The 56,522-nt window shown below is 43.3% G+C and carries 51 protein-coding genes and 6 tRNA genes; 29 read left to right on the forward strand and 28 right to left on the reverse strand.

Annotated features, from left to right (window positions below; genetic code table 11):
* Positions 1–1,036: alpha/beta fold hydrolase (locus L1271_RS22720; protein WP_235368862.1), on the forward strand; the 1,036-nt coding region annotated here is incomplete at its 5' end.
* Between the two features lie 652 nt (positions 1,037–1,688).
* On the opposite strand, the gene L1271_RS22725 is transcribed toward L1271_RS22720, so the two are convergent.
* From L1271_RS22725 to L1271_RS22750, 6 genes are all read right to left on the reverse strand, one after another.
* Positions 1,689–4,145 (reverse strand): ABC transporter permease, encoded by a 2,457-nt coding sequence (locus L1271_RS22725; RefSeq protein WP_235368863.1) that lies wholly within the window; start codon positions 4,143–4,145, stop codon positions 1,689–1,691.
* Positions 4,146–4,238: 93 nt separating this feature from the next.
* Positions 4,239–4,964 (reverse strand): ABC transporter ATP-binding protein, encoded by a 726-nt coding sequence (locus L1271_RS22730; protein ID WP_010607883.1) that lies wholly within the window; start codon positions 4,962–4,964, stop codon positions 4,239–4,241.
* Positions 4,965–4,983: 19 nt separating this feature from the next.
* Positions 4,984–6,237: an HlyD family secretion protein gene (locus tag L1271_RS22735; RefSeq protein ID WP_235368864.1), complete on the reverse strand. Its 1,254-nt coding sequence runs from the start codon at positions 6,235–6,237 to the stop codon at positions 4,984–4,986.
* A 348-nt stretch (positions 6,238–6,585) separates the two neighbouring features.
* Complete coding sequence (locus L1271_RS22740) at positions 6,586–7,881, reverse strand: sensor histidine kinase (protein ID WP_010607885.1); 1,296 nt, start codon at positions 7,879–7,881, stop codon at positions 6,586–6,588.
* Positions 7,868–9,229: a sigma-54-dependent transcriptional regulator gene (locus L1271_RS22745; RefSeq protein ID WP_102055873.1), complete on the reverse strand. Its 1,362-nt coding sequence runs from the start codon at positions 9,227–9,229 to the stop codon at positions 7,868–7,870. The genes L1271_RS22740 and L1271_RS22745 overlap by 14 nt, the downstream gene beginning before the upstream one ends.
* A gap of 45 nt (positions 9,230–9,274) precedes the next feature.
* A complete protein-coding gene (locus L1271_RS22750) occupies positions 9,275–11,719 on the reverse strand; it encodes an ABC transporter permease (protein ID WP_227387609.1) in 2,445 nt (814 codons plus the stop codon).
* A gap of 387 nt (positions 11,720–12,106) precedes the next feature.
* Between L1271_RS22750 and typA the strand changes: the two genes are divergently transcribed.
* A complete protein-coding gene (typA, locus tag L1271_RS22755) occupies positions 12,107–13,927 on the forward strand; it encodes a translational GTPase TypA (RefSeq protein WP_095728606.1) in 1,821 nt (606 codons plus the stop codon).
* 97 nt (positions 13,928–14,024) lie between these two features.
* On the opposite strand, the gene L1271_RS22760 is transcribed toward typA, so the two are convergent.
* The 5 genes from L1271_RS22760 to L1271_RS22780 form a co-directional block, all read right to left on the reverse strand.
* Positions 14,025–14,873, reverse strand: a complete 849-nt coding sequence (locus tag L1271_RS22760) for a CZB domain-containing protein (protein ID WP_010607888.1) — start codon at positions 14,871–14,873, stop codon at positions 14,025–14,027.
* Between the two features lie 41 nt (positions 14,874–14,914).
* Positions 14,915–16,012, reverse strand: coding sequence for an ABC transporter substrate-binding protein (locus tag L1271_RS22765; RefSeq protein WP_235368865.1), 1,098 nt, complete (start codon positions 16,010–16,012; stop codon positions 14,915–14,917).
* Complete coding sequence (locus L1271_RS22770) at positions 15,993–18,062, reverse strand: GNAT family N-acetyltransferase (RefSeq protein ID WP_235368866.1); 2,070 nt, start codon at positions 18,060–18,062, stop codon at positions 15,993–15,995. The genes L1271_RS22765 and L1271_RS22770 overlap by 20 nt, the downstream gene beginning before the upstream one ends.
* Entirely contained in the window at positions 18,040–20,205 is a 2,166-nt protein-coding gene (uvrD, locus tag L1271_RS22775; RefSeq protein WP_235368867.1) for a DNA helicase II, read from the reverse strand. Before uvrD ends, L1271_RS22770 begins: the two co-directional genes overlap by 23 nt.
* Before the next feature lie 145 nt (positions 20,206–20,350).
* On the reverse strand, positions 20,351–21,295 hold the full coding sequence (locus tag L1271_RS22780) for a chemotaxis protein CheV (protein WP_010607892.1): 945 nt from the start codon (positions 21,293–21,295) through the stop codon (positions 20,351–20,353).
* Positions 21,296–21,417: 122 nt separating this feature from the next.
* Here L1271_RS22780 and L1271_RS22785 point away from each other — a divergent pair, with 122 nt between their 5' ends.
* Together L1271_RS22785 and L1271_RS22790 are read left to right on the forward strand one after the other, a co-directional pair.
* Entirely contained in the window at positions 21,418–22,497 is a 1,080-nt protein-coding gene (locus L1271_RS22785) for a potassium channel family protein (protein WP_010607893.1), read from the forward strand.
* Positions 22,497–22,679 carry a hypothetical protein gene (locus L1271_RS22790; protein ID WP_010374482.1) on the forward strand — a complete coding sequence of 61 codons (183 nt, stop codon included), beginning with the start codon at positions 22,497–22,499 and terminating at the stop codon, positions 22,677–22,679. Before L1271_RS22785 ends, L1271_RS22790 begins: the two co-directional genes overlap by 1 nt.
* On the opposite strand, the gene L1271_RS22795 is transcribed toward L1271_RS22790, so the two are convergent.
* Positions 22,676–23,137, reverse strand: coding sequence for an EVE domain-containing protein (locus L1271_RS22795; RefSeq protein WP_102055875.1), 462 nt, complete (start codon positions 23,135–23,137; stop codon positions 22,676–22,678). The two genes, L1271_RS22790 and L1271_RS22795, sit on opposite strands and share 4 nt — an antisense overlap.
* Positions 23,138–23,290: 153 nt before the next feature.
* Between L1271_RS22795 and tesB the strand changes: the two genes are divergently transcribed.
* From tesB to L1271_RS22815, 4 genes are all read left to right on the forward strand, one after another.
* On the forward strand, positions 23,291–24,148 hold the full coding sequence (gene tesB, locus L1271_RS22800) for an acyl-CoA thioesterase II (protein ID WP_095728597.1): 858 nt from the start codon (positions 23,291–23,293) through the stop codon (positions 24,146–24,148).
* Between the two features lie 334 nt (positions 24,149–24,482).
* Entirely contained in the window at positions 24,483–25,151 is a 669-nt protein-coding gene (locus tag L1271_RS22805) for a CsgG/HfaB family protein (RefSeq protein ID WP_102055876.1), read from the forward strand.
* Between the two features lie 36 nt (positions 25,152–25,187).
* Entirely contained in the window at positions 25,188–25,532 is a 345-nt protein-coding gene (locus L1271_RS22810; protein WP_102055877.1) for a DUF4810 domain-containing protein, read from the forward strand.
* 1 nt (position 25,533) lies between these two features.
* Positions 25,534–26,190 carry a DUF799 domain-containing protein gene (locus L1271_RS22815; protein WP_235368868.1) on the forward strand — a complete coding sequence of 219 codons (657 nt, stop codon included), beginning with the start codon at positions 25,534–25,536 and terminating at the stop codon, positions 26,188–26,190.
* Between the two features lie 4 nt (positions 26,191–26,194).
* Here L1271_RS22815 and L1271_RS22820 read toward each other — a convergent pair whose 3' ends face one another.
* Positions 26,195–28,003, reverse strand: coding sequence for an Lnb N-terminal periplasmic domain-containing protein (locus L1271_RS22820; RefSeq protein WP_102055879.1), 1,809 nt, complete (start codon positions 28,001–28,003; stop codon positions 26,195–26,197).
* A 45-nt stretch (positions 28,004–28,048) separates the two neighbouring features.
* Positions 28,049–28,519: a DUF3015 family protein gene (locus L1271_RS22825; protein WP_069023445.1), complete on the reverse strand. Its 471-nt coding sequence runs from the start codon at positions 28,517–28,519 to the stop codon at positions 28,049–28,051.
* 180 nt (positions 28,520–28,699) lie between these two features.
* Between L1271_RS22825 and L1271_RS22830 the strand changes: the two genes are divergently transcribed.
* Entirely contained in the window at positions 28,700–29,500 is an 801-nt protein-coding gene (locus L1271_RS22830) for a VOC family protein (RefSeq protein ID WP_010607902.1), read from the forward strand.
* Here L1271_RS22830 and L1271_RS22835 read toward each other — a convergent pair.
* Positions 29,497–29,892, reverse strand: a complete 396-nt coding sequence (locus tag L1271_RS22835; protein WP_235368869.1) for a transporter substrate-binding domain-containing protein — start codon at positions 29,890–29,892, stop codon at positions 29,497–29,499. The two genes, L1271_RS22830 and L1271_RS22835, sit on opposite strands and share 4 nt — an antisense overlap.
* Entirely contained in the window at positions 29,865–30,224 is a 360-nt protein-coding gene (locus L1271_RS22840) for a hypothetical protein (protein ID WP_235368870.1), read from the reverse strand. The genes L1271_RS22835 and L1271_RS22840 overlap by 28 nt, the downstream gene beginning before the upstream one ends.
* Before the next feature lie 157 nt (positions 30,225–30,381).
* On the opposite strand from L1271_RS22840, the gene L1271_RS22845 reads away from it, so the two are divergent.
* The 3 genes from L1271_RS22845 (at position 30,382) to L1271_RS22855 (ending at position 33,840) form a co-directional block, all read left to right on the forward strand.
* Positions 30,382–31,047 (forward strand): SDR family oxidoreductase, encoded by a 666-nt coding sequence (locus tag L1271_RS22845; protein WP_102055880.1) that lies wholly within the window; start codon positions 30,382–30,384, stop codon positions 31,045–31,047.
* A gap of 87 nt (positions 31,048–31,134) precedes the next feature.
* A complete protein-coding gene (locus L1271_RS22850) occupies positions 31,135–31,506 on the forward strand; it encodes a hypothetical protein (protein ID WP_010374501.1) in 372 nt (123 codons plus the stop codon).
* Positions 31,507–33,840, forward strand: coding sequence for a fatty acid cis/trans isomerase (locus L1271_RS22855; RefSeq protein ID WP_235368871.1), 2,334 nt, complete (start codon positions 31,507–31,509; stop codon positions 33,838–33,840).
* A 39-nt stretch (positions 33,841–33,879) separates the two neighbouring features.
* Here L1271_RS22855 and L1271_RS22860 read toward each other — a convergent pair whose 3' ends face one another.
* A complete protein-coding gene (locus tag L1271_RS22860) occupies positions 33,880–34,506 on the reverse strand; it encodes a peroxiredoxin-like family protein (protein WP_235368872.1) in 627 nt (208 codons plus the stop codon).
* 114 nt (positions 34,507–34,620) lie between these two features.
* Between L1271_RS22860 and L1271_RS22865 the strand changes: the two genes are divergently transcribed.
* Positions 34,621–35,241, forward strand: a complete 621-nt coding sequence (locus tag L1271_RS22865) for a dUTP diphosphatase (RefSeq protein WP_017219351.1) — start codon at positions 34,621–34,623, stop codon at positions 35,239–35,241.
* Here the strand turns inward: L1271_RS22865 and yrfG are convergent.
* Positions 35,238–35,897: a GMP/IMP nucleotidase gene (gene yrfG, locus L1271_RS22870; protein WP_010607908.1), complete on the reverse strand. Its 660-nt coding sequence runs from the start codon at positions 35,895–35,897 to the stop codon at positions 35,238–35,240. The two genes, L1271_RS22865 and yrfG, sit on opposite strands and share 4 nt — an antisense overlap.
* Positions 35,898–35,958: 61 nt before the next feature.
* Here yrfG and nudE point away from each other — a divergent pair, with 61 nt between their 5' ends.
* The 5 genes from nudE (at position 35,959) to L1271_RS22895 (ending at position 40,690) form a co-directional block, all read left to right on the forward strand.
* Entirely contained in the window at positions 35,959–36,522 is a 564-nt protein-coding gene (gene nudE / locus L1271_RS22875) for an ADP compounds hydrolase NudE (protein WP_095728586.1), read from the forward strand.
* 1 nt (position 36,523) lies between these two features.
* Entirely contained in the window at positions 36,524–37,327 is an 804-nt protein-coding gene (gene cysQ, locus L1271_RS22880) for a 3'(2'),5'-bisphosphate nucleotidase CysQ (protein ID WP_095728585.1), read from the forward strand.
* A gap of 241 nt (positions 37,328–37,568) precedes the next feature.
* A tRNA-Met gene (locus L1271_RS22885) sits at positions 37,569–37,645 on the forward strand.
* 165 nt (positions 37,646–37,810) lie between these two features.
* Positions 37,811–37,887, forward strand: a tRNA-Met gene (locus tag L1271_RS22890).
* 1,213 nt (positions 37,888–39,100) lie between these two features.
* Entirely contained in the window at positions 39,101–40,690 is a 1,590-nt protein-coding gene (locus L1271_RS22895) for a methyl-accepting chemotaxis protein (protein WP_102055883.1), read from the forward strand.
* 68 nt (positions 40,691–40,758) lie between these two features.
* Here L1271_RS22895 and L1271_RS22900 read toward each other — a convergent pair whose 3' ends face one another.
* From L1271_RS22900 to L1271_RS22925, 6 genes are all read right to left on the reverse strand, one after another.
* On the reverse strand, positions 40,759–41,943 hold the full coding sequence (locus tag L1271_RS22900; protein ID WP_102055884.1) for a dipeptidase: 1,185 nt from the start codon (positions 41,941–41,943) through the stop codon (positions 40,759–40,761).
* A gap of 105 nt (positions 41,944–42,048) precedes the next feature.
* Positions 42,049–42,294, reverse strand: a complete 246-nt coding sequence (locus L1271_RS22905) for a YheU family protein (protein ID WP_010607914.1) — start codon at positions 42,292–42,294, stop codon at positions 42,049–42,051.
* A gap of 1 nt (position 42,295) precedes the next feature.
* Complete coding sequence (locus L1271_RS22910) at positions 42,296–43,303, reverse strand: hydrolase (protein ID WP_235368873.1); 1,008 nt, start codon at positions 43,301–43,303, stop codon at positions 42,296–42,298.
* A 248-nt stretch (positions 43,304–43,551) separates the two neighbouring features.
* Entirely contained in the window at positions 43,552–43,698 is a 147-nt protein-coding gene (locus tag L1271_RS22915; RefSeq protein ID WP_010374526.1) for a hypothetical protein, read from the reverse strand.
* A 173-nt stretch (positions 43,699–43,871) separates the two neighbouring features.
* Entirely contained in the window at positions 43,872–44,321 is a 450-nt protein-coding gene (locus L1271_RS22920; RefSeq protein WP_235368874.1) for a TIGR02444 family protein, read from the reverse strand.
* Positions 44,315–46,243 (reverse strand): ATP-binding cassette domain-containing protein, encoded by a 1,929-nt coding sequence (locus tag L1271_RS22925; protein ID WP_235368875.1) that lies wholly within the window; start codon positions 46,241–46,243, stop codon positions 44,315–44,317. The genes L1271_RS22920 and L1271_RS22925 overlap by 7 nt, the downstream gene beginning before the upstream one ends.
* A 130-nt stretch (positions 46,244–46,373) precedes the next feature.
* On the opposite strand from L1271_RS22925, the gene L1271_RS22930 reads away from it, so the two are divergent.
* Positions 46,374–46,574, forward strand: coding sequence for a YheV family putative zinc ribbon protein (locus L1271_RS22930; protein ID WP_010374531.1), 201 nt, complete (start codon positions 46,374–46,376; stop codon positions 46,572–46,574).
* Between the two features lie 28 nt (positions 46,575–46,602).
* On the opposite strand, the gene L1271_RS22935 is transcribed toward L1271_RS22930, so the two are convergent.
* On the reverse strand, positions 46,603–46,815 hold the full coding sequence (locus L1271_RS22935) for a SlyX family protein (RefSeq protein WP_010374533.1): 213 nt from the start codon (positions 46,813–46,815) through the stop codon (positions 46,603–46,605).
* Complete coding sequence (locus L1271_RS22940) at positions 46,812–47,825, reverse strand: WD40 repeat domain-containing protein (RefSeq protein WP_010607919.1); 1,014 nt, start codon at positions 47,823–47,825, stop codon at positions 46,812–46,814. The genes L1271_RS22935 and L1271_RS22940 overlap by 4 nt, the downstream gene beginning before the upstream one ends.
* Before the next feature lie 268 nt (positions 47,826–48,093).
* Here L1271_RS22940 and fkpA point away from each other — a divergent pair, with 268 nt between their 5' ends.
* Positions 48,094–48,846 (forward strand): FKBP-type peptidyl-prolyl cis-trans isomerase, encoded by a 753-nt coding sequence (fkpA, locus tag L1271_RS22945; RefSeq protein WP_026001096.1) that lies wholly within the window; start codon positions 48,094–48,096, stop codon positions 48,844–48,846.
* 76 nt (positions 48,847–48,922) lie between these two features.
* Here the strand turns inward: fkpA and L1271_RS22950 are convergent, their stop codons facing one another.
* Positions 48,923–49,393, reverse strand: a complete 471-nt coding sequence (locus tag L1271_RS22950; protein WP_010607921.1) for an Rsd/AlgQ family anti-sigma factor — start codon at positions 49,391–49,393, stop codon at positions 48,923–48,925.
* Positions 49,394–49,859: 466 nt separating this feature from the next.
* On the opposite strand from L1271_RS22950, the gene hemE reads away from it, so the two are divergent.
* Positions 49,860–50,924: a uroporphyrinogen decarboxylase gene (hemE, locus tag L1271_RS22955; protein ID WP_010374544.1), complete on the forward strand. Its 1,065-nt coding sequence runs from the start codon at positions 49,860–49,862 to the stop codon at positions 50,922–50,924.
* Between the two features lie 77 nt (positions 50,925–51,001).
* Here the strand turns inward: hemE and L1271_RS22960 are convergent, their stop codons facing one another.
* Positions 51,002–52,846: a M1 family metallopeptidase gene (locus L1271_RS22960; protein WP_235368878.1), complete on the reverse strand. Its 1,845-nt coding sequence runs from the start codon at positions 52,844–52,846 to the stop codon at positions 51,002–51,004.
* A gap of 183 nt (positions 52,847–53,029) precedes the next feature.
* On the opposite strand from L1271_RS22960, the gene murB reads away from it, so the two are divergent.
* From murB to L1271_RS23000, 8 genes are all read left to right on the forward strand, one after another.
* Positions 53,030–54,049, forward strand: a complete 1,020-nt coding sequence (murB, locus tag L1271_RS22965) for a UDP-N-acetylmuramate dehydrogenase (protein ID WP_235368876.1) — start codon at positions 53,030–53,032, stop codon at positions 54,047–54,049.
* Positions 54,036–55,028 (forward strand): bifunctional biotin--[acetyl-CoA-carboxylase] ligase/biotin operon repressor BirA, encoded by a 993-nt coding sequence (gene birA / locus L1271_RS22970; RefSeq protein ID WP_235368877.1) that lies wholly within the window; start codon positions 54,036–54,038, stop codon positions 55,026–55,028. The genes murB and birA overlap by 14 nt, the downstream gene beginning before the upstream one ends.
* On the forward strand, positions 55,025–55,717 hold the full coding sequence (locus L1271_RS22975) for a type III pantothenate kinase (RefSeq protein ID WP_102055890.1): 693 nt from the start codon (positions 55,025–55,027) through the stop codon (positions 55,715–55,717). Before birA ends, L1271_RS22975 begins: the two co-directional genes overlap by 4 nt.
* Before the next feature lie 124 nt (positions 55,718–55,841).
* Positions 55,842–55,917 (forward strand) — tRNA-Thr (locus tag L1271_RS22980).
* Positions 55,918–55,965: 48 nt separating this feature from the next.
* A tRNA-Tyr gene (locus tag L1271_RS22985) sits at positions 55,966–56,050 on the forward strand.
* Positions 56,051–56,094: 44 nt separating this feature from the next.
* Positions 56,095–56,169, forward strand: a tRNA-Gly gene (locus L1271_RS22990).
* A gap of 13 nt (positions 56,170–56,182) precedes the next feature.
* A tRNA-Thr gene (locus tag L1271_RS22995) sits at positions 56,183–56,258 on the forward strand.
* Positions 56,259–56,395: 137 nt separating this feature from the next.
* On the forward strand, positions 56,396–56,522 hold a 127-nt coding region (locus L1271_RS23000), incomplete at its 3' end, for a GTP-binding protein (RefSeq protein WP_033023824.1).

Consider the following 56,522-nt stretch of genomic DNA (forward strand, 5'->3'; position numbering starts at 1 on the left):
ATTGACGGCAAATGGCAAGGTGGATAGACGGGCATTGCCAAGTGCAGATGTGGGTTGTTTGCAAGGGGAATATGTAAGCCCTGAAGGTGATATTGAGCAACAGTTAGCCGGTATTTGGGCACAGCTTTTGGGTATAAAAGCTGCTGATATCAGTGCAACGGCGAACTTCTTTACTCTGGGTGGGCATTCGTTGTTATTGGTAAAACTTTGCAATCAGATCCAAGCTCAGTTAGCTGTTTCTGTGTCTTTTCCAGATTTGTATACTGCACTCTCACTGAGAGAGCAAGCCAACGCAATTCAGAGTAAAAACATAGCAGATAGTAATCACAATTCGCCTTTAGTATTTTTAAACAAAAGTGCAAGTGAAGATAAGTCTGAGTTTTTGGTTGTTGCGATTCCTGGGGTGTTGTCAACACCGAATGATTTTAGGTCTTTCGCTCAGACTCTTGATACACACGGAGTACCATGTATCAGTATTCACCATCCCGGTGTATTCGATGATTGTGAGTCAGTTACTACGATCAAATCACATGGACAGTATATCTTTGACAGCATTAGGCCACAGTTTAAGAATAAACAGATCGTTTTAGTTGGGCATTCTTATGGTGGAGCTCTGGCCCAAGAGGTTGCAGAGTGTATGAGCAGTATTGAGAATCAAATATCGCTTGTTTTGCTGGATAGTTATTTTGCGCAGAGTTCATACAGGATGGATATGGACTCTAGATTAGAAAATATAGCAACGTGGACACAATCACTTAAAGATACAGAGCTTGTTAATAAGTTGAATGGGTTGGCTAAGTGGCAGTCGGAAGCGTTTTTCTCGTATAGCCCTGATCAGATCTGGGACAAAGAGGTGCTAATGATGTTCGCGGAGGGCTCATCGATCGAGTCATGCAATTATATTGAACTATCAAAGCAGTGGTTTAGTGGTCCTGTAACAGTTGAAATGGTACCGGGAGGTCATAAATCCATGCTGGAAAGTCCTAACGTTGAGCAAGTCAGTCATGGCTTGTTACGTTATCTAGGTATTCAATAACTACTAGACGTAGATGAATCAGTTGTAGAAATGAGCTGGGCTCCATACTGTTATGGGGCCCATTTTTATTTATCGGTCTAACATCAATCACGCTAATTCTCCAACTAATTGGAACGAAAATACGATATCTCCACGCTTAAAAAAGTTCATTTATTTAACCTCGGGGTAAGAAGTAAGTTAATCCACTAAATCACTAAGTTCAAAAGCGTAATATCACTCTAGCCAGAAGTTATTTCTTAAATGCAAGGCAAATTTGTGCGTCAAAAGCTGGCCTATTGCAAGAAAATTTAACGCAGTAGTAAGGGATAACAGCTGCTAGAGAACAAGTTGTTATCCCAAGCTCAGGTTATTTAATGTAATCAACACTTGTACAAGCTAAAACTGGCACAGCATAATTATTCGATGTAGGCCTAACAGCAAGGTAAAGATACTAATCAATGGCATTGATGCGAGAGGCCATCACACTGCGCTTAATTCATCAATTTTCGTATAAGTTGCTTGACTGCAAATTCTGCGTTCTGGCTAAAATTCACTTAGGTGGATTACATCTCGTAGCGTGTTAATTAATAGCTTTTTTAGAATGTTTATTGAGGGAAAGCAGAACTCGGAATAATAGTTTCTCAATCCGAGTTCTGGGTGCTTAGATGGGCAGTTATTGATCTCGTAGGGAATAAATTGCCGGTCTTCTGATAATCCCCCAAACAGCAAGTGTGGATGTAAACGCAGTTACTGCAATAATAGTAACTATTGGTAATATTAATCCTGTTGTTGAAAGAGCGAATGTGAAACGGGTTGAAGTTATCCACACTGCAACGCCTGAAACTATGATTGCAGCTCCAATTAGCGCGAGTATGATGACCTTAAAGTTCTCTAAGATCACACCTTTCACAATAGTAAGTGGTGACGCTCCAATAGCCATACGAACCCCGAGTTCAAATTTTCTCATGCTAATTCCATAACTTAATACGCCATATATACCAATCACGGCGATTGAAAGTGTCACTATTGCCAAAGCTAGAGATGCCCAACTAGCGATGTAATGAAGCGCAAGAGAATTTGCTAATTGTGATTCAAGTGGTTGAATATCCGAGACTCGCCACGTGGGTGTGGTCTTCGCGATAATACTATTTATAAATTGGGGAGTAAGCTGCTGGTTTGAATCTACTTTTATGATAAAAGAAGGAGCGTAACGCTCGATATTATCTACAGCCCACATTTTGGCTGAGTTATTTTGTTCCGGTAGGTTTAGATCTTCGGTGACGGCAATAATTTCATATTGAATTGTACGGCGTCCATTTAACCAGTAATAACGCTCACCAACTACATCGCCACCCGGCTTTAACTTATTGGCAAACTCTTTATTTACAATGAGGTAAGGAGAGCGATTATACACGTCTTCTCGAGTAAAATTGCGACCTTGGAGAATGTCTAACTGTAACGTTGGTATATACGCTTCATCAATTAAGTTGCCAGAGACAGAATACTGATTCTCAAACCCAGAGTCTGGGCTTAAGAAAGTACTAATACCAAACTCGACAGGCGTACCTGTAGTTAAGCTTGCAGATACAACTCTAGGGTTGGCTCTTATCTCGCTTACAATATCAAGTAGTTGTTGTCTTCTCGTACTATAATATGAATCTCTTTCAGCGCGACTTGGCCTTGGTTCGAAAAGCTGATTCAATTCCACTTGGTAACGATCTTTACTTACGAAATTGGGAGCCTGGCTTAGCAATGACCATGAGTTTATAAAGATTTGAAAGCAAGAAATCAGTAATAAACTAGCAAGAAAGATCTGACTGAAAATTAGTGCTGAACGGGTACTCGATTTCACTTGGATGCTGGTACCTTTACCACTACTTTGTATTTGAGAGTTTAGTTTACTGAAGTTAATTTTGGCACTGATAAGCCAAGCACCTAGCCAAGCTAATAATGCTGAAAGAGTTAAACAAAATATGACTGACGGCACATTAGTTGTTAGGCGTGCAACACTAGGTAAGCTGTCTGTTGCAATTAATTTTAATAGGTAATAGCACAGCTCCGATACACCCAATGCTAAAATTGCTGATAAGAGAGTTAATGTCGCAAGCTCAATGAAAATGCCTCGAACGATCTGTTTTCGTTGAGCGCCTAAAGCCGCTTTTATGGACATAGTCCGCTGCTGATTTACTGCTCTTGCGAGCACTAAATTGGCGATATTGGCACAAGCGATTAGCGTCAAACAAAATGCACCAACTAATAACCAAATTGTTCTTGATGCACTGTCGCCATGGATTTTTTCTTTTAATGGTTTTAGCTCAAAAGTGATAGTCATATCATTAAAAAATGAACGACCTGCAGTTTCTGCTTTAAAACGCCCGTTATATTTATTTGTCAGTTGGTGATTCAGCTTCGCGATATCTTCATCCGCTAAAATTTTAGTTAAAATGTGTCTGTTTGGGCCTGTCAATCCCCATTGCTGAGCATCTCGTCGATAGGATGGAAGGTAATCCCATGGAAGCCAAATACTTGTTAGTCTGCCTGGAGTATATAGCTCTGGCTCAGGTGTATTCTCTGAAAGTACGCCAATAATTCTGAAGTTAACTTGATCTATCTGGAACGTTTTTCCCAAAACCTGTGGATCTGCGCCAAAGTACGTTTGCCAAGAGTGGTAAGAAAGCACCGCTACAGGTGATATACTATCGATACCTTCTTCATCAGAAAAACCACGACCAAGCTCGTAATTGAAACCCAAAAGGGGCATAAACTCTGGAGTGGTGTAAGCAACATTCACCCGAGGGGTATCGGCACGGCTTCGTATTACTTCTTCACCATAGGCAAAAAGTGCAGTTTGAATGTGATCTGATTTTTCGTTTTTATACGCCTCGACCAAAATTGGCATTGGGGTGTAGTCTTCAAATTCAATTTTATCTTTTATGTAGTGGTTTGTCTTAGAGACATATAATTTCTCACTATCATGGTATGGCAGGGGGGCTGCGAGAATCTGGAAGTTTAAGTTGAACATGGCAATAAGCGTGCCCAAAGTAATTCCAAGAGTTATAATTATAGTAAGGGTAAATATTTTTGCTTTGCTAAGAGAGTATAAGCATGATTGGATCTCTTGTTTCAACATGTTGAGCTCCTCACCGGCTGTGTGACGAGCAAAATTGGCAATTCGAAGTGCGGTTCGTACATTTTAAGCTTCCTTGTGTATTCTTATGGTTATTTAGCTAGCCAACGGCTCCGAATGCTTTTCAGTGCTCTGTTCTTGAGGAGTTAAAATCTTGCCATCTAATAGGTGCAGCTTTCGTGTTGCCATATCTGCATACCTAGGATCATGTGTAACCATGCACAATGTGGTGCCTTCTAAATTTAGCGCTTTGAGCATATCCATCACGGCATCACCGTTCTTTGAGTCAAGGTTACCAGTCGGCTCATCTACAAGCAGTAACGCAGGGTTGCCAACCAAAGCGCGGGCTATAGCAATACGTTGTTGCTGTCCGCCTGAAAGTTGATTAGGGCGGTGGCTAGCTCTATGGCCCATGTCTACTTTTGTAAGGCAGCTGGTAACCGCTTGTGTGATCTCAACCTCGGTCATTGGCTCTTTGCGATAACGCAATGGAAGTGCAATATTTTCAAATACGGTCAGTTCATCTATCAGATTAAATGATTGAAATATAAAGCCAACCTTTTGGTTCCGTATATGTGCAGCTTCACTCAAGCTTAATTTACTTACTTCTATTCCCTCAACCTGATAACTTCCATCTGTAGGCGTATCTAGTAACCCCAATATGGAAAGGAGAGTTGATTTACCACAACCTGATGGACCGCATATTGAGACGAAATCACCCTTATATATTTCGAGGTCTATTCCTCTCAGCGCGTGCGTTTCCATTTCCTCTGTGCTAAACACCTTAGTGATGCCTGACATTTTCAATATTGCTTCTTTCATAGTTTGTTATCCTATTAAATTACTGAATTATTCTTATTTTCTGCGCTGTTTTGAAAGAGGTGGTATCGGAGAGAATAACTTGTTGGTCTAAGCCAATACCTTCCTCTATTTGAATATAGTTGCCAGCGTCAATACCGAATGAAACAGATGTTGAGTTGGCATACTCTCCTGCACTATCTAAAACGAAAATAGATTGTTGGCTGTGGGGGTGAGTATTACTAGGGCGCTCGACGTATAACACGTCCTGTAATGAATGTGTCATGATTGTTGCGTCCACGTTGAGTTCTGGTCTTGCAGATTCTGGTACGGCATCGTTGAAGGTGAGCTCGACTTCGATTGTCCCTTCCTGTACTTGAGGGCTGATCCTAGTAACAGTTGCTTGCACTTTCTCACGTCTAGTGTTTACAACCGCAGGTTGACCCACTCGTATTTGCTCGGCTTTAGATTGTGAAACACGAACAAGTGCTTGAAGATCTGCGCTACTACCTACTTGCGCTAGCTCTTGGCCAGCCACAACACTTTGCCCTAGTTCTACAGCCAATCGTTGTAAAACACCTTCAGTTCCAGCGCGAACGGTGAGCTTAGCTTCTCTTTCTATAAGTCGTGCGAGAATGGAATTAGCTTGATTTATTAATTCCTGTGAAATAGTTAAGTCTTCTTTATGCAGTAACTTTAACTGCTCTATACGCTGATGTTGTAACTTTACACGTTCAGCAAGCTGCCTTTCTTCAAGTTCTGCGGTTTTTACCTCAATTGCAGGTACAACTCCCTGATCTCTGAGCTCCTGCTGTGCTTCGCGGCGCATAGCTAGAGACTGATGCTCACTTTTTAATTCCGCTAACGTCGCAGCTTCCATGAGAAGCTCTCGTTGGTTTGCGAGTTTTTGTCGGCGGAAGTTGGCTTTTTGTCTGTTTAATTCCATTTCTGCGCTGGCTAGCTGCTGCGTCAGGTCTGGATCCTGCATCTTTAAAATAATGGTGTCAGGTAGTACTTCACCGCCGGGGCGCACTAATATTTCATTTACTGTTGCGGGGTCTTGTGCGGTAATTAGTTTTTGCTTATTTGAGCGAAGTACACCATAGCCTGTCACTTCAACGTCAAGGTTACCGCGCTGTACATTGCCAATGATAATTGAATGCCTTTCAAGCTTAGTACTGGTCTGATCTGAAAGTTTCCCCATCATGAACCAAATAGATACAAGTACCACAGGAATGCTTATGAGTATAAACAGTTTACGTAATGGCTTAGCTTGTTTCTTTTTTATTACATCCACCTTTAGTTGCCTTTTTTATCGGATTGATAACTTGATGTAAGCAAACAGTGTGCCATTTGTATCTTGTTGTTTTGTTTGTTGTTTTATTTTTATTTGGATAAGTAAAGTCCGGTTCTGGACTATGCGGATGAGTAAATCGGACCAGCAATTTGTGGAACAAGAATGGCGCTATTTATTATGAAATGAGGCATGGCATAACTGTTTTTCTGCCTTGACCTCCATACTGCGTTATCGCTTATTTATGGGGAACAACCACACTACATAGGCTCAGTCTTGCCTAAATACCACACAGGCTGCTGCAAATTTAACCTTGAAAGGCCAACAGACCCTAATTTTCCGATGTTTAGATTAACTAAGTGGTACTGGAATGAGCACTTGGCAAAGAGCTCCAGGCCTATCAGAGCGGTTGGTTAAGCTGATGGATCCGGACATATGCTCAACGAAGTAACGACTGATATAGAGCCCGATACCTTCGCCCTTTTGTTTTGTAGAATAAAATGGAACAAAAAGGTTATCGCTATTAGCTACACCGCTTCCTTCATCTAAAACTTCAAAAACAGCGGTATTGTTGGTGGTATACAACCGAAGTGTTATTTTTGAGTCTCTCGGGCTAGCTTCTATGGCATTTTTAACAATATTAATAATCACTTGTTTAAACAGGGTTGGATCAACGTGAAAGTAAACGGGAGAAAGCTCTACTTGCCACTGTTGGTCTGGAAACATACCTTGTACCATTTTTATGAGATCAGTGCCCGATAGGCGCTGGATCGTCACTGTTATTGGTTGGTTTAATTGTGTGTACTTTTGAATAAAGTCCTGTAAGTGAAAACAGCGCTCTAAGACAATATCGAAAGCTTGGCTATCTCTAGGATCGTTGATGCGTGTTTGCAACCTTTCTAATAAGGCAGTTACTGGTGTAAGTGAGTTACGTATTTCATGGCTAATGACACGAATCAAGCGTTGCCAAGCCTGTAGCTCTTGATTTCGCAATGCATGTTGTATATCTATACAAATAACGAGATGATAAGTGTGTTCTTGGTTTGTAAATGTACTGTGTCTAACTTGCCAGCGCTTGTTGAGTCCAAGGTCAACAAAGTGCCACTGTGGCGTATTACTTAGCCCAAGCGATTCAGGGCGACTATAGCGTAAAGTTTGCCATGGTTTTTGGAATAATTGGTAGCACTCTTCATTGCCAAAACAAAGTTGCATGCGTTGATCAAAGATCAGTATGGGGGTATTCAACACACTGATAAGCTCAGCGACCAAAAACGATTGGACATCTTCATCCGTTTTTTCACTTTGCAACATGTCAGAGAGCGCATTCAGTTGGTTGTGCAATTGCGCGACAACACCCGAAGAAAATGTGGGCTTAGCTCTTAGGCTAAAATCACGTTTTAACCATGCTTCGACTTGATAACCGCAGCGTTCAAAAGACAATTTACAACGATTGTAGAGCTGTCTTACCAGCAAGCCTTGACACAGAATAAAAATGACAATTATTAGTAGTGAATATAAAGTTATGGATGCCGAAATGTGCACGTCTAAGTGCCAACTCAAAACGCAAATGCCTACAATTTCAAGTACTACCAGCAGTAAAAACTTTACTACAAAATACCGAGCTAACGGTTCTTTAGTTAAGCTCATATTTCTCAAGGCGTCGGTAGAGTGCTTGTTTAGTAATACCCAGTAATTCAGCCGCTTGTTGTTTATTTCCTGCCGTATTATTCAAAGCCTGTGTGATTAATTGTTGTTCCGCTTGTTCTAATGTGATCAGAGGTAATGCTTCTGAATGATTTTGTGTAAGCTGCGATGGTGTGCTCATATGTAATTGCTCCGGCCCTATTTCATCTGTTTGAGCTAATAGAACTGCTCGCTCTAGTAAGTGCCCCAGCTCTCTAGTATTTCCTGGCCAGTCATAAAGTTTTAATTGATTGAGTGCTGCGGGAGTGAGGCTACATTCATTTTTCCCGTATCGGTTACCGTGGGTTTTTATAAAATGCTCTGCCAATAATTCAATATCCTCAGGCCGCGTTCTCAATGGAGGAATTTCTATGGTAAAAGTATTGATTCTATAGAAGAGATCTTGGCGAAACTCAGCTTGTGATATTAGCTGTTCAAGCTTTGCATTGGTGGCACTAATTAGCCTTACATTAGCCACTTCAGTAGTGCTTGAGCCGACAGGTTCATATTCTCTGGATTCTAATACCCGAAGTAACTTGCTTTGTTGCGCTAGAGGCAGGGTACCAATCTCATCTAAAAACAAAGTACCAAGATTCGCGAGTTTAAATCGTCCTGCACGGTCTGATTTAGCATCCGTAAATGCACCTTTTGTATGTCCAAAAAGCTCGCTCTCAAAGAGTTGCTCTGGGATTGTCGCCATATTGACAGAAATAAACGGATGCGTTGAACGGTGTGAGTGCTGATGGATCCACTGGGCTATAAGGCTCTTACCTACACCATTTTCCCCAGTCAGTAGAATATTAGCATCAGTAGGGGCCATCACTTCAAGCTGCTCCATGAGCTGCTTCATTGTTTTACTACGCCAAAGTACGGGTTTAGCATCTCCAGCTAGCGCGTGCTGAAGCCCTTGATTTTTATTAGTTAAATCACTGAGCTGTAGCTGATACCGGATTACTTGTTCGAAACGTTGATTTTTCCATGGCTTTTCTAAGAAATCAGCAGCGCCTAATTGCATAGCTTGCACAACAAGCTCTGTATGTGACCAGGCTGTCATTGCTACAATAGGTGTCGTATTGCCAAGCTGCTGCTGCTGTCTTAAAAACTTTAAACCCTCCTGCCCCGATGTTGAATCTAGTTCAAAGTTCATATCGAGCAAGATTAACTTAGGCTTATTCTGTGCTAGAAAAGTTAGTGCTTGTACTGGATTTTCAACTTCCTCGACAGCTAAGCCTAAATCTTCTAATACAAATCGTGCGGCCAACCTAACTTCTCTATTATCTTCTACTAGCAATATTAGTGGTTTAACGCTCACAGCAAGCTTCCTTGATTTATTATTATCATACCATCAACAGCCGCATTACTCTCCGCGAAGCGAGTGTAATGCTGGGCGGGTAATAATACTTTTTAAGGATAGTAGCGCAACACCAACGACTAGAATAACGACTAAAGTGAAAGAAACTAACCAATGGATAGCGCTATTTATTGTAACAGGTACAAGCGTATCCTGAAGCATCGAAATACTCAATAATACCAAGATTGAGGTGCATACGGCAGCTAGAATAGGTCGTAAATTATCCTTTAACACGAGTGAAAATATGGCAATAGGTGTTGCGCCTAATGACATTCTGACACCTAGCTCAAAGCGTCGTAATGCCATATTGTATTTACATACACCATAGATACCAAGCGCAGCGAGTGCAAGTGCAATCACAGAAAGTGTTAAGGTGAAGATACTGATTACACGTTCTTGCTGTAAATGTGCCGCTAGAAGCTCAGTTGTAGATTGGAAGTTGTAAACGCGCATCTGAGGGTGAATACGTGTTAATACTTGATTGATTTCCGCTCTGCTAATTGTAGAGTGAGGCTTGGTTTGAATTAAAATGAATGGGTAACCTGTCGGTATTGCTGGTGTAAAAACTCTCGCGATGTGCAGCTGTTTAGGAAGATAGATATCATCAACGACACCCACCACTTCTAAACTTTCATGACTATTACGTGGGTATAATTTTGCACCTAGTACTTGTCCCTGTTCTTTCAGTCGTTTAGCGAGTGTTTGATTTACAATAACGACAGGATCACTATTAATGGCTTCTTTCATGGTAAAGGATCTCCCACTGGTAAGTTTAGCACCAAAGGTGTCGAAGTAAGTTGACGTACCAGTCGTGCGTTGATACTCAAAAGCATTCTTTTCTATTCCCGGTTCAAGTTGCATCTGGCGGTCAGAAAAACCAGGCAACCAGTAGGAAATTGGCGGGTAACCCCCAATACCAGCTGTTGCGACGTGGGGTAGCTTCGCCAATGAGTCAACGGCAGATAGGAGTAATTGTTGACGCTCTTCCCGACTCATTTGTTCTAATAGAGTGCCTAAGTTAAGCGCGACTTGATAGGTATTTTGTTCCCTAATCCCTGTATCACGTTGTAAGTTTTGCCAGCTTGTTTGGAATATCCCAATGCAAATAGTGAGGAGTGAAAGACAGATAAATAACTGAAACGAGATTAGTAAAGTGCGAGTCGTTGCGGAGATTTGAACGCTGGTTCCTTTACCACTACTTTGCAGTTGCTGAACAATATGGCGGTAGTTAAGTTGCCGGCTTACTATCCAAGAAAGGAGTAAGCACACCGTAATACTGACTAAGAAGGCAAATGCAATAGTATGCATCTCTAGATTAAGTTCTTGTAGGCGTGCTAATGGGCCAGCTACTCCTGACTTTAGCAGCTCGATGATCCCTTCGGCAATGAACAGCGACAATGCTGCGGCTGTTATAAACAGCAGTCCTAGCTCTATTGCAATATGCAAAAATAGGTGATTTGGTTTTGCACCCAAAGCGGCCTGAATAGCAAAGCTCTTTTGTTGCTCTGCTGCACGTGATAGCACTAAACTACAAATATTACTCAATGCTATTAACAGCAATACAAGGCTCCCTAACAACATCATAATACTCACTTGCGATGCTTCACCGATAATACGATGTTTAACGGGGATAAATTTGAGATGTACTTTACTGTTGGCAAATGCTTGTTCACCAGCAGTTTGTTGTTGTAGTTGTTCGTTGAGCCAGTTTTCAAGAGACAGCTTTGCGCGACGTGCATGTTGCACATCATGTAACTTTAGCAATTGATATGTCTGGATATTATTCCTTTGCCATGTCGGAGCTGGTGAATCATTGTAGTCATAGCTAATCCATACATCAGTATACCAGTTGGGTGTTGATAATACGGGTTCAATAAATTGCTTATCAGTAACACCTACTATTTTAAAACTAACGCCTTTGAATACGAGCGTTTTATCTAAAATATCAGGGTTACCACCGAAGTAACGCTTCCATACTTGGTATGAAACGATTGCAACGGGTTGCTGACTACCGACCCCTTCATCAGCACTAAAGTAGCGCCCCAATGCCAGTGGCGCATTGAGTAATGGCATAAACTCAGGGGTAATAGCACCGATGTTAAATGTAGGACTGCTCGGTAAACTTTGTTCAACATCAATACTAATATTCTGAATGGCCATGATTTCGATATCAGAGAATTGTGTTTGTTTGTTATATGCCTCTAAACTCCCCGCATGAGGAATAAAGTTGCTCTGTTTCACCTCATTATGGTCATCAACTAATTCACCACGCATTAGCATTAGGCGTTCAGAATCAGGATAGGGAAGCGGAGCTGCGAGAAGTTGATAATTTAGATTATACATTGATACCAATGCGCCTAGCGTCATTGCTAGAGTGAGCGTGATTGTTAACGCATAACTAATGTGGCATTGAAGTCTTTGCCAGGCCATTTTAATAGAATGTATTACCATTTTTACCCCAAATCCGCTCACGATATCCGTCTGTATTCTGTAACAGACATGTCACTCAAATAGAACAAGGTCAGCAACGCGTATGCCAGAATTTATCTTTTTGATAAATATAGAATTTACATTTTTATTGCAATCATTTAGTCCATTATCGGACGATAAAAGACCATAAATGGACTGTGACTGCGCTTAGACTGTGGTGATCCGATACTCTGCCATTGATTTATGAGTTTCTGATGAGGATTATTGAAAAAAATGTTGGATAAACTTTCATCTGTCACATTAATAGTAGATAATACGCGACCTTTAATTCTCAATCGGGCAATCTCAACGCGCATTTTTGCGTAGATCGACTAGGATCACTGAGGGCCAACTTCACTGAGTAATAATATGAGCATCGAAAAGTTAAGAAATATCGCGATTATCGCGCACGTAGACCACGGTAAAACAACGCTTGTAGACAAGCTACTTGAGCAATCAGGTACACTACAGCAGCGCGGTGGTAATGAAGAGCGAGTGATGGACTCAAACGATCTTGAAAGAGAGCGTGGTATCACCATCCTTGCAAAAAATACCGCAATCAAGTGGAACGACTACCGTATCAATATCGTAGATACTCCAGGACACGCCGACTTCGGTGGTGAAGTAGAACGTGTTCTTTCGATGGCTGACTCAGTATTACTACTAGTTGACGCGCAAGAAGGTCCGATGCCACAAACGCGTTTCGTAACGCAAAAGGCGTTTGCTCAGGGTCTTAAGCCAATTGTTGTAATCAACAAAATTGACAAGCCGGGCGCTCGTCCTGATTGGGTAATGGACCAAGTTTTCGACCTATTTGATAATTTAGGTGCAACTGACGAACAGCTAGACTTTAAAGTGATCTACGCATCAGCAATCAACGGTTGGGCAACACTTGATCTTGATGAACCGTCTGACAACATGGAACCAATGTTCCAAGCTATCGTAGACGAAGTTGAAGCGCCTAACGCGGATCCTGAAGGTCCGTTCCAGATGCAAATTTCTCAGCTTGATTACAACTCATATGTTGGTGTTATCGGTGTTGGTCGTATCAAGCGTGGTTCAGTTAAACCTAACCAACAAGTGACTATTGTCGGTGCTGATGGTAAGACACGTAATGGTAAAGTTGGCCAGGTACTTGGTTATTTAGGCCTTGACCGTCACGAAGTTGAGCAAGCAACGGCTGGTGATATTATCGCAATTACAGGTCTTGGTGAGCTGAAAATCTCTGACACTATCTGTTGTCAGAATAATGTCGAAGCACTACCACCATTGTCTGTTGATGAACCGACAGTAACAATGACTTTCTCTGTGAACACGTCTCCATTCTCAGGCCAAGAAGGTAAATACGTAACCTCACGTAACATTCTTGAGCGTCTAGAAGCTGAGCTTGTGCACAACGTTGCACTACGTGTTGAAGAAACAGATAACCCAGATAGCTTCCGTGTATCTGGTCGTGGTGAACTTCACTTAGGTATTCTTATCGAGAACATGCGTCGTGAAGGCTACGAGATTGCAGTATCTCGTCCAGAAGTAATCTTGCGCCATGTTGATGGTCAGCTGGAAGAACCGTACGAAACAGTGACTATTGACTGTCAAGAAGAACACCAAGGCTCTATCATGGAACAGCTTGGTCTGCGTAAAGCGGAAATGACTGACATGTCTCCTGACGGCAAAGGTCGTGTACGCATGGACTTCATGATGCCTGCGCGTGGTCTAATCGGATTCCAAACTGAATTTATGACGTTAACATCTGGCTCTGGTTTGATGTACCACACGTTCTCACATTACGGCCCACACAAAGGCGGTAACATCGGTCAGCGTAAAAATGGTGTACTAATCGCTAACGCAGCAGGTAAAGCGCTAACAAACGCACTATTCAACCTACAAGAGCGTGGTCGCCTATTTATTGGTCACGGTGTTGAAGTGTACGAAGGTATGGTTATTGGTATTCACAGCCGTGATAACGACCTAACGGTAAACGCGCTTAAAGGTAAGCAGTTAACAAACGTACGTGCATCTGGTACTGATGAAGCACAAAACCTTGTGCCACCTGTTGTTATGTCTTTAGAGCAAGCGCTTGAGTTCATCGATGACGACGAGCTAGTAGAAGTAACGCCTGAAAGCATCCGTATTCGTAAGAAATTACTGACTGAAAGCGAGCGTAAACGCGCTAGCCGCCAAGCTAAGTAACCTGAGCTTGGGATAACAAGTTATCTCGAAGCAGGCTACTTAGAATACAAAAAACGCCGCAATTTTGCGGCGTTTTTTTGTGCTCCATTTGCTGAATCTAAAACAAGCCGTACTCTTCTGTTTCTTCTGGCTCATAATTTTGTAAATGTTCTGGGCGGAAAATGGCGCTAGGGTCAATCAATACGCTGTGACGTTTTCCCATCTTGACCAAACCCTTCATCAACTTTTTGGTTTGCGCATCGATTTCAAAACCAATACTGGTCATTTCCTGTAGTGATTTAATATCGCTTTCGTCACAGTGAACGTTATCTTCTACCTTATCGACAAGCAAACCGATATGCGGACTTTGGCCATCTTGAGTGGTAAAGACGATGATAGGTTTATGGTCAAGCATGATCTGATCACGGGCTGATTCAAACAATCGTATGAGTTTATTAAAAGTGGTGCTCTTTTCACGAGCGAGAGTATCTATGGCTTCTTGTTTATGTCCCTGTGCGCACATCACTAATAGTTTATCCGCTAATGAATGTAGTTTTGCATGTGGTTCTTCGAAGCGACTCAGTAGTGCTTTAAGATCGTCATTTTCAGTTTTGAAGCCGTAATACCACTGTCCAAAAGCACATTGCTTTGGATCTTTGGCTTTAGTGAAGGGGACATCGTTAAAAATGCTTGCTTCGAGTGCGACAAGCCATTCTTTATGATCTTGCTCTCGCTGCTGTAGCATGCTGACCAATTCTTGATTGGTCTCATAGGAAGAGCGTTTGTTCAATATGATCCCTAAATCAAAAATAGGGGTCGGTACGCCCATGTAATCTTTGACGCCCAAGAAGCTGGGGTTGTCATTGGGTAAATCCGTTAAATTTTCTTCGTAGCGTTCAGTTAATAGAATATCGAGGATTTGCAGTGATATTGTTTTTTTCCCGACGCGAAAGTTAATTAAATCCATGTCAGCCTCGCATATGGTCAGTATCAACTAAGCATAGAACATTATTGGAAAAAGGAACGGTAAACTGGCAATTTCTTTTGCGCTGGCTGGAGCATAAATACCTCTTTAATAACGGTGTTATGCTCCAACTCGTGTTGTAATGCGTTTAGTAGGCAATTGCTGTCAATAGGCAGATCACATTGCTGGATAGCAGTCGTCAACAAGTAGGCATTGAGATAGCCTTCGAATACCTGTTCGTTTTGGGAAAGCGTGCTATTGCGGACTGCTTCGCGAAAAGTGTCACAAAGCTTACCCTTACAAATCGCTGGGTCAGGCACAACTTCGGTGACTAATACTTTGGGCTTGCCTCTGAGTCTAGCGAATAGCTCATTGGAGGAGGCAAATGAAACCGTGGCGTATTGTGTTTCTAGGCCAACTTCCATGGCACGATTGATAAACTTAGACAGTGGCGTGTAGGTGCCGACCATAGCCAAGCCTTCAATTTTATGGCGCTGTGCTTGCTCAAGTGCTCGCTCAATATCATCAGTATTTCGTCTAAAACGGGTTATCACAACGGGTTTTAATCCATGTTCCGCAAGCGCTTTGGTAAGGCTTTTTTCTACGGTGAGACCAAATTCATCGGCTTGTATGAGTAGAGCGACTCGCTTGAGTTTTTGTTCATCGACGAAGTAGCGGATGATATCTTGAGCCTCTTTATTATAGCTAGTCCGGAGGTTAAACACATTAAAAGTAATAGGATCTTGGAGAAACTCAGCGCCAGTATATGGCATAAGAAAGGGAACTTTAGAGTGTTCTAAAATTGGTTTTATAGCGTAAGAGGTTGGGGTGCCCATAACGCCAAATAATGCATCGACCTTATTTTCATAAACGAGCTTACGAGCATTGGTTACAGTTTTGTGTGGCTCATAGCCATCATCTAGCACCTGCAACTCAATCTTAGCTGCGCCATCCGTTTTATGCTGGTTATAAAAGTTAAAATGTAGCTCAGCACCAGCCCTTAGTTGTTGACCAATCTCTTTTGCAGGACCTGAGAGTGCGGTGGACATACCAATTTTCACCACAGGTTGAGCGGAAGCTGCAAAGCTCAGTACAGCAGAAGCAAAAGTGAATAGTAAAAATTTAACACCGAAAATACTCATATACTTGCCGTACTGTCTCTCTTAGCGTTGTGGTGAGGGCTTTTTTACCAGATAACCCAAGCAAATTAATTACGACGTGGGTCGAATGTTGCTGTAATATTAGACGAATCACTAGTGCTTTGGAAACTTTAGTTAAGTTTTTAAGCAATCGAGGATCGGTTGTGACCAACTGCCATAAAAAAGGACATACTTGTTGCTCAACCGGGTTGCTTTTACGTAAATAGCGCAAATAATCCAGCTGCTCATTAGCTATATGTTCAAAGGGTAAGGTCGCCAATAGCGCGCTCACCACCTCAGTATCGAGTTGTTGATAGTGCGAGCGCAACTGATAGAAAAAAGCTTGTTTGAATACTCGAGTATAGGCGTTGTCTAAGTCGCCTCGGATTTTTTTGAACATCAAAACTGCATACTCGCCACTGGCCTTATCTTGCTTAAATCCCAGTTTCATCGGCTGATAGTGACGTTGTGACCAAAATGAAAGCAATGGCGCTGTAAGGCCAAAACTGGTTCCTATGTAACTGATATCTTCTGGTAATGTGGTTTCAAAACATTCAAGTAATTGACTGCCAATTCCTTGCTGTTGTACATCCGGGTGCACGGCTATTCTAACAACTCTTGCGCTTTTTTCGGTGACAAAACGGCTATCACCCAAGCTTGTCGTTAGCTGCTGCGCCAAGAGATGGCCTGTGGGTCTTCGTTTTCCTACTAGAATATCTTCTGCGAGATCTGAAGCGAGTCCGCCTTCGATGACAGCAAGGCAAATGCCTACTAGCTTGTTATTGCAAAATGCACCTCGTAAATGCAGATCGGGTGCATCTAATAATTGCCGTAAATCATCCACGCTGGTTTGATAATGCGCTAAAACGAGCAGTGAAAATACTTGCTCAAGTAACTGGCTATTTTCTACCAATTCACTCTGGGAAATAGCGCGCATTGTGGTTGATGAAGTGAGTATGGGTGATGTCGCCTTACACTCGAGTACAAATAAATCTCTGATCTGCTGCTCCAGTGGATCATCTGACGCATAACGAATAGGAGTCGACAAGGTGAAATCAAGATAACTTGGGTAATGTGATTCTAAGTAGCGTTTAAACCGTAACGTGTAGCCTCTACCATTACCCTCATAACCAACTAAGGTGCTGGAAAAAATGCAGCGAAAACCAAGTTGAGTGATTTGTATTAAAAATGGAACTGGCAGGGCAGCTGCCTCATCTACCAAAATAATCGTATTGCTATCAAGCGTAGAGGCTTGTTGTAGTAACGCATCTGGTGCCATATAGCTGAGATTAGCCAGCTTCTTCGTTTTTACATCAACCTCGGTATTGAGTGTTTGAGCAAGCATGCTAAAGCAACTATGCAGAGCATGAAAATGGCGGCTACAAATAACAAATTGTTGTGTAGGATGCTTTGATGCCAAGAGACCTAATAACGCGCTCTTCCCTCGACCTCTATCTGCACTCAGTAATACAGGTGTTTGCTGGCTTTCCAATATTGCGGAGAGTTGCGCAAGTACAATTTGTTGCTCTGCAATACCACTAACCACTGAACTTGTAGCAAGATACGCTGAGGGCAATTGAGCTCCAAAGTGTTCACTGATATGCCAAACTGTTCGTTGCTGCCAGAGCTGCTGCCACCTTTTTAAAAAGTGGCTGTGTTTGGGCGTTTGCCCCTCTGAGCACCAGCGGGTAATTGCAGGGTCTAGCCAGTGGTCGAGTTCATCTAACTCGGGAAGTAACAACAGCAGTAAGCCGCCTGCTTTTACCGTGCCCGCTGCCGCTGCGATTTTGTTAGGCACAATACCGCTAAAGCCGTCGTAGACTAGGTTGCTAAATTCTTGTCCGAGTATTTGGTGTAAATGCTCAGGCCAAACGGCATTTTCTAATGTCTTATTGCTACTTAGGATAAGATTATCGTTTGAGTTTGCTAGTAGCTGCTGACACTGCCCGTAACACCAAGCTTGGCTGCCGGTGATAAGCAAGAGTTGCCGATGGCGGGCATCGGCAAGCTGAGAACGTAATTGTGAAAGACTAGAGTGCTTGAAGTCTTGCATAGGCGGTTACTAACCACTTACTACCAACATCATCAAAGCTAACCTGGATGCGTGATTGAGCACCTGCACCTTCATAGTTAAGCACTGTACCTGCACCAAATTTGGCATGGAGGACGCGCTGGCCTAAATTAAAGCCGCTATCTTCAAAGGTCGCGTGACTGATTGATGGGCTGAATCGACCCGAGTTAGCCGGACGAGAAATTTGCGTTTTGATCCGGATTTCTTCCATGCAGTCTTCAGGAATTTCACGTAAGAACCTTGAAGGGCTGTGATGTTTTTCTTGACCATACAAGCGGCGACTTTCTGCGTGGCTAATGTAAAGCTTATCCATGGCACGCGTCATACCGACGTAGCACAAGCGGCGCTCTTCTTCCAAGCGGCCTGACTCTTCATTACTTTGTTGCGATGGGAACATGCCTTCTTCCACCCCAACCATAAAGACCAATGGGAACTCGAGCCCTTTGGCCGAGTGCAGTGTCATCATTTGTACCGCATCTTCGTGCTCGTCAGCCTGGCCTTCGCCTGCCTCCAAAGAGGTATAGGCTAAAAAGCCTTGTAATGGTGAAGTAAAATCTTCATCGATAGGAAGTTCATACTGACCACAAGCACTGATCAATTCTTCCAAGTTTTCCACTCGAGCGCGGCCTTTTTCGCCTTTTTCGGCCTGATACATTGCCATGAGACCTGACTGCTCAATGGTTGTCTGTGCTTGTTGTGCCAGTTCAAGCTCGGCAATTTTATCGTCTAGCTGCTCGACTAATTCAATAAATTTTGTCACCGCCGTAGCTGCTCTTCCCGCCAAATGCTTTTGCGCAAGTACGGCTTTGGCTGCATCCCAAAGCGAGAGTGATTCGTGACGTGCACAATCGCGAATATGGCTTAATGTTTTATCACCAATACCACGGGTAGGGGTGTTTATCACACGCTCAAATGCCGCGTCGTCATTACGATTACTGATTATACGAAGGTAAGACAGGGCATCTTTAATCTCTTGGCGTTCGAAGAAACGCATACCGCCATAAATACGGTATTTTAGCCCTTCTTGAAGTAAGGCTTCTTCTAACACTCGGGACTGTGCGTTGTTTCTGTAGAGTACCGCGCTGTCGCTGAGCGCATTGCCAGCCTGTAACCAAGATTTAATTTTGCCAACCACAAAGCGTGCTTCATCAAGTTCATTAAAAGCGGCGTAAATTGAAATTGGCTCGCCTTGATTACCGTCAGTCCAGAGACTTTTACCCATTCGTTCGGCGTTGTTTTCAATGAGCGCATTGGATGCTTTTAGAATGGTTGCAGTAGATCGATAATTTTGTTCAAGTCGGATCGTTTCGGCGTTAAAGTCGTCCAGAAAACGTTTGATGTTTTCTATTTTTGCACCACGCCAGCCGTAAATACTCTGATCGTCATCCCCTACGATCATGATATTGTTGTCACTACCTGCAAGCAGGCGTAGCCACAAATATTGAATGCTGTTGGTATCTTGGAACTCGTCCACTAGCATATGGCGGAAGCGTTGTTGATAGTGACGTAGCAAGGTAGGTTGTTGCTGTAATAGCTCGTAGCAGCGCAATAGGATCTCGGCAAAATCAACAAGACCGGCTCGATCACAGGCATCTTGGTAAGCACTATATACATTTAACATCAGCTGTTCATTGACATCGTATGCTTGAATATCTTTGGGTCTTAATCCTTCGTCTTTACGCGCGCTGATGTACCAGCTTAACTGCTTAGGTGGCCACTTTTTCTCATCGATATTCATGGCTTTGAGCAAACGGCGGATCATTCGTTGCTGATCATCGCTATCTAGAATTTGAAATGACTCTGGTAATTTAGCTTCACGGTGATGGGCGCGTAACATGCGGTGGGCAAGGCCGTGGAAAGTGCCTATCCACATACCACCAACAGGGCCATTGAGCGTCGCTTCAACACGAGCACGCATTTCTTTGGCTGCCTTATTGGTAAAGGTTACCGCGAAAATACTAAATGCAGAGGCGTGCTCAACTTGCATAAGCCAAGCTATACGATGAACGAGTACTCGTGTTTTACCTGACCCCGCACCTGCGAGCACTAACATGTTTTGCAGAGGTGCGGCGACTGCATCGCGCTGTTTGTCGTTGAGGCCGTCGAGTAATTCTGATACGTCCATTGCTTTGCCTATTTGCTCAAATGATGGCAAGTATACCGAGTCGTTGCCGTAAATCCCAGCATATCGCAAAGCAAACCTAACCGAGTAAAGGTAACGTTATGATTTATAAAGAAACATAAACTGGTTTTTTATACAGTGTTTATATTTATTTTTGCAAAACGTCCTTCAACCGATTTTGTACCTCTGTAACCAATAAATCGGGCTGGAATTTTGATAGAAACGCATTACAACCCACTTTTTCGACCATGGCATGATTAAAGCTGCCACTGAGTGAGGTATTGAGAATGACATAAAGGTCTTTCAGGCGACTGTCATTGCGAATTTCATAGGTGAGTCGATAACCATCCATAACCGGCATTTCTGCATCGGTGATCACCGCAAGTAACTCTTTTTGTACGTCGATACCTTCGTCGGCCCAGTGCTTTAACACATTGAGCGCCTCTTGGCCGTCAGTCGCTGGGATGATTTCTATGCCCAATTGTGCCAAGGTATCGGCAACTTGACGACGAGCAGTCGGCGAGTCATCGGCATGTAGAATTTTACGGCCATGAAACTCGTTGATGATATCTTTATCTAGAATGTCTTGCGGGATCTCAACTTTGTATTCGACGATTTCGGCAAGTACCTTTTCTACATCGATAATTTCAACGATGTGTTCAACGCCGTCACGTTTGATTTTGGTCAGTGCGGTGAGATAGTGATTGCGGCCAACAGACTTAGGGGTTGGCATAATATCGGACCACGTAGTATTGACGATTTGGTCAACTTTACCAACTAAGAAAGCCTGCACTGAGCGGTTGTACTCTGTGATCACTAAGTTGCAGTCTTTGTCTCGGTCGCATGGCGGCATGCATATCGCTTGTCGTAAATCGATAACCGGAATAGACTCACCACGGATGTTGGTTACGCCACACACTTTAGGGTGTGCATTGGGCATTTTGTTAAGATGAGGGAGCTTAACAACTTCTTTTACCTTGAAGACGTTGAGCGCAAAAAAGTGGCGGCTATGAAGATGAAACAATAGCAACTCTAGGCGGTTTTCACCCACCAGTTGTGTGCGTTGATTTACTGAGGCCAATACGCCAGCCATGTTAACCCCTCATTACTTCTTGTAACCTTTTCTAAGACTATATCAAAGAAGTCGATATGTCGTGTTGTTTTTTGGCTAAAATCTGCAGTAAGGTAGCAGTATGTATTTGATAGGGAAGCAATATGCCTATAATTTTTAAGCGCTTAGTTGTTTTGATGCGGGCTCATGTGGATAAGGCCAGCTGGCAACTGTTATTTATGGCAACGCTCATTCATATGTCGGTGACCTGGGGGTTATTATGGCTCAGCAATGAATCGGCGTTATTACCACTGAGCACGTTCTTTTATTACTACGTGGTGACGACTTCAACAGTTGGCTACGGAGACTTTAGTGCAACAACGGATTTTGGCCGTTTAGTCGTTGCCATAATACAGATCCCATTTGGCCTTGCGCTATTTGGTGTGTTATTGGGAAAAGCTGGACAATTTGTGACGTATTGGGTGAGAAGAGGCATGACAGGGGAAAAAGACTTTGCACATTTGCAAAACCACATTGTAATTTTTGGTTGGCATGATGTCAGAACAAAAAAAATGGTGGATTACATTTTAGGTGACAATAAACGCGAAGATAGAAAAATCGTATTAGCCGTCACCGAGGCCATGGAGCATCCGCTGTTGAGTTATCCGGAAGTCGCATTTGCGCGTTTAACCAGCTTTACTGATGACGAACAGCTAAGTCGGATTAACATTGAGCGGGCTGACAAAATCATCATTGATGGCGATGATGATAACCAGACATTTACCACCGCGCTAAAGCTTAGTCGGGTAGTAAAACCCGAAGCACATATTAGCGCGCACTTCTTGGACGATAGCAAAGCACTACTTTTAAGAGAGCATTGTAAAAATGTTGAATGCTCAGCATCTATGTCTGCGGAAATCTTAGTGCGAGCCATGCAAGACCCAGGCTCAAGCCGAGTACAAGAGGAATTGCTGTCGACGCTACACGGCGATACGCAATTTAGCTTAGCCTTACCTGCAGAGGTAAGCTGTTTAACCTTTGGTGATATTTTTGGTTATTTTAAACAGCATCATGATGCGACGCTGCTCGGTGTTGCGCACGATATAAATGCGCTAAATATGGATCTAAACCCACCTCTGGATTACAACATCACAGGGGGAGATATTTTGCACTATATTGCACCACAGCGAGTGCTTGCATCAGAGGTTGACTGGTCATCACTATGTTCGAAGAACTCTTTTTGATGATTGCTGTTGTGTGCGCTTACTTACTTCCTGTCGCTTTGGTTGCAGGAAGCAAGCGCAGCAAAGGGCATGAAAAAAACGGCTGGCTGATAGGAACGCTACTGTTTTCTTGGGTCGCTTTGCTGCTATATATCAGCATAGTGCCTAAGCACGGGCGACAAAAAGGCAAAGCAAAACGTTAGCTTTGCCCCGACATCTCTAAAATAACCTGCCACTCAGGTTCGATGATGGGCATGATGGATAACCTCCCCCCTTTTTTTAGAGCCAGCTCGGTGAGCGCAGTGTTGGCTTTTATCGCTTGCAGGGTCACCGGGCGTAGGTGCCGCTCATATGCTAGAGTGACACCTACCCAGCGAGGGTTATCAGTGCTTGATTTAGCATCATAATAATCACTGCTTAAGTCAAATTGATGTGGATCTGGCTCTGCTGCTTTCACCACTTTGGCAATACCGACAACCGCAGGGACTTTACAGCTTGAGTGGTAAATAAACACTGAGTCACCCACCTTAACCTCGTCACGCAGGAAGTTTCTTGCCTGATAATTACGAATTCCCTCCCAAAAAGTTTGCTGCTCAGGCGCGTTTTTTAAGTCATCAATGGAAAATGCATCGGGTTCTGTTTTAAACAGCCAATAAGCCATATGGGTTAGTCCAATAGTTTGAGTTATGATGTATTATACTCATTTGAGCAATGTACTTGGTTTGCTACCAGTCCGAGTCTTACTTGGATTTGGTAAAAGTATTATCTCATTATAACGACTATCGCCAGTTCTACTAGACGTTCGGAGTGCAACATGAGTCAAGTGTTACAAAATCTGTTGGATTTGCTCAGCCTTGAAGAAATTGAGCAAGGGATATATCGAGGTCAAAGCCAAGACCTTGGTTTTCCTCAAGTGTTTGGAGGTCAGGTGATGGGGCAGGCGTTGTCCGCAGCAAAATACACCTTACCAGAAGGGCGCTTTGTTAACTCGCTGCACTCTTACTTTTTGCGTCCTGGTGATGCAAGCAAGCCCATCGTCTACGATGTCGAAAACATTCGTGATGGTCGCAGTTTTAGCACTCGTAGGATCAGTGCCATTCAATATGGTAAGCCGATATTTTACATGACTGCCTCTTTCCAAGGGGATGAACCCGGCGTTTCTCATCAATCTTTGATGCCGGATGTGCCAGAGCCTGAAACATTGAAGTCATCACTTCACTTTTATCAAGAACATGCGGACCTCATTCCAGAATCACTTCGAGCGAAATTTACGCAAGAAATGCCGCTGGATATGCGCCCTGTAAACTTTCAAAATCCATTCAAACCTAAAAAACAGGACCCGGTGAGAAATGTTTGGTTTAAAGCCAATGGTGACATGCCGGACGACAGAAGGATCCACAACTATTTGCTGGCTTATGCCTCTGATTTTGAATTTCTACCAACTGCACTACAACCACATGGTTTGTCGTTTATGCAGCCAAATATGCAAGTCGCGACAATAGACCATGCGATGTGGTTCCATCGTCCGTTTAGAATGGATGAATGGATTTTATATAGCGTTGATAGTCCGAGCGCGTCTAATGGCCGAGGCCTAGTACGTGGTCAATTTTTCAACCGCCAAGGTGAGTTAGTTGCGTCGACTATTCAAGAAGGCGTGATGCGCCAACGCTAATTTGTTGGAAAGTGTATGGCGCTTTTTAACAGTAATCTTGCTTGGTGCTTTGTGCAGTACTAAGCAAATCACAAACTTACAAATCCATAACTATTTGTTATAAAAATGAATTTAGGTTTGTTGATGGCCGCTTCTTAAGTCGTCTGCACTACTTTTTCCGGTGCTGTACTCGGTTTTATTTTGCACTATCTTTAAAATCCCATCTAGATGTAGCGTTATTGCATTTTTCCCAAACAAAAATTAACACTAAAGTCAGCTAAATTTATCTACATTGTTATTAACAAAACGAATCGCTGCGTCACAGACTGGCGCATATGACTTTAGGAGAATGATAATGAATAAACCGCTTGCCACAGTAATTGCATTGACGTTTGTCGGATTAACCGCGGGTTGCGCAACGGAAGCATCAAGAACGGTAGAAGCACCTAAAGTGGCCTCATATAATCAGACATATAATGGACCAAAAAGTCAGTTAGCGGTTGGTAAATTGCAAAACCGTTCAGCTTTTCACAATGGTGTGTTTAGTTCAGGACCGGATCGCTTGGGTTCTCAGGCTAAAACTATTCTGACCACCCATTTACAGCAGAGTAATCGCTTTATTGTTTTAGATAGAGAAAACATGACAGAGATTGCCCAAGAAGCTGGATTTGCGGGCGCAAAACAAAGTATTAAAGGCGCTAACTTTGTGATCACGGGAGATGTTTCCGAGTTTGGTAGAAAAGAAGTAGGTGATAAACAATTGTTCGGCATCCTAGGTAAAGGAAAATCGCAAATTGCTTACGCTAAGGTAAATCTGAATATCGTTGATGTGACTAGTTCAGAAGTTGTCTACTCAGTGCAAGGTGCTGGAGAATACAGCTTATCTAATCGAGAAGTGGTTGGTTTTGGTGGCACTGCGGGGTATGACTCAACGCTAAACGGCAAGGTATTGGATTTAGCTATTCGTGAAGCCGTTAATAACTTGGTGAGTGGTATCGAGAAAGGCGATTGGAAGCCTTTATAGACAATCCCCACAGCTAATCTAAACCTCAGGTAAATTATGAAGCAAATGATATTTGTGGCGACTTTACTATTGATATTGTCTGGTTGTCAGAGTACGACACCACAATATTATTACGGTTCTTACGAACGTAACCTCTATGAGTTTTTTCGAGGTGATGGGCAGTCGCTTGAGCAGCAGATCAGTCAGTTAGAGTCAAGCATAGCGCGCGCAGAAGTAAAGCAGATCAGTCCAGCACCAGGTATGTATGCGCATCTCGGTTACTTATATTTGATGCAAGGGGATAACGGCAAAGGGTTTGCGTATTTTGAACAGGAAAAACAACTGTATCCTGAGTCCAGGCAATATATCGACTTTTTACTAAAAAATGCACAGGGAGAATAAGATGAAATGGATTAAAGCGAGCTTGGTGCTTTTGACTTTTGCCTTATTGAATGGCTGTGCGACAGCACCTAAGCAGGATTACAGCGCTTTTATTCAAAGCGATCCTAAGTCGATACTGGTGTTACCGCCTATCAATAATTCCAATGAGGTGGTTGCGCCTTTTGGGGTCATGGCGACAGTGGTGAAGCCACTTGCAGACTCTGGCTATTATGTTTTTCCAGTATCTTTGGTCAATGAGACTTTTAAAAATAACGGCTTAACTGTGGCTCATGATGTTCACAATGTTGCGATAGACAAGCTCTATGAAATCTTTGCTGCGGACGCCGCCTTATACATAGAGATTCAAGATTATGGTACGTCATACGTTGTATTAGATAGTGACACTACCGTAGCGCTATCGGCAAGGTTGGTTGATTTAAAAACTGGCCAAGTAATTTGGCGTGGTAAGTCAAAAGCGTCAAGTAGTGAAGACAGAGATGACCGTGATAGCAGTTTGGCTGGCGCATTGATTGGCGCGGTACTAAATCAGGTGATTGAAAGCACTTCAGATAAAGGATTTGAAGTTTCACAGAAAGCATCACAGAGATTATTATCAGCGGACTCAAGCAGTGGTTTGCTTTATGGCGTGCGCTCACCTAAGTATGGGCAGCCGAAGTGAGCCACTAATCCCAATAATAATTGAACTGCAATGAAAGTCGGGATGTTTCTGCATAGTCCCAACCAATCCTTACATCGGATTGAGGCGAAAGCTGGTTTGCGAGCTCAAGTTTGATATGTGCTGCGTGATGAGTGTTTTTCGAGATAGAGGTTCTGAATGCAAAAGAATTATTTAGCCTTGAAAGTAAGCCAACTTCAATACCTGGGCTGAGATAGTAATTGTTATTTATAGAAAAAGTTTCTATTGTTGCGAGAGCAAATGTGATGCTGCTAGCATTTAGCAGATGGGCGTAGCCTGCAGCAGTATTTAATCCAACAAAAGCGCAATCATTACAATAAGCCTGCTGCTTTTCATAGCCTAAGCGTAGGCGCCAAGCCCAGTTTTGGTTATCAAACCCTTTTGCATAGCTTGGATTAAAGGACTCTAAATCCAGCACGTCAAACTTGTAAATATCTATGTCGTTATCAGCTAGCGCAAGTTCTACATCCAGCATTTCTAAGTTTGAAAATTTAACTCTAGCAGTGTCTGGAGAAAGCGAATCAAAATATGTCAATCTAAAGCCAAACCTCGCAGTATACTCTGAATCGGGCTGTGACTGAATGGCTAGGCTTACTTTCGACGGTTTTGTTGCCAAGTGTGGTGCTTTGTCACTTGGTGTTATAGCCGAGAGGGATTTCGCCTTACTGATGCCTGCTGGAAGCTTTATTCGTTCTTTTAGCAATACACGTTTAAACTCGCTGTTGCGTTTCTCGTCTCTTTCTAAGGTAAGTTGCAGCTGTACAAAGCTCATCAATACTTCAAGTAATATTACTTTTTGCTCAGTTGGAAGCTGTTGATACTTTTCATTATTGAAGTCTTTTTGATGGTGATAAAGATGGATTGCCAACGATCTGAGCTCAGGACTTAATTTTTCATATAGGTTGTAGAACTCACTGCTTGTTGAAGGAATATAATGAATCGCTGACACTAAAGAATTATCTTGGTGCTTAGCTTGATTCAATCTATCAAAAATAGTGACAGGGATCACCCAAGGCGGTAGGTCAGCCGTTAATGGCTTATCAAGCACAAGTTCAATAAGTTGTGCGATATGAAATGCGCAATTTTCGTCAGCAAAGTAATAATCAAATTGAGCGTTTAGTAATTCCCAAAGGTGTTTTGTAATAAATTCGACTTCATCTGGTGTTAAATTTAATTTGTACTCCCAAAGGTCACGCAGCTCGTCCGCACTGTAGTTATGGTGATGATGAAAAAATCGCTGATCTGAAAAGCCAGCCTGATAGCCGCCAAATAACCCTCTAGCTATATAAACTAACCCATTTTCGTCCTCTGGAACGATTGCTCCATAATTGACACTCCGGTCTAACAGGATATTGTGAGCTGATTGAGAGCCGATTTTAAGTAACATATGCCCATACAGCGAGGCCGGGTTGCTCATGTATCCGGAGGCAAACACTAAGCTGATAGAATTCCAGTCACCTTCATTTTTCCATTCATCAAAAGCCACGCAAGCTGGCGCTTTTGGTAACGGAACGCCTTGGGATCTTAGCCACTTGGCTCGAGCCGGAAATTGGCACTGTGAACTAGGCTCACGTTGAAAAGCTGCAATAGTTGCATTAAGTTCGTTCGCTGGTGAAAATTGGGTGTGATCAGATAGAAAAAAAGAAGCTGATTTTATTAAACTGTGGCCATCTTTCTTTAGATGGAGAAGTTTTTGCCACGTTGTGTTTTGGGCCAGCTCGTTGGTATCAAAGCTTAATGTGGCTGTACTATAAAACAGTAAGCTGTAAGCTGAATATTTGAGAACGGTCTTCATCAAAAAAGTGAGCACAGCGCTATTAGGTGTGCTCACCTATACTATTTAGCTTGCGTTACACTGAGCTGAATAGCTAGTCGAAACGCGAGTTTCTACGATGTTGTATAGTGCTTCAGCGTTATTTGCAGGCTGCGCTGCGTAGTCATTTCTGATAGCGGTTACAATGTCAGCTGTTGCTGCTGCGTCACAGCCACGTACTGCTAACATCGCAGACACGTATTCACCTTGACCTTCTGCAATTTCTTGCTCCAGTGTAGGGAATGTTTGCTGAATAAACATTGCAGTTTTTACTTCACGACCAGCACAAGATTCTACAGATGAAATCTTTGTAGAAACAGCAGTCGTACCAAGGTCCCAAATGATATTCGAAATTGCAGCAGCTGCACCATTATCTGGGAAGATGATTGCACCGATACCACATTCTTGCCAAGGGTTTACAGAATCAGAAGCGTGTGCAGCTAGAGGGGCAGTCATTGCGCCAACGACGATTGCTGCAGCTAGAGTAGTTTTAAACATTTTACATCCTATAGTTGTTTTTATTTCGCCTAGTCTTCAAAGGCGGAACGGGATTCTATAGGTTAATTTTTAATTCCACAACAATAAACCTCCCACACTTGTAAATTTGTGTAAATGCCTCAGGCGGCTTTAGGCTACTGCTGCTATATTCAATACACTTGAATGAGTTTGGTGCTTATCATGGCAATAATTAGTGAATTTAGACCCGGTTATTTTTGTTGGATTGAATTGTGTTCAAGCGACTGGCAGTCAGCAAAACCTTTCTATAGCCAACTATTTGATTGGCAAATTCTTGACCAGCCCATTGGTGAAGATTGTTATTACACCATGTTGCAAAAAGAAGTCGATGATGTCGCAGCGATGTATCAGATGACCGCTGAGCAACAACAAGGAGGCATGCCTAGTCACTGGCTTGCTTATGTGGCGGTAGACAATGTTGATGAATGTCTAAACAAAGCCAACGAGCTCGGTGCTGAAGTGCTTGCAGGCCCTCATGATGTCCCAGGGGCAGGGCGGATGGTGATGCTAAAGGAGCCAGGTGGCGCGGTGTTTGCGTTATGGCAAGAGGGTGGTCATATTGGGACGCAACGTCATCTTGAAGCGAATACCCCTTATTGGTTTGAGCTAGTGAGTAAAAACAGCGCCAAAAGTCGTGACTTTTATTCCGCATTATTTGGGTGGCAAATCGAAGTCAAAGACATGGGAAATATGGACTACACCTTGTTCAAAGTAAATGAGCAACCCGTCGCTGGCATGTTAGAAATGACGGCTGAATGGGGTGAAGACATTCCTCCGCACTGGATGGTTTACATTGCGGTATTGGACTGCGATAGTAAAGCTGAATATGCCCAAAAGCTTGGCGGAGAAATTTGTGTACCGCCGACAGATATACCAGATGTAGGTCGCTTCAGCGTGATAACGGATCCTCAAGGGGCGGTATTCTCTATCATAGAATCTGCCATGGATGATATTTCAACTTAATGCATTTCTAATTCAATCACTTTGCCATGGCAAGTGGCGAAGCTCTCAGAGAGCCGGTTTAGAATAGTATCGCGCTCTCCACTACTATTTAGCTGCTTGATAGACGCTGTTAATTTCGGCAGTAGGTCTTGGTGTTTACGATTGATATAGTGATAAATAGGATAACTCGCATCTCGTAGCCTACGCACATAAACTGTGGCGAGTCCTGACTGACATAGCGCACCAAGCGCAAATAAGTCATCAGCTAAAATTTGTTCTACATGACCTTTTTCAAGTGCTTGAAACGCAGAAACATCGTTAGAGACCGCGTTACAGGTCAACCTTTTACGCTGACAAACTTGCTCCGTTATTAAACTGCCTTGTATTACCACATAGTCTTGTCGGGTCGACAAAGTACAACGTTCCTTCTTGAGACAAAACACCGCCATTCGCACGGTTGCAAGTGGTTCGGGTATTTGCAGTAAGTTAGGATAGGCATTTGCAATAGCGCTAGTGCAAATGCCTCCGCATCATAAAACCCTTGATCTACATATTCTAATCCGCGCTCACTGGGTAACACGACAAGTGTGGGCGTGATGTCCAAAGGTGCGTATATTTTTTGCATGAGTTGTGCGATTTGCTGTTGGCCAAGCTGATAAGCGACCAGCTCACTGACATTGATTTGGTAGGCGAACGTCGCCTTGTGGATAAAGAAAAGCAAGAGGGTGCTAAGTGCGAGTTTCACAACATATCCTTACGGTTGTCAGAGTTATAACTGTAGCAAAGTTGTCAGAAAGTGAAAAAGTACATCATAAAAATGAATTCAGTCAGGATTGACCTTGAGTTTAGTAAACTCATACCAATTGTAATAGTTTGAGCATAAAAATCGTGAGGAGAAGGATATGACACTACATGTTTTGGTGACCGGTGCTAATCGTGGGATTGGATTAGAGTTTTGTAAACAATACTTATCTCTAGGCTGCAAAGTAACTGCGGTTGTTCGCAAAGCATCGGCAGAACTAGAATCTCTAGGCGTGGATATCATTGAAGATATAGATGTTGCGACGGAAAATGGCGCGAAAAAGCTATTGGCGGCATTGGGCTCGGAGAAAATAGACATTCTTATTAATAACGCTGGGGTATTTCATAACGAAACACTAGTGGAAATGGATTTTGAAAATATCGACCACCAATTTAACGTTAATGCGCTAGGACCAATTCGAGTCACTCATGCACTGCTCGATAACCTCAAAGCAGGTAGTAAAGTTGCCATGATCACAAGTCGTATGGGTTCGATTGCAGATAATGGTTCTGGTGGTTACATTGGTTATAGAATGTCGAAAGCTGCACTGAACGCGGCGAGCGTAAGTATGGCTCACGAGCTGAAAAACCAAGATATTGCTGTTGGACTATTCCATCCTGGCTTTGTGCAAACGCAGATGGTGGGATTTGCAGGTGATATTGGTCCAGATGTTGCGGCGGAACGTTTAATTAAGAGAATTGAACACCTAACTATCGAAAACAGCGGTGGTTTTTGGCACTCCAATGGAGACACGCTTCCTTGGTAATCAAGCTGGGCGCATAGTCGCCCCCTTTTCAGCCATCAGCCATCTAACTGTGCTAATATAAAGCAAATACTCAGATGGTAACCTTTGATGGAATTACAACAAGATACCCCATTATCACTGCCGCTTTTTTTGTTAGACGATAACATCGAGAATCGTGATATCGACTCTCCAGATGCTGAAGTATCAGTGATGTTGAGTGAGAACCTCCTTGCTCATTTGTGCCAAAACCCAAAAGAAGATGAGAATATTAGCTTGCATATTGATGACTATGCGCTCAACAACATTAGTACGACAGTGACTGAGTTGATAGGTGCGGAACATCAGTTGCAATTGCTCATTAATCGCGGGCCTATTCTCAGTGCTGTGCTGAGTACCAGTAGCGATGCATTATTTGTCTCGCCTCCAGTAGAAATGATGCCGACTTTTGATCTTGGGCTGGATGACGACGAGGGCGAGTAAATGTCTAAACGTGCACTGTTTTGTGCGGTGGTTGTCGCCGTGCTTTCTGGCTGTGTGGCTTTGGGTGTGTCTAAATATGATGATATGTTTGGACCAGAGCAACCCCAAGCACGAATCGAACAATATCACCAAGGCGGTGCACGTTACTTACAAAGCGTGAAACCCATTTTGGAGTCGCGTTGTGTGGTTTGCCATGGTTGTTATGACGCACCTTGTCAGCTTAAACTGTCATCTCCAGAAGGAATCGATAGGGGATTGTCAAAGGAATTAGTGTATGACGGCACGCGGTTGTTAGCACAAACACCAACCCGGCTGTTATTCGATGCCCAAACCACGACACAGTGGCGTGAGCGTGGTTTTACCCCAGTGCTGAATGAGCGCAATCAATCTGAATACAGCAACCTAGCTGGGAGTGTGCTTTATAATAGCTTGCTGTTAAAAATGTCTCATCGTTTTCCTGAGCAAGGCATCTTGGGTAAAGAGTTTGATTTCTCTTTAGATCGAACGCAGTCTTGCCCAACCATGGATGAATTTTCTACCCTGGCGAAACAACAGCCTCATGCGGGGATGCCCTACGGCTTACCAGCGCTCACGCATGATGAATTCAAAACCTTGGAAGCATGGCTGCAAAGTGGCAGTAAAATGAGCCAGATTGCAAAGCCAAGTGTTGCAGCACAAAAAGAAGTGAAAAAGTGGGAACAATTTCTTAATCAGGACTCCAATAAACACCGCCTTGCCGCGCGTTATATTTTTGAGCATTGGTATTTAGCCCATATCCACTTCCCTCATCTGGATGACCCCGCGTTTTTTCAATTGGTACGCTCAAGCACGCCGCCGGGCCAGCCAATCGCACTGGTGAGTTCGGTGCGTCCGTTTGACGATCCTGAGATCGATAGGGTGTATTATCGATTGATGCAAGTGCGCAGTACCATTTTGTCAAAAACTCACATGCCACTGGCATTGAACGACGCCAAGCTATCTCGGTTACATCAGCAATTTTATGCAGCGGATTATCACGTGGAGGAACTGCCAGGTTATGAGCCAGAGCTTGCAGCAAACCCATTTAAGGTATTCAAAGATATTCCGGTTAATTCTCGTTATCAATTTATGCTGGATGAGGCCGAGTTAATTGTAAAAGGCTTTATCAAAGGTCCTGTATGTCGAGGCCAAATAGCGCTTAATGTCATTAACGATCATTTCTGGGTGGCGTTTGTTGATCCTGAAAAAAATAGCAATGAAGCGGTGAACCAGCTGCTGCTTAAACATGATGAAGATTTGGTACTACCTGCGGCTGAGCAAAGTAATGCGTTACCGCTTTCCAGTTGGGCGAAATACGCCACTAAGCAGCAGGATTACTTACGTGCCAAAACAGAGCTTGCAGATAAGATGTTTGCCGATGGGCAGCGTCTCAATATGGACTTGATTTGGCGTGGAGAGGGGGAAAACCCGAATGCAGCATTAACTATCTTCCGTCATTTTGATAGCGCAACGGTGGTTAAAGGTTTTATCGGCCAGCCTCCCAAAACAGCTTGGGTATTAGACTATGCCTTGTTCGAGCGCATTCACTACTTGCTGGTGGCAGGTTTTGACGTGTATGGCAACATTGGTCATCAGTTGATCACACGCTTATATATGGACTTTTTGAGGCTTGAAGGTGAGCAAAACTTTTTAAATTTACTGCCACTTAGTCATCGACAGGAAATTAAACGCTATTGGTATCGTAAGTCACACTTGAGCTTAAGTGAGTTTATCAATCGCAAATCACTAATCGGTGCGCCAACGGGGATAAAATACGAAACGGACGATCCAAAGCAAGAGTTGTATGACAAACTACATGCTGTGCTTAAGCCGACTCTAAATAGGGATTATGACTATCAAGCCGTCGGCAAGCCACTGCAGGCACTCAATAGCATGTCCGTTAGGGCGATTAATTTGCTTCCTCAGGTCTCGTTTATTATTACTAAGCAAAGTGACGGTTCACATCAAGCGTTCTCGCTATTACACCATAATGCCCACTACAACATCTCCAGTTTGTTAAATGAAGAAGGGCAAAGAGCGTATACAGAAGACACGGCGACGATTGTGCCAGGCTTTATCGGAGATTACCCAGAGGCAATTTGGTATTTAGAAAGCGAGGTAGCACAAGAGGACTTCGTCTCATCATTTAGCCAAATGAATAGTGAGTCTGATTACCGAGCGCTACGAGCGCAATATGGGATCCGCAGGACTCACCCAGAGTTTTGGCGTTACAGTGATTTAATTCACGATATTGCCAAACAAACACGTGGCGTTGAATATGGTTTATTTGACTATAACCGGCTAGAAAACCGCTAAAAAATGGAGTCTTCGGACTCCATTTTTTATGTGCTTTTTCTATAGTTGACTAGCTGCTTTGACCGCGGCTAGTAGCACACTTTCATCCAATCTCACTTTGTAATTTGGGTTTGCGTATTGAAATTGGATCAAGCCCTTCTTATCGACTACAAATACCGCCGGCACCGGCAAGGCAACTTTATCGTTCCCCTCAAAATCAACAAAATTTACGCCCAACTTGTTGCGATAAGCAAGGGCTGTTTTATCATCTAGGAAATAGGCGAGACCTAACGCTTGGCTCATACGCATTTCGTTATCAGACAACAGTTGGTAGTGAGGGGATTCAATTGTACTTTTTGCCAGCGCCTCAGGTGAGTCTGGTGCGATAGCAATAATTTGTGCCCCCATCTTAACAAGCTGTGGTTCAATTTCTTGGATACCCGCGAGCTGTCTTGAACAGTATGGACACCAGCCACCACGATAAACCACCAGTACGGTGATATTTTCTTTATAGCGTGTCGGGAGGTCGACAGTTTTACCTGACTTATCTTTGAGTTGTAATGCAGGGGCATCAATGCCTGGAAGGAGTGGGCTTACTTGTTCAGGTGCTGCGGCGATATTAGTGATTTCAGCTGCGCTGACAAAGGCTGAACAAGCCAAAGCGAGCGATAAAATAAAATGACGCATAAAAAGTTCCTAGGGTTTCAAGTTGATATCGACTCAGAAGACCTAAGCGCTGGCGAAAATCTTTCACTTCGGTATGATATCGCTCGTAATTGATTTCCATGAAGAGAGAGCACAATGTCTGCAAACATCACTAAGCTTGTGGTTATGCTAGAAATGCAACATGCCATGAATACCAAAGTACACCAACAATGGTTTGAACAAGGGTTTGAATGGTACCGCGCAATTTGGGTTGAGTGTGCAGAAATGCTAGATCACTACGGCTGGAAATGGTGGAAAAAGCAAACGCCAGATACAGAACAAGTGATTTTAGAGCTAGTGGATATTTTTCATTTTGGCTTGTCTTTACGTATCGATGGCGAAACATCATTTGAGCAACTAGCGACTCAGTTAGAGGCTGAATTGGCAAAGCCAACTACCGCAGAAGACTTCAAGGAAACCCTTGAATTACTTGCAAGTGCGGCTGTAACCAAACGCGAGTTTGATGCCCATGCGTTTGCGGGATGTATGCAGCAAATCGGAATGTCTATTGATGACCTATACCGTGGATATGTCGGTAAAAACACGCTTAACTTCTTCCGCCAAGACCATGGCTATAAAGATGGTTCTTACATCAAGGTATGGAATGGCCAAGAAGATAACGAGCACTTAGTCGAAGTGGTGAAAAGTCTAGATACAGCACACCCAGACTTTAAAACACACGTGTACGACGGCTTAAAAGCTCGCTACCCAGCTTAATCTATAATAGGTAGCAAGGTACGGTAATCGGAGACTGAGAGATATTCAGTGATCTCTCGCTCTGGTTGCCGACTGTCAGGGTTAGCAACGGCAAGCAAATGGCCAATACCAAATTCTTTCGCAGCATTTAACACGCTAATGCTATCGTCCACAAATAAAGTGCGGGACTTATCAAAGCCCAAATCACGCTCTACCTGTTGCCACAACATCTGACTTTCTTTACTTACGCCATATTCATGGGTTGAAACCAATTTGTCGAGATACTTATCGAATTGGGTACGCTCAATTTTCAAACTTAGACTGTTTGGGTGAGCGTTGGTCAACAAGATAAGCTGTTTTCCACTCTCTCTTAAGGCCTCTAAAAACGCTGGTACATCCTCACGAATTGAGATCAAGTGTTGTACTTCACGTTTAAGCTCCATAATTGGGAGCTGTAGTTGCTCCTGCCAATAATCTAGGCAATACCATTCTATCTGGCCCATTACTGCGTCATAACGCGCGAGGATGTCGGCCCTTGCAGCCTCAAGGGTTAAGCCTTGACGTTTTGCGTGTGCCTTAGGCACAACGTCGAGAAAAAAGTGATTATCAAAATGGAGGTCGAGTAATGTGCCATCCATATCTAACAAAACGGTATCGATATTTGACCAATTTAGCATAGGCATTTAACTTCAAAGGCTTTATGATTAGGTTATTCGCCATGATAGCAAATAATGATCTATGTCACATAAAAAGCATCCCACACCACCAGAAATTTTAGCTTGCGACGTCGTGGCTAAAAGCAAATTGTTCACGGTAGAAGCACTTTCGTTATCTTTTTCGAATGGCGAGCAACGAGAATACGAAAGAGTTCGTGGCGGTGGCCGTGGCGCAGTAATGATCGTGCCCATAACTGCTGATAATGAGCTATTATTAGTGAGAGAATACTGTGCAGGAACACATGACTATCAACTCGGCTTTCCCAAAGGGCTAATTGACCCTGGCGAAACCCCGGTGGAAGCGGGTAACCGAGAGCTAAAAGAAGAAGTGGGTTTTGGTGCAAATGCTTTCTCTGAACTCAAAGTAGTGTCACTGGCACCGAGTTACTTTAATGCTAAAATGCATATTTTGGTCGCTAGTGAACTTTACTCAGAACAGCTTGAAGGTGATGAACCAGAGCCACTGGTAGTAGTGAAGTGGCCGCTAGATAAATTATATGATCTGTTACATCAAGAGGACTTTACCGAAGCAAGAAGTGTCGCGGCACTACTGTTATTAAAAGCACATTTGAATCTGGAGGCGTAAATTGCAGTCCTATTTAGAGCCTTGCATCGCACTGGCACAACGTGCCGGTGAAGCCATTATGGCAATTTATCAAGCCGATGATATTGGTAAAAAAGAAAAGTCTGACCACACTCCTGTCACTGCCGCAGATTTGGCATCTAATGAGATCTTAATGGCGGGTCTTGCTGAAATAGCACCTGACATTCCGGTAATGTCTGAAGAAACACCAATTCCACCATTGAGTGAGCGACAAGATTGGCAGCGCTACTGGTTACTCGATCCTATGGATGGCACTGGGGAATTTATTCTCGAAAGCGGTGACTTTGCCGTCAATATTGCGCTAATCGAAAATAATCATCCTGTGTTAGGCGTCATTTACTGGCCATCTCAAGGGCTGACATATTACGCGAGCAAAGATGAAGGTGCGTTTAAACGTAGTGACTCAGGCGAAAGTAAACGTATTTTCGTCTCGCCACGAGAAACGCTGACATTGGCAGTAAGTCGCAGACAAAAGCTTGAAGCGGTTAGTCAGTACTTAAATAGTCAGTTCGACACTGTGGCACTTGGGTCATGTTCATTAAAAGCCTGCATTATCGCAGAAGGTAAGGCGGATTGTTTTTTACGAGTAGGGCCAACGGGAGAGTGGGATACTGGCGCGTCACAAATCATCGTCGAAGAAGCCGGAGGTTGTATTACCGATGCTGAGTTTAACCCGCTGACCTACAATCGACGAGAAACTACCGAAAACCCAGACTTTATTGTTATGGGGCATCCCGATTGGCAATGGCAAAAGTTGATCAGTCCACATCATCGAACGATAGAATAAATAACGGTTTAAGTTGAAGGTTGTGGGATTTTTGCGCACTTGAATTGTTTTAAGCATTAAATCCCTTGCAATAAAATTTTAATCCATTATTATAGCGGCCTCTTGAAAGGGAAGTCCTTTTTAAGAGTTTACAGGCGCGGGATGGAGCAGAATGATAAATCATTCGTCGGACTCGCTAAACCTGGAAAGAATCGAAGGTCGTTGGTACCCGACGAAGAATAGATTCACAAAAACATACAGGCGCGGGATGGAGCAGCCTGGTAGCTCGTCGGGCTCATAACCCGAAGGTCGTCGGTTCAAATCCGGCTCCCGCAACCAACATCAGTTGGATGTATAGAGTCTCAAGTACAAGACTTAAAATTAAGTACAAATACAGGCGCGGGATGGAGCAGAATGATAAATCATTCGTCGGACTCGCTAAACCTGGAAAGAATCGAAGGTCGTCGGTCCCCGACGAAGAATAGATTCACAAAAACATACAGGCGCGGGATGGAGCAGCCTGGTAGCTCGTCGGGCTCATAACCCGAAGGTCGTCGGTTCAAATCCGGCTCCCGCAACCAATTTTTAATTGGACTGCACACTCTAAAGAACTACTCCAAAACTCGTCGGTTCACTCTTCATAAATTAATGGCTCCCGCAACCAACTCTTAATTGGACTGCACACTCTAAAGAACTACTCCAAAACTCGTCGGCTCACTCTTCATAAATTAATGGCTCCCGCAACCAACTCTTAATTGGACTGCACACTCTAAAGAACTACTCCAAAAGTCGTCGGTTCACTCTTCATAAATTAATGGCTCTCGCAACCAATTCTTAATTGGGCTGTAAAATCTAAAGAACTAGTACAAAAGTCGTCGGTTCACTCTTCATAAATTAATGGCTCCCGCAACCAATTTTTAATTGGACTGCACACTCTAAAGAACTAGTACAAAAGTCGTCGGTTCACTCTTCATAAATTAACGACTCCCGCAACCAATTTTTAATTGGACTGTATAATCTAAAGAACTCTCCCAAAATTCATCGGTTCACTCTTCATAAATTAATGGCTCCCGCAACCAATTCTTAATTGGGCTGTAAAATCTAAAGAACTAGTACAAAAGTCGTCGGTTCACTCTTCATAAATTAACGACTCCCGTAATCAAATTTTTGGTTTAGTTACCTAAAACCCCCTCAATGGACAGTCAGTTTTCTTCGCTATATACAGAGAAATAAATCACCCACTTTTTATTATTCAAAGCCTGAGTGCTGCTGTTGTTTGATGCATTTCTTACATTGGAATTAATCTTAATACTTACACTGTGAGCAACAACCTATACGCGGGTTATGGAAACCCGCTGTTAAAAAGTGAATAGATTTAGCAAAGGCAGGTAAATCCGATTTGACAGCTAGCAAGATCGGAGTGATTGCAACAAGCTGAGATGTCTTGGCGAGATGCACATTTCATCGTGTCCTGACATCCGTAAACTCTCGTATAATCACCTCCGGCTACTTGAGGGGTTGCTTCCTGAGGTAGTTTGTTATCTTGAGTGAGTTTTTTTAGCTGCTTTTTTTGGAGCTTTATTTTCATTTTCAATATCCTTTTTATAGATTTATTAAGTTTGTTATCACGAAACCGATAGCGTGATCTGTTTAAAAATAATACAAAGAAGTGTTGTTGTAAAACAAATAATGAAATGTAATTATTTTGTTTTCTTTTGAATGGGTGAAGATTATTTGTCTATAAATCTTTATATGGTCTAGGCTTTTACTATCTCTTGTTTGAGGTGTATGAAGATGGATTTACATAGTATTCGAGTCAAAAGTTCGTTGCCTACGGCTATGTTGACGATCGTGTTGCTATTTGTGTTTTTTGGTTTTTCGGTGTTGCTCAATAAAGTGCAATCGGCACTTGAGATCCAAACTGAAAACTATTTAAAAGCCGTGTCAGTGGTACTCAATGCGGATAGAGACTTTTATCAAGCTCAAGAAGCCTACCTCAAATTATTAGCTGGTGAAGATAAGCGGGCGGATTTTGAAGAAAACGCCGAGCAGGTGAAACAGCGCTATCAAAAGTATCTTCAGTTTATGTCACTCCACCAGAGTGAGCTGGGTAGTTTTGCAACTTTTGACGCGGACTTTCAAAGTTGGTATCGCGTGACGGTGGCGAGTATTAAAACCCCGACAGATAAAGCGCTTCAAACTGAGTCGGCTAAGTTATTTGGTGCAGTTCGTGATGTGCTTGATAAAGCCGGTGAATTAGCCGATGGAAAATCTGCTGCAAGTCGCGCGTTAGTCGTTGCTGAGGTTACTCAGATAAAGTGGGGTCTTGGTGTTGGTGCCTTGCTCCTACTTGGTATTGCCTGTTGGATTGCTTATCGAATCCCTCGTCAGCTAGCAAAGCAGATAAACTTTGTGTCAGATAGGATCTCTGAAATCGCCTCTGGAGACGGAGACTTAACTGGTCGCATTGAAATCAAAGGAAATGATGAGTTTGCAAAGCTATCGCTAAACTTTAATCATTTTCTCGAGAGTTTACAGGCGATGGTTACAGCACTAGTGAAAGATGGTGGCGAGCTGTCGAGTTTGTCGTCAAAACTCAGTCATTATGCCACACAGTGCCATGACTTAATCGACTCGCTTGGTAAGTCATCACATACCATTGTTAGCGCGGTGAATCAGCTAAGTCACTCAAGTCAAGAAGTCTCGTCGGTGGCAGAAAACTCATTGAAAGAAGCTGAAGCTTCACATCGCTACGCAGCACAAGGTAAAACGGTGTTGGCTGATTCAAAACAAAAAATCACTCATCTTGCTGATAATATGGAAGCGGCACTCTCCAGTTCGTTAGCTTTACAAAAAAACTCTGAAAACATTACGCAAGTGCTTGATGTTATTCGCGGGATCGCTGAGCAAACCAATTTATTAGCGCTCAACGCGGCAATAGAAGCGGCAAGAGCAGGCGAACAAGGTCGTGGATTTGCAGTGGTAGCTGACGAGGTTAGGTCACTGGCCACTCGAACACAAGACAGCACTAATGATATTCAGAAGATGTTGGAAGCATTCTCCCATAGCGTAGAGGACTCACAAAAGACCATTGAAGATGGTAAGCAGTATGTTGATGTTGCAGTAGAAAGTTTTACGAAGGCAACGGAGCTATTGGAGTTAATTGCACAAAGTGCGGTGAAAGTGACTGAGCTTTCAGAGCAAACCGCTCATGCGACTCAGCAGCAAAATGCAGTATCTACTGAGGTTAGCAGTAATTTAACTGATTTAAATGACAAAACATTGGACGGCGAGCGGTTGTCTGGAGAAACGCACCAAATTTCGGATGATGTGCTGCGAGTCACCAGTAAATTGGTGAATGAATTATCTCAGTTTAAAGTCTAAGGTCTTGTAAGGTATGCCGTGCGGCACACCTTATAAATCAGTGGTTTGAACAGTTATTTAACCTGAGGTTATTTAGCAAACTTCTTTGCGTAAGCCTCAGCTTGTTTCCACACGCGCAGGGTATTGCCACCTAAAATCTTTTTGATATCAGCGTCGCTGTAACCTCTATCCAAGAGACCTTGCACAAGATTTGGATACGTTGACACGTCTTTCAGGCCAACCGGTAGTGAGTCACCCACACCATCGTAATCTGAACCAATCCCTACGTGATCTATCCCTATCAACTTAACGACGTGGTCAATGTGATCTAGCACTTGATCAAGTGTGGCAAATGGAAACGGATTTTTTGCTCTAAACGCCGCTCTAAAATCGGTGCGATCTTTGTCTTTGGCTTCTTTTTGTGCTTCGTCACGCTTGTCATACCAAGCTCCAGCTTTTGCCGTCACAAAGCTCGAGCCAAAGTTAATTTGGATCACGCCGCCATTTTTTGCCAAGGCTTTGAGCATTTTGTCATCCATATTGCGCTCGAATCCTGGGGTGTATTTGCGCAGGGATGAATGTGAAGCAACGACCGGTACTTTTGAAATGTCCATAACCTGATAAAAGGCGTCATCGGAAATATGTGATACATCAATGAGCATACCAATTTTGTTCATTTCAACCACAAGCTCTTTACCAAATGGGCTTAAGCCTTTCCATTTGCGGCGTACATCATAAGAAGAGTCAGAAATATGGTTGCTTTGCGAGTGTGCTAAGGTGATATAGCGTACGCCACGGTCATAAAAATGCTTAAGGTTTTTCATCTCACCTTCAATGGGCGAGCCATTTTCCATGCCCATCGCGATAGACATAATACCACTGTCAAATTGCGCATAAATGTCGTCGGTATTGTAAGCCATTGCAAATTTATCTGGTGCGCGATGTGCTAAGGCTTCCATACCGTCAATCAGTTGATTGGCGAGTTGATAGCTTTTACCTTTACCTTCAAATTCTAAATTAGCAGGAATATAAATAGACATAAATGGCGCATTAAGACCGCCTTTTATCGCGCGAGGGTAATCAAAATCACCGCCTTCGGTTGCTTGGCTAACATCATCCCATTTACTTTGGATGCGATATGGAACGTCGATGTGTGTATCAATTAGGATGTTATCGTGAGCGAGTTTAACTGCGCGCTCAGAGGCTTTGTATTCAGTTGCATAAGCGCTAGAAACAGCCAGCGCTAGGGCGCAAAGAGCAGTGCCGAGCTTCATAAAATTGCCTTTCCTTTATAGTTATAGAAATTTGATTGTAACAACTCCTGTCACTTCGACAACTGTTTACGATTAGCGCTAAATACAAAGAAAGCTGAAGGTTTTTTAATACTCGTAATCTTCCTGTGCTTGCATTGCTTGAAATTGTTGTTTGCTAACAATATTCACAGATTCATGTAATTCTGAGAAAACGATCAGCGCTTCTCCGGATTTTAGCTGTGCTTTCACTTGCGCGACTTTGCTCTCGGTGCTGACCTCGGTATCGCCATAGTCTGTTCCTTCTCGCAGCACATAGTGCTCAATAAGATTGTCTAGCGTCTCTTGCGGAAGTTGTTGATAGGGAATGAGCATACTACTTAGCCTTACTATAAATTTGCTGTAAATATTGTGGAATAACGCTTTCTAGCCAAAACCTAGGTTTAAGGGGGTTACTTCCCGAAATAAACCCTACGTGACCACCGTGGGGACTCACTGCGAGCGTCACCGGTGAGTTAACCTGAGCGGCTGTAGGCACGGCTTGTGATGATAGCATGGGGTCATCTTCGGCGTGGATCAGGAGTGTTGGTGTCGTGATCTGGGTTAAGTAGGGCTGCGAACTTGCTTGTGCGTAATAGTCTTCCGCGCCGTTAAAACCATGCAGCGGTGCCGTTATCTTATCGTCAAATTGCCAAAGGTCATCAATGGCATAAAGGGCAGGCTTGTCTATCCTAATTTGCGACTGGATGGTGTCTAGCTTACGTGAAAAAGATTTCTTCATCCTGTCTAGCAAGTATTTTTGATAGAGCTTAAAACAGCTCTTTCTGATCACCTGACAAGAGGAAGAAAGGTGATAAGGCGCTGAGACGACAACACCAGCTTCAAGACCGCTTTGCGATTTGGTTTCTCCCAAGTATTTGGCAAGTACATTACCGCCGAGCGAGAAGCCAACCGCAAATAATGGCCGTTTAGGAAAACGGGCTTTTAGCGTGTCTATAAAAAAGCCAAGATCTGAGGTTTCGCCGCTATGATAAGCCCTAGCTTGGCGATTCACTTCACGTGAGCAGTTGCGAAAGTGCATCAGTACGGCATCAAAACCATGGTGTACCAACGCTTTTAATAGGCCTTTTGCATAAAAGCTGTTGATATTGCCTTCTAGCCCATGTAATACCACAACCAAAGGTGCCGATTTATCGCCGTGTTTTGCCCATGCAAGTTCTAAAAAGTCATCGTCTGGTGTGTCTAGTGTTTCATAGTCGACGGGCATCTGTAATCTAGGCCTAAAGAATCGCGGAAGTATGGTTTGGGCGTGGCGGTTGCGCATCCACCAAGCGGGTTTAAATTCGTAATTATCGGCTGTTATTGTTTTCATGGCTTGATTCATAATAGAAACTGCGTCTTTTTGACGGTTGCTCGCAAAGCAAAGAAAGGAAGCTATCCAGTTGCAAAACACGTTTTAGCCAGTTTAACGTATTATCAGTTGAGGGTTAAGCAAATAAAAAGCACCCGACCAGTAAACTGATAAGGTGCTTTGTGCGTCGTGCTTAATTCTGCAAGTTGGGGAACTACGTCGAGCCGATCTTCTACTACTTTATTCTTCAATCGCCCCAAGGTAATACATTTAAATCTGTTCTATTGTTCATTAGGTACTTCAGCGTCCATGACTTTTTTAATGAAAAAATAGACGTAATAACAGCACAGCAAAATTACAATCCCTAAAAAGCCAAAAGACAGAAACAACACAGGGTCGGAAAAAAAGTCTCTAAAGAATACGTTCATGGCTGTGCCTCCTAATTTGTCGATGAGTAAATAGTAGTGGAGGTCTGAGGGGCTTGATATGATCAAGATCAAGTTTCAATCCTGAGTGAAATTAAACCTAGACAAAGGCTTGATCTCGATCAGGTTTTATATCTAAGTTGGGTAAATATCAGGGCTTATATTTATTTAATGGCTTAGAAGTCAGCCGTATTGAATAAAGCGTCGTACTCACTCTGACTCAAATAGAGCAGCACATTGCTACATGATTGCAGTGGCGCAAACGAAAAGCGCTTTAATGTTTCCAACAATAGCACTTGTTGGCGCTTTTCAAGCTCAAGCTCTGCAGTCAGCATCGCAGCTCGTAACTTTTTATAGTCTTGGTAGTCTTGATGATGTGTTTTTAGGGTATGGCGGATCGCGCGTTGGGGTTGTAGCACCGCTTGGTCAAATTGCTTAGCAGTCTTTACCAGTGCGGTTAGGGTGTCGGGGGTAATCGTCAGTGCTAAAGTGTCTAGGTAACAAAGTAACAGGCACAGGTTGATATTTTTGCTTGCAGCATCTTGCAAATTCAGCAGCCGCGATTGCATTTGCGGGCGGCTGTAGAACTCACAGGCAAATTGCCAAAAGTCTTCACGACTTAGCATATCTCTCCAGTCTCATCGAAATGATTTTGCTTTTCTTCTAACTCTTCCAATGCCATTAATAAGTTTTCTTCTGTGTCATTAAGCTCTGGGGTTATTTTGGCTTGTCTTGCCAGTAAGTCACTTAATTTTGCCTTGTTCTCGTCCGTGTATAGACTGTTGTCAGCCAAAGCTTGCTCAATTTCATCTGCTTGCTCAGTGAGTTTGTCGAGCTGTTTTTCGAGTTTTTCAATCGACTTTTTCAACGGTTGAATGGTTTTTCTGAATTCGGCTTCAAGACGCTTTTGCTCTTTACGATTGGCATTAGAGTTTTGTTTTGGTTCAGCCTCTGAGCCACTTGGTTTCGCTTGCTCTTTATTGGCATTCATAAGCCATTGGTAATAGGCATCTAAGTCATAGCCGAACTGAGAAACGGTTCCATTATCAACTAAATAGTACTCGTCAGCGGTATTTTTCAGCATGTGGCGATCGTGGGAAACCGTAACCATTGCACCCTCAAAACCTTGTAAGGCCATTACTAGTGCGTGTCGCATTTCTAAATCTAGGTGGTTGGTCGGCTCATCGAGTAACAGCAGGTTCGGCTTTTGATACACCAACATCGCAAGTACGAGTCGTGCTTTTTCGCCACCAGAAAACGGCGCAACGGGTTCGAGGGCCTTATCACCATGAAAAGCAAAACCGCCCAAGAAATCACGAATAAGCTGCTCTGGTACTTTAGGGTCTAGACGTTGAATATGGGTAACCGCACTGGCCTCAAGATCGAGAGACTCAAGCTGATGCTGAGCAAAATAGCCTACATTTAATCCTTGGTGTTGAAACACTTCACCAGCTTGTGGGGTTAAATCGCCGGCAAGTAACTTGATTAGGGTTGATTTACCAGCACCGTTACGGCCAAGTAACGCAATACGGCTACCTGGGACCAGATTAAGCTTGATGTCATGCAAAATGGTAACGTCACCATAGCCCGCTTTGGCTTGCTCTAGTGTCATCAATGGATTAGGCAAGCTCGTTGGATCTGCAAATTCAAAATTAAATGGTGAATCTGCATGAGCGGGCGCGAGCATTTCCATGCGTTCCAGGGCCTTCACTCGACTTTGCGCTTGTTTTGCTTTACTCGCTTTCGCTTTAAAGCGGGTAATAAACTTCTCTAAATGTGCAATCGTTTCTTGTTGCTTCTCGTAAAGCGCTTGGTGCTGTGCCATGCGCTCTGCTTTTTGACGTTCAAACTGAGAATAGTGACCTTTATAGACGTTGATCTGCTGTTGGTCGATATGCCAAATCTCGCCAACAACTGCATCTAAAAATTCGCGGTCGTGAGAAATAAGCACTAATGTACCCTGATAGGCGCGCAAAAAGCGTTCTAGCCAATAAACCGCGTCTAAGTCCAAGTGATTGGTTGGCTCATCCAGAAGCAATAAATCGGCATCGCGGATCAGCGCTTGCGCAAGGTTCAAGCGCATGCGCCAGCCACCAGAAAAGTCGCTAACGGCAAACTCAACCTGTTCATTGCTAAAACCAAGGCCATGGAGTAGTTCACCCGCTTTGGCTTCAATACTATACCCTTTGATGTTCTCTAGCTGTTGGTGTGCTTTTGCTTGTAGTTCACCATCACCGTCCCGCTCCGCTTGTTGTAGCTGCGTTCTCAATACATAGTATTCAGGGTGTCCCTGTAGTACATACTCGAGGGCGCTAATGGAGAGTGCTGGGGTTTCTTGTTTTACTGATGCAATAGACCAATCTTTTGGAATAGAAAAATCACCTGAATCGAGTTGCAGCTCACCTTTTAGCAGCGCAAAGAGAGATGATTTACCACTGCCATTGGCACCGACTAGGCCCGCCTTATGTTGTGGATAAAGCGTTGCATTTGCTTGTTTTAGCAGTGTTTTACTGCCACGAAGTAGCTCGATATCAGAAAGTTGGATCATAATTCTAAAAGTCTGTCTAAATTGCGCGCATCATAGCATGGATCCAATCCCTTACTCCAAGCGTATCATGACAAATAAAATTAGGATAAAATGACAAACCTTAAACTCGGTGTTCATTAGAGGTGTAGAGTTGAAAGTTAAGAAGCGTTTTATTGCAGGGGCAAGTTGTCCAGAATGCCAAAAAATCGACGTAATGATGCTCTACAAAGAGCATGATGTTGAAAAAGTTGAATGTGTTGAGTGTGGCCACGTAATGTCTCAGCCGAAAGATGCGGTACAGGCTTCTACACGCCAGTTTGAGCAAGTTATTGGAGTGTTCAAACCGGAGTGAGTGATCACCCCGGTTTTCAATTAGTCTGTTAGTAGTGCGGTGGTGGTGGCTCTTGATGTTGAGGCATTAAACCCGGATCCCGGCCTTCTTTCATTTTCTCTGCCAATAGCTCAATTTGTCGTTGCATTTTAGCCAAGCGCTGCTGATGTGCCTTTAGCTCTTCATTTAAGGTTTCGATTGTATCTTCTTGAAAGGCAAGCTTAGCCTCAAGCTCAGTAATTCTGTTTTCGATTTCATTCATGGCTTTTTCACCTGCGCAAATTTTTCCAGTAGTCCGCTGGAACTTTCGGTTAACAATGCAGTGTCCTGGTCTTGAAAAGCAACGTCAAATACAACCGCAGACTTAGGGCGGCTGCCTTCTCGAGGTTGCACACGCCAAGTTTGCAATCGTTCACCATCACTCACTTGCCATAAAATAAGCTCGCGGTTAGGTGAGCCGGTAGCCAAGAGCGTTGCGTCTTGATTAAAGCGCACTGCACTGAAAATTTTCTGGCGAGCAATATACTGTAATTGCGCTTTGAGATCACCAGAAGTTAATTGCCAAATGCTCGCTTTTTTCATGCTATCTGCGGTAAAAGCAAATCTTCCTTGGTCATCTAATGCAACTTTGGTCACACGACTTGGGTGGTTAAAGCGGTGGATCACTTGCCCCGTTCTAGTATCCCAAAAGTAGGCGGTATAGTCGTTGCCTCCGGTTAAGGCAAAGTGACCATTGGGAGACATGGCAATAGAATTGATATTTTCTTGATGTCCAAGGAACTCTATCCGCCTTCCACTCTCTAAGTCGAGGTGAACGACAACGTTATCACTGCGGGCATAGAGTAAATATCGGCCCGCATTGCTAATTGCGATATCTCGAATAGTGCCAGACTCGATCTCAAAATATCCTAGGTTTTGACCGCTTTCGATGCTCCAGATGGCGAAAGTCTTATCAGTGGCAGTGACGGCCGTGGAGTTGTCATTAGCTAAAGCCAGTGAGTGAATGAGATCATCGGGGACATCGGAGTGACGCCATTGAAATTTGAGGCCTTGCTCTTGATTATCCCAAAGTACGGCCCCATGCTCTATGGAAGAAACAAGGCTGTAGTGACCGTCCGTAGAGATTGCTGCAGAAAATGCGCCTCTGCTGGCATGTTCCACGGTCATAACGGCTTTTGAAGTGTCAGGGCCACAGCCGGTTAAGGTGAAGCAACTGAGCATCGCGCATGCAAAGAGGAGGCTTGTCCACTTAATGTTGACGAGTTTGACCATAAGTTAGGTAAATCCTCCTTAACTCCGAAGTCTATCACAGGTAGACTAAAGGCACTAAAAACAAGATATTATTTTGATATTAGCGTATTAAAAGCGTAATGTCGTTACGCGATAATGGCAAGCAAATGCATATTGGCATTCTGATTAGAGAATGTTAATGTGGCTAGCACCTTTTCTTATTAATATAAAATTAACAATGGCACCGCATATCAAGCTCTCTTGCGCGAGCATTGGTGTTTTGATAGTAGGGACTGTCGGAGAGTTGAGAATGAAACAGACGATTAAACTGTCACTCGTTGCTGCTTCAGTGTTAGCACTAGTAGCGTGTAATAAAAAAGCAGAAGAGCAGAAGCCTGCTGAAGTTAAGCTAGATACAGAGGTGCAACAGCAAGCATACGGTATCGGTGCTTCAGTTGGTAACTTCTTGCAAAAAGACTTAGCGGATAAAAAAGAGCTAGGCATTGAACTTGATCAAGAGTTATTAATGCGTGGTTTTAAAGACGCATTGGCTGGTGAAGCTAAGCTAGATGAAGCAAAAATCCGTGAAGTACTCACTTCACTAGATTCTTCTGTTCGTGAAAAGCAAGCTGCTAAAGTTGAAGCTGACGCGAAGAAAAATAAAGAAGAAGGCGATAAGTACCTAGCTGAGAACGCGAAGAAAGAAGGTGTTCAGGTGACTGAGTCAGGTCTTCAGTATGAAGTGCTAAGCGAAGGCGACGGTAAAAAGCCAGTCGCAACAGACAAGGTGACAGTACATTATAAAGGTACATTGCTAGATGGCTCTGAGTTCGATAGCTCTTACGCACGTAATGAACCTGCTACTTTCAACCTAAATCAAGTTATTGCAGGTTGGACTGAAGGTCTACAGTTAATGAACACTGGCGCTAAGTATAAGTTTACTATTCCTGCGGAGCTTGCATACGGCACTCGTAACCTTGGTAAAATTCCAGCTAACTCAACACTGGTATTTGAAGTTGAACTGCTAGGTATCGAAGACGAAGCTGAAGAAGCTGCTGAATAATTTGGCAGTGTCCGTAAAGAAAAAGGTGAGATAGCTATCTCACCTTTTTTTATATTTTGGTGCCCGCAAATTTAGACTATTCAGTGTGATTAGAATAAAGGTTATCGATCAGTTCGTCTTCCAATTGGAAGCGTAACTCAAGCGTTTCACCTAATACAGACAAGTCGTTATCGAAGTCTGCTAATTCTTGCGTTTCTTGATTTACTTCAGCGTATTTGTCGTTGAAATCAAGTGCGGTATCAGTCGTATCTGTGATCCGAGGGTACAGTGACTGAGCTAATTTTGCGCTTTCAGGGCCTTTTTCTTGGCAGGCCTCAACAATGTTGTCATAAATTTCAAAATGACCAGCTGAAAGGTAGTCCATCAAAATCTGGCAGAATGACTGAATGTCAACTTGCTCAGGAAGTGCTTTACCATTTCGAGTTGGTGAGCATCCTGCAACTTTATAATATAAAACCAATAGTTCCTGACGCTCTGCTAACCATGCATCAATAACACTATGGCTACCTCCCCATTTCTGTTGGGCTTGTTCTAACTGCGAAAGCATAGTGATTCTCCTTAAGCGGGTTACCTACCCCTATGGAAAGGGAAACGGGGCAAAAGGTCAACCAATTTTTTCTGTAAAAGCGTAAAAAGATCAAAAGATTATTGGTTTGATTATCGGGAATGTTAACAAATTCAGGAGGATAAAAATAAAAAAACCACCGAGAGAAACTCAAGGTGGTTCAAAATAGCAGTTTAGCTTGTTGCGTAATGTTGTTATTTTTCTAATTGAAGGTGTTTTGTTGTTATTTTTCTAACGCGGTAATTTTATACCAACCTTTTAATCGTGTTGCAAACAGTTTAATTGCTTGTTTCGGTAACTTTTACACAAGCTTATGAATTTGTTCCTAATAAAGTGAGGTTTAATCTAGATCATGACGAGGCGCTGGCAAGGATAGTTTAGATAGTGCCCATGTGCACTTAGTGATACAATCCGCACAATTGAATTTAAGTATTGGAATAGAGACGCTATGAGCGAATTAAAAAACGATCGTTATTTACGAGCGCTATTAAAACAACCAGTTGACGTCACACCAGTATGGATGATGCGCCAAGCTGGTCGTTATCTACCAGAGTATCGTGCCACCAGAGCACAAGCTGGTGACTTTATGAGCCTTTGTAAAAATGCAGAGCTGGCATGTGAAGTGACATTACAGCCGCTTCGTCGTTATCCACTAGATGCGGCGATTCTGTTTAGCGATATTTTGACTATTCCAGATGCAATGGGACTTGGACTTTACTTTGAAACCGGTGAAGGTCCAAAGTTTGAGCGTCCTATCCAATCGTTAGACGATGTTAAAAAGCTACCTAAATTGGATCCAACCGATGAGCTTGGTTATGTAATGAATGCGGTGAGCACAATTCGTCGTGAGCTTAAAGGTGAAGTACCACTTATTGGTTTCTCAGGCTCACCATGGACACTAGCGACTTACATGATTGAAGGCGGTAGCAGCAAAACATTCGGTAAGATTAAAAAGATGGCGTTTGCGGAGCCGCAGACACTACACCTACTGCTAGATAAAGTGGCTGATTCGGTTATCGACTACCTAAATGCGCAAGTAAAAGCGGGTGCTCAGTCGCTAATGATCTTCGACTCTTGGGGTGGAGTATTAAGCCCGCGTGACTACAAAGAGTTTTCACTACAATATATGCATAAAATTGTAGACGGTCTTATTCGTGAAAATGACGGTCGTAAAGTACCTGTGACATTATTCACGAAGAACGGCGGTCAATGGATTGAAGCGATTGCAGCCACTGGATGTGATGCAGTTGGCCTTGACTGGACGATTGATATTGCCGATGCAAAACGTCGTGTAGGCGATAAAGTTGCACTACAAGGTAATATGGATCCTTCAATGCTACACGGTACCCATGAGCGTATTCGTGAAGAAGTTCAGCATATATTAGCCGGCTTTGGCGAAGGTAATGGTCATGTGTTTAACTTAGGCCATGGTATTACGCCTGATGTTGACCCTGAAAATGCAGGTGTTTTCATCAACGCGGTTCACGAATTTAGCCGTCAATATCACAAGTAATTTAAGTTTGAACTTAAACTTAAACTTAAAATAGAGAAGAGCGCTCACAGAAGCGCTCTTTTTGTTTTTGAAATGTATTATTCAAACAAAGCGTCGATGGTGCCTTGAGCAAGCGGGTGGTATCCCGGACGTGCTTGTTGGTAAACACGGTAAGCCCAGTCACGCTTGCCATGCTTAATGAGAGACTTGTATAAATTCACAATAAGCTTGCGACGACCAATACTTACCAAGTGCTTTTCAAGGTCTGGGTAAATAGCTTGGTAGCCGTTACCTACTGCTAGCATATACCAAGCAAAAGCGCGTTCAGCGTTGGTCGATTGCGTCAGCTTAAATGCCTTGTCCAATGCTTCCATACGCTCAATGGCGAGATCTCTTGGTAAGTTATTAATAAAGTGCAGCCACTCATGTACTGTCCAAGCGTCGGTCGGTAAATCTGCAAGTGTTTTCTCGTCTTTTAGCCAAGCTTGAGTTAACGCATCCACTTTTTCAAAAGCATCAGAAGTTGGGTTCGGTGCTTCGCTTGGCAAGCCTGGCTCATAAATCCACTCTTTGGCTTTTTCTAAGCTTACGATACCAGGATATTGCTGTAGCAAGTTTTTGTCTAAGTACGCAACGAATTCATCAGTAGTCAGAGATTTAAAAGAGAAAGTGTTAAAGTAGGTTTTAACAAACTTGTCGAACTTGTCACGACCAAACTTTTCTTCTAGATAAATAAGGAATAATTGACCTTTAGTGTAAGGTACAGAGCTAAACGCATCGTCAGGATCGCGGCCATTAAGCTCTAAATTCATGCGTGTATCAGGGGCGGCAATAGTTTTAAGTTGTGCGCGTAGGCCTGCAGCGTCAAGTGCTTGTTCCATCACCGCACGGTCACGCCCAAACACTTCTTCCATAATGCGGTTTTCAACGTAAGAGGTGAAACCTTCATTTAGCCATAAATCTTCCCACGTCGCATTGGTTACTAAGTTACCAGACCAAGAGTGAGCAAGCTCATGAGCAATTAGGTTTACTAAGCTTTTATCGCCAGCAACAACCGTTGGTGTGATGAATGATAAACGTGGGTTTTCCATGCCACCAAATGGGAAGCTTGGCGGTAGCATTAATAAGTCATAACGACCCCATGCGTATTCGCCGTACATAGCGTTCGTTTTATCGATCATCGCTTGCGTGTCGTTAAACTCAGCAACTGATGCATCTAAAATGGTTGGCTCTGCAAAGATACCTGTTTGGTGCGACATCTCTTTATATTCTAAGTTACCAGCACCAATTGCAATTAGGTACGGTGGGATAGCTTGCGGCATATCAAACCAATAATCGCCATCTTTGATCAATGCGCCGGTATTGTCCGCACTCATTACCGCACGCACATCTTTAGGCGTATGTACGCGAGCAGAGTAAGTCACACGCATTGCTGGCGTATCCTGCACAGGGATCCAACTACGAGCATGAATAGCTTGAGACTGGCTATACATAAATGGGTGAGATTTACTTGCGGTTTGCTGCGGTGTTAACCACTGTAGACCTGATGCTACTGGCAAGCTGTTGTAATAAATCCGTGCTTTTTTTGCTTGCTCTTTAAAGTGAATAGTTAACTTAGCACCTTTCACATCATCGCGCTTGGCAAGATCAAACTTGGCGGTATGCCATTTATCATCTCTACCTTGATACATCACTTTGTCGATTTCGAGGTCACGCGTATCTAGTACCAGTGTTCTTGCTTGGCGGTTCTGCCAATCTAGCGTGTGTTCAACAAAACCTTCTAGCTGCTTATCTTCAAAGTCAACGTCTAGGTCTAAATGCAAGTGTGTGGTAATAACATCGTTAAGATTGGCGTAAGTGTGTTGGTCAACGGCTGCGTTTACATCAGCAGTGTGGACAAGGCCAGCCATGGCAAGGCTGAGCGTAAGTGCCGAAAGTTTCATCATAATGCTGCTCTTATAAAAAGAATATTCCCAATTAGAACGGCTAACATAACTAATTTCTAACCATTTAAACAGTATTAGCCGATGGGTTACATAAAATGATGGGTAAGATGACGTTAATGCGTAAGTCAGGGCAATGCGCTACACTAGCGCCAGTTTAGTTAATATTGGCAAGGTGCTGCAGTGACTAGTTTGCAGTCTTATCACACTTTTTCGCTGCCGTCGGGTTGCGAGTCCCTTATTGTTATCACAGATCCACATGCGCTGGTTGAGCTCGATTTCAATCGTCCTTTCTTTTTAATTGGGGAAGGGAGTAATACCGTTTTTCTGGAAGACTATGCTGGAACCGTTATTAAGCTTGCGACCTTAGGTGTCGATATCGAGCAACAAAATGATGATTATGTCGTTACAGTCGCAGCTGGAGAAAACTGGCACCAGCTCGTTACAAAGCTGCTTGATAACGGAATTGATGGGTTAGAGAACCTCGCATTGATCCCTGGTACCGTTGGTGCGGCACCGGTACAAAATATCGGCGCCTACGGCGTTGAAGTATCACAATTTATCACCGCCGTTAGAGGGTTTGATATCGCCGAGCGGCGCTTCACTACATTAACAAATGCAGAGTGTGAATTTGGCTATCGAGATTCAATCTTTAAACACCGCCTAAAAGATAAGTTCGTTATTACAGAAGTGACATTTACATTGCCTAAACGTTGGCAGCCAACGTTAAGTTATGGCCCTCTACAAAGCTTGAGTGATACAGCAACCGCGCAAGAGATCTGTGAAGCGGTGATAGTTACTCGAAACAGTAAATTGCCCGATCCTGCGACGCTTGCAAATGCCGGGAGCTTTTTTAAAAACCCAGTAGTTGATAGGGCGTTTGCAGCTAAGTTGCAAAGTCAATTTCCAGAGATGCCAGCGTTTAATGTGGACAATGACCATGTAAAACTTGCGGCTGGCTGGTTGATTGACAAAGCGGGTCTAAAAGGTTGCCATCGCGGAGCTATTCGTGTGTATGAGAAACAAGCACTAGTACTTGTTCATAGCGGTGGCAGCACCGGTGAAGATTTAAAACAGTTAGTGAGCCATATTCAACAAACCGTTTGGCAAAAATTTGCTGTGTTACTCGAGCATGAAGTGCGCCTTATAACAAAGCATGGTGAATGTCAGTTGCAAAGTGTGGAATATCATGAAAAAGCCTGATCATAAAAAGCAAACGATTTTAGCGGCCTTGAACAAAGGAAAGTTTGTCTCAGGGCAGGAGTTGGGTGAGCAATTAGGTATTAGTCGCGCGGCTATTGCAAAGCATATTGCGGCGTTGCAAGAGATGGGCGTGGATATTTTTCGAGTCAATGGCCGCGGCTATAAACTCAATTATAGCTTACCGCTTATTCATCAAAGTAAGTTGAATACTCTATGGCAACAGCAGTTTCAAAGTGAGTGTCCAATCGAATATCACGCAATTATAGACTCAACGAATAGCGAGCTAATGCGTCGTTTGCAGGACAAACAGAATATGGGCTCAGGCCATGTCTTGGTGGCAGAAATGCAGCAAGCTGGCAGAGGGCGCAGAGGTCGGGTATGGCAATCGCCCTTTGGTGCTAACCTTTATTACAGTTATTACTGGCAGTTTGACGCTGGCATGCAAGCCGCGATGGGCTTATCTATTGCTGTAGGACTTGCAGTATATGATGCGTTAAAGGTCCTTTATGGTATTTCCGTTGAATTAAAATGGCCAAACGATATATATCTCAACCAGCAAAAACTGGCGGGGATTTTAGTTGAGCTAGAAGGGCAGGTGGAAGGGCCTTGCCATCTCGTGATTGGGATTGGGCTAAATATATGTATGCCAGAATCTGCCTCTAAGCACATCGACCAAGCTTGGACAGATCTGCAAACGCACTTAGGCCAAATTGATAAAAATCAGTTAGTGGTGCAGCTCACTCACTCCTTGTCTGAGCGTCTTGCCCAGTATAAAGAGTCTGGATTAAGCGAAATGGTGACCGAATGGAATAGTCTAAATGCCTTTAAAGGTGACGCGGTGACCTTGAGTACTGGACAAAGAGAATGGCGTGGGATCTGTGAAGGCATAGATATGCAAGGCGGCTTATTGCTTAGGCAAGATGGTGAGCTTAAAGCTTTTTATGGCGGTGAAATTTCGTTAAGAAAGGTGATATCGTGAAACTGCTAATTGACGTAGGTAATACTGCAGTTAAATATGCGCTTGAGCATGAAGGCCGTATTAGTCCTGTAAAAGAAAGTGATATTGAATGGCAAAAGCTAACCGCAATTGTCTGCTCTCAGGTTGGTAAGGTGGCGGGATTACAGTGGGTGGAAAGTCGTGCCTCTGAGTTTGGTCTTGTGCTAGAGCAAGCACAAGTATCGGCAAGGCGAGCTGGGGTAACTTGCGCCTATCCTAGTTTTAAAAATTTGGGAATTGATAGGTGGCTTGCGGTACTCGCCGCGCATGCTCTATATCCAACACAAGATATTATCGTAATTGATTCTGGCACTGCGACCACGGTTGATGTAGTGACTGCACATGGGATACACATGGGAGGGTGGATTTTACCAGGTATCGATCTCATGATTTCCAGTATTACCGCGCGTGCAGAGCGGGTATTTTGTGATGAGAACACGCCTTTTGCCGCAGAATTTGCTAAAAATACACCAGAGGCGGTGAAAAATGGTGCGTTAGCCGCAACACTTGGGCTCGTACATAGTGCAAAACAGCAACTTAATAATGAGTCTGCGTTGGTATTGTGTGCAGGTGGATATGGCGAGTTAATAAAAAATCATATGGCGTCAGCGGTTTTTGATGACCTTTTGGTATTCAAAGGGCTGTCAGTTTGGTGGAAAAACCCACAATAACTGTAAAAATGTCATGGGATTGGCTTAAAACTGAGCGTTTGAACAATAAATTTAAATTTTTTTGCATATTCCTGTTGCATCAAGTCAATGGTTGCTCTAATATCTCGCCCCGTACTAAAGCAGTGCCGACTTAGCTCAGTTGGTAGAGCAACTGACTTGTAATCAGTAGGTCATCCGTTCGACTCGGATAGTCGGCACCATCTTTTTACCCTATCTTGTATAGGATGCTTTAGGAAAGAATTTTACGTGGAGGGGTTCCCGAGCGGCCAAAGGGATCAGACTGTAAATCTGACGGCTCAGCCTTCGCTGGTTCGAATCCAGCTCCCTCCACCACTTTATTCTTGACGGTTAGAGGTAGTTAAGAACAGGTTCCTAAAGCGGGCATCGTATAATGGCTATTACCTCAGCCTTCCAAGCTGATGATGCGGGTTCGATTCCCGCTGCCCGCTCCAGTTCGTCTGGCGTGCTGATATAGCTCAGTTGGTAGAGCGCACCCTTGGTAAGGGTGAGGTCGGCAGTTCAAATCTGCCTATCAGCACCAGTCTCCGAAGAATCTTCTCAAATACTTCCTTTGAATTGTCGAAAAAATATTTATAATAGACTGAATAATTCTAATCCACACTCGTCGTGGATTATTTTTATATGTAATCTAGATACACAAAACTTATAGGTTTCGTCATGGCAAAAGAAAAGTTTGAACGCGTAAAACCGCACGTAAACGTAGGTACAATCGGCCACGTTGACCACGGTAAAACAACTCTAACTGCAGCAATCACTAACGTACTTGCAAAAGTATACGGTGGTG

The sequence above is a fragment of the Pseudoalteromonas sp. OF5H-5 genome (assembly GCF_021530695.1).
GTDB lineage: Bacteria > Pseudomonadota > Gammaproteobacteria > Enterobacterales > Alteromonadaceae > Pseudoalteromonas.

Bases quoted from the DNA above. Each gene is read 5' to 3' on its own strand.
- L1271_RS22725 (WP_235368863.1), bottom strand. From the start codon at position 4,145: ATGTTGAAACAAGAGATCCAATCATGCTTATACTCTCTTAGCAAAGCA.
- L1271_RS22730 (WP_010607883.1), bottom strand. From the start codon at position 4,964: ATGAAAGAAGCAATATTGAAAATGTCAGGCATCACTAAGGTGTTTAGC.
- L1271_RS22740 (WP_010607885.1), bottom strand. From the start codon at position 7,881: ATGAGCTTAACTAAAGAACCGTTAGCTCGGTATTTTGTAGTAAAGTTT.
- L1271_RS22750 (WP_227387609.1), bottom strand. From the start codon at position 11,719: ATGGTAATACATTCTATTAAAATGGCCTGGCAAAGACTTCAATGCCAC.
- typA (WP_095728606.1), top strand. From the start codon at position 12,107: ATGAGCATCGAAAAGTTAAGAAATATCGCGATTATCGCGCACGTAGAC.
- L1271_RS22760 (WP_010607888.1), bottom strand. From the start codon at position 14,873: ATGGATTTAATTAACTTTCGCGTCGGGAAAAAAACAATATCACTGCAA.
- L1271_RS22765 (WP_235368865.1), bottom strand. From the start codon at position 16,012: ATGAGTATTTTCGGTGTTAAATTTTTACTATTCACTTTTGCTTCTGCT.
- L1271_RS22770 (WP_235368866.1), bottom strand. From the start codon at position 18,062: ATGCAAGACTTCAAGCACTCTAGTCTTTCACAATTACGTTCTCAGCTT.
- uvrD (WP_235368867.1), bottom strand. From the start codon at position 20,205: ATGGACGTATCAGAATTACTCGACGGCCTCAACGACAAACAGCGCGAT.
- L1271_RS22780 (WP_010607892.1), bottom strand. From the start codon at position 21,295: ATGGCTGGCGTATTGGCCTCAGTAAATCAACGCACACAACTGGTGGGT.
- L1271_RS22785 (WP_010607893.1), top strand. From the start codon at position 21,418: ATGCCTATAATTTTTAAGCGCTTAGTTGTTTTGATGCGGGCTCATGTG.
- L1271_RS22790 (WP_010374482.1), top strand. From the start codon at position 22,497: ATGATTGCTGTTGTGTGCGCTTACTTACTTCCTGTCGCTTTGGTTGCA.
- L1271_RS22795 (WP_102055875.1), bottom strand. From the start codon at position 23,137: ATGGCTTATTGGCTGTTTAAAACAGAACCCGATGCATTTTCCATTGAT.
- tesB (WP_095728597.1), top strand. From the start codon at position 23,291: ATGAGTCAAGTGTTACAAAATCTGTTGGATTTGCTCAGCCTTGAAGAA.
- L1271_RS22805 (WP_102055876.1), top strand. From the start codon at position 24,483: ATGAATAAACCGCTTGCCACAGTAATTGCATTGACGTTTGTCGGATTA.
- L1271_RS22810 (WP_102055877.1), top strand. From the start codon at position 25,188: ATGAAGCAAATGATATTTGTGGCGACTTTACTATTGATATTGTCTGGT.
- L1271_RS22815 (WP_235368868.1), top strand. From the start codon at position 25,534: ATGAAATGGATTAAAGCGAGCTTGGTGCTTTTGACTTTTGCCTTATTG.
- L1271_RS22820 (WP_102055879.1), bottom strand. From the start codon at position 28,003: ATGAAGACCGTTCTCAAATATTCAGCTTACAGCTTACTGTTTTATAGT.
- L1271_RS22825 (WP_069023445.1), bottom strand. From the start codon at position 28,519: ATGTTTAAAACTACTCTAGCTGCAGCAATCGTCGTTGGCGCAATGACT.
- L1271_RS22830 (WP_010607902.1), top strand. From the start codon at position 28,700: ATGGCAATAATTAGTGAATTTAGACCCGGTTATTTTTGTTGGATTGAA.
- L1271_RS22845 (WP_102055880.1), top strand. From the start codon at position 30,382: ATGACACTACATGTTTTGGTGACCGGTGCTAATCGTGGGATTGGATTA.
- L1271_RS22850 (WP_010374501.1), top strand. From the start codon at position 31,135: ATGGAATTACAACAAGATACCCCATTATCACTGCCGCTTTTTTTGTTA.
- L1271_RS22855 (WP_235368871.1), top strand. From the start codon at position 31,507: ATGTCTAAACGTGCACTGTTTTGTGCGGTGGTTGTCGCCGTGCTTTCT.
- L1271_RS22860 (WP_235368872.1), bottom strand. From the start codon at position 34,506: ATGCGTCATTTTATTTTATCGCTCGCTTTGGCTTGTTCAGCCTTTGTC.
- L1271_RS22865 (WP_017219351.1), top strand. From the start codon at position 34,621: ATGTCTGCAAACATCACTAAGCTTGTGGTTATGCTAGAAATGCAACAT.
- yrfG (WP_010607908.1), bottom strand. From the start codon at position 35,897: ATGCTAAATTGGTCAAATATCGATACCGTTTTGTTAGATATGGATGGC.
- nudE (WP_095728586.1), top strand. From the start codon at position 35,959: ATGTCACATAAAAAGCATCCCACACCACCAGAAATTTTAGCTTGCGAC.
- L1271_RS22895 (WP_102055883.1), top strand. From the start codon at position 39,101: ATGGATTTACATAGTATTCGAGTCAAAAGTTCGTTGCCTACGGCTATG.
- L1271_RS22900 (WP_102055884.1), bottom strand. From the start codon at position 41,943: ATGAAGCTCGGCACTGCTCTTTGCGCCCTAGCGCTGGCTGTTTCTAGC.
- L1271_RS22905 (WP_010607914.1), bottom strand. From the start codon at position 42,294: ATGCTCATTCCCTATCAACAACTTCCGCAAGAGACGCTAGACAATCTT.
- L1271_RS22910 (WP_235368873.1), bottom strand. From the start codon at position 43,303: ATGAATCAAGCCATGAAAACAATAACAGCCGATAATTACGAATTTAAA.
- L1271_RS22915 (WP_010374526.1), bottom strand. From the start codon at position 43,698: ATGAACGTATTCTTTAGAGACTTTTTTTCCGACCCTGTGTTGTTTCTG.
- L1271_RS22920 (WP_235368874.1), bottom strand. From the start codon at position 44,321: ATGCTAAGTCGTGAAGACTTTTGGCAATTTGCCTGTGAGTTCTACAGC.
- L1271_RS22925 (WP_235368875.1), bottom strand. From the start codon at position 46,243: ATGATCCAACTTTCTGATATCGAGCTACTTCGTGGCAGTAAAACACTG.
- L1271_RS22935 (WP_010374533.1), bottom strand. From the start codon at position 46,815: ATGAATGAAATCGAAAACAGAATTACTGAGCTTGAGGCTAAGCTTGCC.
- L1271_RS22940 (WP_010607919.1), bottom strand. From the start codon at position 47,825: ATGGTCAAACTCGTCAACATTAAGTGGACAAGCCTCCTCTTTGCATGC.
- fkpA (WP_026001096.1), top strand. From the start codon at position 48,094: ATGAAACAGACGATTAAACTGTCACTCGTTGCTGCTTCAGTGTTAGCA.
- L1271_RS22950 (WP_010607921.1), bottom strand. From the start codon at position 49,393: ATGCTTTCGCAGTTAGAACAAGCCCAACAGAAATGGGGAGGTAGCCAT.
- hemE (WP_010374544.1), top strand. From the start codon at position 49,860: ATGAGCGAATTAAAAAACGATCGTTATTTACGAGCGCTATTAAAACAA.
- L1271_RS22960 (WP_235368878.1), bottom strand. From the start codon at position 52,846: ATGAAACTTTCGGCACTTACGCTCAGCCTTGCCATGGCTGGCCTTGTC.
- birA (WP_235368877.1), top strand. From the start codon at position 54,036: ATGAAAAAGCCTGATCATAAAAAGCAAACGATTTTAGCGGCCTTGAAC.